This is a genomic window from Desulfosporosinus sp. SYSU MS00001, assembly GCF_049943955.1.
Taxonomy (GTDB): Bacteria; Bacillota; Desulfitobacteriia; order Desulfitobacteriales; family Desulfitobacteriaceae; genus Desulfosporosinus.
Map to the genome: position 1 here is coordinate 230,686 of NZ_JBNFTW010000005.1, position 57,671 is coordinate 288,356.

Below are 57,671 nucleotides of genomic sequence, written 5' to 3' on the forward strand. Positions count from 1 at the left end.
TAGTGGATTTATAAACCGCTGCACGGAAAGCAATTTCTACACTTAAGCAATAGATGTTTAGTTTGGAAATTGTAATGAATTAAAGGCTCAAGTATATTAATTAATAACTCGAATATCCTTTTGGATGATTAGATAGAAAGAGTATGCTTCTTAAGCCTCACATAAAATGAAAAAACTCCCGTATAAGTCAAAATACAAGGATGACATTTACAGTCAATCCTTGTATTTTATTTTTTACATGAATATAGCCTTTTGCACCAAGTCTGGAAGTTACCGTCATATCAAAACCTATTAAGCTTTAGCGTATGTCTATTGTGCCGAAAAATTAATGTTCGCCCTATCTCACTTTACATATGAGTAAGAATTTGTTTCAAAACTTTCATTAACACAAAGAAGAACGAAGTTTATCAAATATGTAATATATCAAACTAGTCAACCTTATGTTTAATCGTTAAATATTAATTTTATTCTTAAAAATTATTCAATTATATTACTACTAGTATATATAAACAATCTACTATCTAATTATAGCGAACATGTTTTAGATTGAGTTCAAATCGGACACTGTTATATTTAGATAAGATAATTATTTATCGGAAAAGGCATTAGAAAGCTGGTGGAAATATCAATTAAAAGCTACGACATGAACCAAACGAGTTTAATATCAAGTAAAAATTCCCCAAACCATCGGCCAAATTATTTTAGCATGTATCTTATTGCTGCTCTTGCTTGAGATTGGAATTAGGCCAGATGAATTAAAACGAATTGCTTAAATTTAATCTCAAAATAATTGAATTGAGCAACTCACTTTTTCAAACTTTATGTAATTATCTCCAGTCGAATGATAAGAATGTTTTAATGATTAAATTACCCTATGTGAACATTGTATTCTGATTAAACGATTAACGATTATTTTAATTCTTTATTCCATAAAATCCTGAATTACCTAGATACAAAGAAAATGAGGACACTCCATTTCATGAATCTAATGACTTCCTAAATATCATTTAATCAAGTTATAAAGGAGTTAATGAAAATGATAGACTTCGATTCTAATTACTTCGAAGAGTTCCTAAATGATTTTCTGATAAATGCAGAGATCTTTCAGAACTTATTAGTCAACTCTGTACCATTAGGGGTAATACTAAATCTTCGTACGACGCAAATTCAATGTATAAATGGTGTTTATCGGATTGTCAATAACGATGATATTTATGAGCTTAATTACCTTGACTTTGATGTTCGCGAATTATTGATGTACATACTTAATAGCTACAGTGATCGTCCGCTATTTGACAATCGCTTTATAATACGTCTTATGAGCCTCGCCTATCCTAGTTCAAATTCCTTGGTGACTAAATCCATTAATACCTCATTATAAGGGATTTTCCTTTAACTATATATATTTCTCTCAATAAATTGGAGGCTACGTATGAGCAATATAAATCATATTACAAATAATGAACTTGTATCAAGTTATATTAGAGAAAATCCATTAAACTTAAAGGGTTCGGATTTGTCTTATGCCTTTACAATATTAATTGTTTTTTTGGAGCATTATTGTCCTGACGGATTAAAGAAAGTTCAACATAACCATGTTAAAGAATGGAGTAGCGATATATTAAAAATTGGCGCAAATACTTTTTCCCAACGCAAAAACATTAAAATACTTTTTGATTTTTTTAGCTTTAGCTCGTGGTATGGAGAGTCTGTTGTCTACTATAAATCAGAGCGGTAACCACTGAACATTTTCTCATCTATATGGGCATTAGCAACCTAGTATTCCCTGAAACATCTTCCAGGGTGGTTAATCCCAAAATATATAATCGTTAAGTTATTTTAGCAGTCTATCTATAAGCGATTCAAATTTAAATTTAAAGTCTTATCTTACCTTTCTTCGCCTATTTGAAGGTAACTGTTTAAGATTTTTTTATTAAAGGAGAAATTACTAATGAGTAAAACAGTCAAAATTGCAAAAGAACGGATCACTACTTTTCTAAGTAACTTTCAGAATGATGATGAGTTAAATATTCATCAACAAAGGCTTATTAAATTCATGTTGTTAAATGGTATCCATCCATCCGAGCTAGACAAATTAAACTTTTCCAAGTCCGAGGATCATCCTTAGAAAAGTCTATCACTGTTTCAGATTTACAGTCACTAATAATCTTATCAAGTATTCTAATCATTTGGGAATAAGAAAGTCCTTCAATCTGTGAATTGTGACGAAACTTAAATTTATCTTTAGAAAGGATGTTTAACTTGAACAAAATTCCGGAAAGAGTTGACCTTGACGCCGTTCTAGAAACGGCTAAATCCAATGCGGTTTACTACTTAATCATCTTTCTTGTATTACAGGGCCTAAGGGTTAGTGAAATTTCTAGCTTAAAACGTAAAAATTTTGACTTCAGAAACAAAGTCCTTGTGTATGAAAGTGCTACTCTAACCCAAAAAAGGGTCCCCCTTCCCGAAAATATTATAAATACCTTACAGAATTATTTTAGTTCCCGGAGAGATAAATACCCCAATGCTTTTATAAATTCCAAAGGACCACTTACTCCCGATCATGTTTCAGTTATTATTCACAACGTCTCATTTAAAGCAAATCCCTCAAAACGTCTGAGTGCAAAGAATATCCGTGAACGAATTGCCCTAGATAAAATCCACAATGGGATTACTTATTCCCAAGTTGCACACGACTTAGGGCTTCGACCTCGAATCGATTGGCTTATAAAAATGTACAACGAATATGCACCAGATAATATTTCTTTTCAGAAATCTTTAGGTTTGAAAACACCTTATAAGAAAGGAGCACATTAATGAACTCTGCAGAGACCGTTCTGTTATGTAATAAGGAGTCATTTATTCACGACGAACTTATTAAGAATCTTCTGCTTCTCTATCCGTTAGCAGTGTCTGAAGTCTGTCGAATTCGAATGGATGACATCGACGTTTCCACTGGTGCCCTGAGAATTCGTAAGCGCTTAAAGCCTGATAGTTATATCGATATCAACGAAGAAACTAGGCAATTGTTATCTGATAAAGTGAAATTTTCCCCGTCCGATCAAGTTTACCTTTTTTCAAAAGATAATGTGTCCAGGTATTCGATGAAAGACTTGCTTCTGGTGGCTTACACTTTTCCATGGGAGGATATGGTTCAAGACCCCAAATATGACAAACGCATTAAATATCCTGGCTCCCGTGAAACTATAGTACGCAAATTTATCGCAATAAAATGTTTTAGAATCTCTGGTTTAATCTCCAATAGCTTCAGGCACTATTTACTGGAATTGCTCCTCAATTTTCTTCCTAAGGACAATAATTTTACGTTAATAAATAATAGTTACGTGTCGGAATGGTTAACTACTATTAATACAAATAATAGGTGGACAGTGCTAATGATTAAAAAGTTTTTTAACTTTTTACAGGAAACTAAACTTATAAAACTTGAAATCAACCATTGCTTTAACTATCCAACACCAACCCGTCAGAGATATAAGTTTTATTTGAAAGGAAAACATTAAAATGTACGTTGACAATTTAACAGAGAATAATCAAATGAACCTTGCTCCATTGACCGATAACATCATTAAATCTTTTATTAATCAAATGGCAATCGATGGAAACTCAAATCATACAATTCAAGCTTATAATTATTATTTACGGCGTTTTTTTCTTGATACTGGGAAATCCGTAGATGGTGTCACACATAGCGATCTAACCAAATGGATTAGTAAGTTTAGATGGGTAGATTCATCAAGATATGCAATACTTTCGATTTTGTCCTCATTTTCTGATTGGTGCATAGGTCGAAAACTGATGACAAAGAATCTTGTAAAAAAAGATGATCGACCTAAAAAAATTAAAAGAACTCCGCGTTATCTCAAGGAAGCTGAGCTATCCGCAGTTGAAATAGAGATAGAAAAACAGAACCTGCGCAATAGATGTATATGTGAGTTTTTCCTCTCAACTGGAGTACGCTGTAATGAACTCAGAGAGTTGATGATTAAGGATCTAAACCCCCGCGAACGAAAAGCATTAATAACAGGGAAAGGTAAAACCGAACGTAAAGTAGAATATAGCGAAACTTGCGCACTTTTGTTAGACCGTTATATTGGCAACAGAACCAATCCCTACGAACCACTTTTCCTTGATAGGTTAGGCAAACAGATATCCAATGACGCCATCAGAGCTATGGTTAAGCGGCTGGGCATCAAGGCTGGTCTTAGCAGACGGTTAACCCCGCATATGTTTAGGCATACGTTTGCCACTTTAAAGGTAATCCAAGGTTATACTTTGCAACAAATTGGCGACATGCTTGGACATGAGGAGTTAGAAAACACAAAAATCTATGCACAGATTCTTATCCCGGAATTAATGACCTTGTATGATCGTTATATGAGGTGACACACGTGAATAAACAAGCAACTTTAATTTTCTATCTAGCTAGAAAGTCGAGTAGATTTTCGATTAATACATTAAGTACGTACGAAAAACGTATCAGTGATTTTTTAGAGAGCACCGACCATGAACTCTCAGAAATCGTTATTGATGATTATCTAGAGTTTGAGGCAAATAAGCTTATGCACGGAACAGATCGTAGCACGTTAAGTACCACCCGGGCGGCTTGTAAATCACTGATAAATTTTGCTCTTGAGGAAGATGTGCTAGCGTTTAACCCATTAAAAGGTCTTAGAAGAACCAAGTTAAAAAAAGCTATCCCTCGTTATCTAGATGATGCTACAGTTGATGGTATCAAGGATGCAGCTAAGTATAACCTACGCGATAGTGCAATTATTCATACCCTATTAGTAACTGGGGTTAGGGTGAGCGAATTAATTGAGATCACTAAATCAGATTGTGACATGGAGCACCGTCAAATCCACATAAGGAAAAGTAAAGATTTGGAGGAAAGAATGGTTCCCATCACACCAACTTGCCGTGAGCGCATTGAAAGATATATAAATACCCGAAACGATAACGCTCCTTATCTGTTTGTTAACTCCAAAGGTGGTAAAATTAGCCGTCAAGGTGTTTTATACATCGTCAAACAATATGCCGAGATGAGTGGAGCAAAGGTCAATGTCACAGTGCATTCGTTTAGACATACATTTGCCCATAAACTTTCCAAAGCAGGTGCCCCATTGGAGTTTATCGCAAAATTGTTAGGTCATACAAGGCTGGACATGGCTAGGAGATACACTGGCCCTACGAAATGAGTACTGTCAAAAAGGTTTAGATGATTAAATCTATACACATTGAAATGAGTTATGTTCTTGCGTAAAAGGTGCTTGTAAATATTTTTAATGAACGGCGCAAATACATAAACTTTTCCGTAAATAGTATAGGAGTTTTGCAAAAGTGATTAGAATGCCATCAAGAGTGGATAATCACTTAGCGAGACTCCTTTTTATTAAATACACTTTAGGATACCCGAACTTTTAAATAAACTTTGCAATGAATATGATTCTATTAATTTAACAGTATAGGACAAATGTTATATAACGTATATTGCATAATAATGAGGCTTACTCCGTTAATGTTTCATCCTCTTATTAATGTAACAAATAGAAATTTATTACTAATTAGCTAAAAGGAATTTTAGCTAATTTTCCTTTTAGATGTTCCTCCTGAGCGTTTAGAAACTATTTAAATGGAAATAATAATTATATGGTTTTAGTTCAAAATAGTTTATTTTTAAAAATGCAAGAAGGCGACGTACATCGCCTTTTATTCTTAATGAAGGAAGTCCGATAATACTACTATTGTTATAAATTTTCAATAATCCAAAACCCCTAATCCCTTATAAATTGGGGATTTCCACCCTTTCCGTTGATTTTCCAACATCGTATTTTAGATATTATGTAAAGTAGAGTATAATTTATGGCGGGAGTAGACCAAAATAGCCTGAAAAAATTATAGTACGGATTTTACAAACTGACTCGTCCGTATCAGCTATTTTTTAAGCTTTCCGTGTTTAATCAATTATCAGCATTATCATGTCGGTTAGGCAAATTCAAATTCAATTGATAACTGCTACTATATTTGGCTTTCTGGTTTGATATCTTCTAGATTAAGCCCCAGTTTGGACATTACTATTCAATAGAGCTCTTTTATAAGGTTTACGATAACTGTCACGAAAAAACTAGCCTCTAGGAGCCTCTGTAAGGCTTTAGAATTTAATGCTTAATATGATTAGGCTAATCCAAGTAAACAATGGCTACAGGAGCATTTAAAGCCTTGAAAATGTATTGATATATACGAGTAAGCTTTCAGGTACTAAATTCAGTATTCTAAAAGATTTAATTGAAGCTTTACTAATCGAATTACGTTATTAAAAGTAATTTGAGCATGTAATTGACTCATTAGAGATATTGACCTAACCACATGCTAAAATAGCCTCCATCAACTATGCGTTAAATATCTTTTTAATGAATAGATATTTTCTTTCGAATTCAACTAGTTAAACTATTCACAAAATAATTTAGCCTTTATTTCATTATCATTTTCGCAGATCATTATTGGAAGTTCAATTATTTTGTATTATATCATCATTCACTTAATCTAAATAAGATATAACCTCCCCTTACCACCAAAAATTAGTCTTCTAAATTCAATCGCCAAATCTCTAGGCGACCACAAACAATGGTTCCTGTTAAAGCATATCTCTTTGTGTATCTCTCGATCACTCCATTTCTTCCCTTTTCACTTGGCCCTCTATACCATCAACTACTGAACATCTCAGTGTCTTCTAAGTCTTTTGTCAATGTTATTTGGCACTTTTCTAATAACTTTTCAGCAAGTATCTTTCAAAATTTCCCACTAATTTGCTTAATTTGAAAAGCCAACCTTTTATGTTATTTACTAAAGCTACCTCTCCTTCCATACAGGATACTACTATATAGTAGTTATTGCGTCAATTATTCGCCGTGCAAATGGAAGCAATTCTGGTTCCATTTGCACGGGAACTATTATTCTCGTAGTTACAACTTTTAGATGGTGCAAAAGCTACTACAGTATTGCAATATAACCCTCTTACCAGAGATCCTCAACAATATCTACAACATCCCTTATAACATTAAAGCAGATCTTCTCTGCTATATTCTGTTCCTTAAATAACTTAGATCCTTCTGGAGTAAACTCAATTCCAGTTAGGCCCTTGCACGTGGAACAGCCATGTTTGACCTTAATTTTTTCTATTAGTTCCTGGGCTAAGGGAAAGGTCCTATTCCCCATATCGAAGACGGTGTTTTCGTCGTTGCCGTACTTTAAGCCCATAGCCATGATTCCCCCGCTTAACGCGCCGCAAATTTCACCTGTACCAGAAATCCCAGCCCCAAATCCGGTGGCCAATTTAATGGCCTGGCTGCGGTCCATTCCAAGCTGTTCCCCTAGTGTGGAAAAAACTGCCTGACTACATAAAAAGCCGTTCTTCATCATAGCTACCGCTTTATCGGAAACCTTCACACTACATTCCTCCCACAATCTTAAAAATATTAGTTTATTACTGAGATATATTTATGAATCCATGCATATATGAACTCGTTCACTTTATTTTAGCCTGCAATACACAGATTGTCAATAAAAACGAACGTATTCATAATTGAATACGTTCGTTTTTAAACTCCTTTATTACTTCCAGTTAATCATAATGGTTATTGTTTTACTCCAAGACCTTCCAGGAATAAATAAAGCTTTTGTTTCAGGTTATCCATAAATGGCATATCAAGGTTGCTGTGCATGGTGGATTGTAGCAGGCCCATGAACATTTCGATAATTATTCCCACGGCGATATCCTTACGGAATACGCCTTTTTCCTGCCCCTCACACACAATGTCAGCCAGTATCTCTTTAAAAACAGGGCCGTGGGGGGACTCCCGTCGGGTACGCAAGGCCTGGCGACGAAACTGCATAAACAGATTTATTAGCTGACTGTTCTCTTCAAAATTTTTACCAGCGATTAAAAGGATTTCTGACAATTTTTGAGGCGGCTCTAGGGGAGATTTTTGTATCTCTTCAACAATATGCCGGACTTCATTTATTTTTTCTCCGAGACAGTATTTAAGTACATCTTCCTTTGAATCAAAGTAGTTATAAAAGGTACCGGTCCCTAGGTCAGCCTCTTCCATTATTTCCGCAACCGTGGTATCCATAAAGCCTTTTGCCAGAAAGAGTCTCAAGGCGTTTTCTGATATTGATTTTTTTGCCTGCATTTTTTTTCGCTCACGTCGAGTATTCATATTAACAACGGTTTACCTCCACATTCATTTATGAACACATTCAGTTTACTGCTATTATTATAAATTTTCAATAATTCAAAACCTCTAATCCCTTATTAATTGGGGATTTCCGCCCTTTCTGTTAATTTTTCAACATCGTATTTTTAGCTTTTGGCGAAGATCCGTGCGATATGAGTTTTATAAAATGTTATGACAATAGTTTAGTATCGTATTAATAGTTGAGCCAATCCTCTGTACACCTGTACCTATTGAAGCCCACTGTTTCGAACTCATCCTTTGCGCCTTCGGTTATCTCCTCCTTGCAGCCTATAACCAATATTTTGACAAGTTCATAGAAACCTAATTCACCGTTTTATGGTAAATTACTTCCTGACCCGTAATTAAGTTGTTCTTCAATCCATCTCATTTGTGCATCCTAAGTATGTTTTTCTACAGAAGGGTAAAGTCTGGTTTTCTCTTTCCTACATTTAAAAAATGTAAAACAAAGCCCAGAGAATTATGCGCTTAAGGTAGGTTATCGAGAAACCAGAAATTGCCGCCAAAAAGCCCCCCATGACCGTATCCAAACATAGGCGCAAATCCTGTGAACTCGTTCAGCTAAATCTGAACATCGGGGCTTCAGATGGGGCTCTGCCGCTCCGGGAAAAGGCCCTTTAAGTAATGTTCTAAAATTATTAAGCCAGGACTGGTCGAGGGGGCATATTTGTGGGTAATTTTATAATGGACGATCGGCGGGGGTGGGTCGGAAATTTCTTGGATTATACAATGGCCGGATCTGACGAACATGCCGGCAATACTTCTGGGGGCAATAGCCCATTGGCTGGAATTCTGTAACAGGGCAAAGATCAGCCCCATGCCGTCGATTTGAATGCGGGCTGAATAAGGCGGTCCCCACCAACGGTCATGCCAAGTCTGATAAGCTAAGCCCCACCCCCTGTTGTGGATATAAAGTTCGTCTCCCCCTTTTAGATTGCCGGGAGTAACACGCTTTACCGCGATGTTTTCAGGGGTGGGCGGCCTGACCAGAACCATATCGTCCTCAAAAAAGGGTTCCACTGCAATATTCGGTACAGTCAGTTCCCTGCGGACAAAAGCGGCATCTATCTCCCGGCGCTCCAGCGCTGTATAAAGATCCTCGGAATGCTGCGTACGGATTCGAAGCCGGATCTGCGGCATGTGCCGGCTTAAAGCCTGGTACAAGGGAGGCAGCAGATAGGTGTTGAGGCTGTTAGACCCGCCAAGGGCCAGGCTGATTTGGGGACCGTTGGCCCGGAGCATCTCCGTTTCCCGGATCAGGGCTCGCCAGCGTTCGGCTATCGGGATAAAATTTTCGCCGAAAGGCGTGAGAGTAATGGTCGGAATGCCTTTGCTCCGTTGCACCAAAGGCGCTCCCAGCTCCCGCTCCAGGGTTTTCAGCCTATAACTGACGGTGGATTGGGTTAAATGCAGCAATTCAGCCGCTCTATTTAAGCTGTGGGTTTGTACGATCGCCAAAAAGGCTTCGATTCCTAAAAGGTACATGGCTTATTTCTCCATCATAATATAGAAGTTTTAGATATTATATGGCAAGATTATTTGTTTTACAAGCTGTCCTTCGATATTTAGAATAAAGTCGTACAGTAAAAATTCGTCGTGAGAATGGGGGCGGAAATTTGCAACTTACCAAAAACGTTAACCGGGAGCTTTACGCGAAAGGCATAACTCGGCGGGCAATATTAATCGGGAACCTGGCCCATTTTCTCCATGACGGTTATACCGACATGCTTTATGTTTTCTTTCCCGTTTGGCAGGCCCAATGGTCCCTGTCCTTTGCCCAAATCGGCTTGTTTAAAACCCTTGTTTCAGGTTCCATGGCCGTTTGGCAAATTCCTTCCATGCTCATAGCCGAGCGTTTTGGCCGCATTAAACTTTTGCTGGCGGGAACCGCCGTTACCGGCTTTGCCGTTCTGCTTTACGGGTGGGTTACCCGACCCTGGCTTTTGGGGTTGCTCCTTATCCTGGCTGGCATGGGTTCCAGCGTGCAGCATCCCTTGTCCTCTTCCTTGATATCCGATACCTATTCCGAAGTCAAAGCACGGCGGAGGGCTTTGAGCACCTTAAACTTTGTAGGGGATATTGGCAAACTGATTTTTCCCGCAGCAGCAGCGTTTTTGATTTCCCGTTTGCAATGGCAAACCGCAAGCCGTTTGCTGGCAGCCTGGGGCTTTTTTATTCTATTGATCCTTGTATTTGTGGCGTCGGGGATCGGCTGGACTAAGGCCGCCTTGCCGTCCAAGGAAAATAAGCCCAGTGGTACCAAACTCATCTTAGGCTGGAAAGGCTATCAGGCGTTTTGGTCGCTTGCGGCCATTGGCGTTATCGACAGCGCAACCCGGATCGCTTTCCTAACTTTTTTCCCTTTTCTTTTGCGGGGAAAAGGGGCGGACGTGACAACGGTCGGTTTTGCCCTTTCCCTTATTTTTGCCGGAGGCGCGACAGGCAAGTTGGCCTGCGGGATCCTGGCCACTCGAATAGGCATCCTGCGGTCGGTCATTATCACAGAAAGTCTGACAGCGCTCTGTATTGGCGGAATGATGACGCTTTCTCTGGGAGGCGCTCTTCTCCTTGCCCCACTTCTTGGGATTGCCTTAAACGGAACATCCTCCGTACTTTATGGGAGCGTGCCCGAACTTGTCCCCGAAAAGCAGTGCGCCCAGGCTTTCTCCGTTTTTTACACGGCAGTCCTGGGCTCTGGGGCACTAGTCCCCTCAGTTTATGGCTTAATCAGCGACCTTGCAGGTGTCAAATGGACCATGATCATCATTACGCTGGTTGTACTGGCTGCCCTGCCGCTGACACTGCCGCTGCGTGGGAGATTTGTGCACAAATTCTGATAACCTTACTAGTGCTTTTAATTTTGTCTCTATTACCTGAGCCTATAGATATAAAAAAGGGACACTGCATATAGAGCACCTTAATGGCATTGTGACACTAGAAAAATGATGTAGATAATAACTTTCCGGTTCGATTATCCCTGACGACACAGGTACGCCTGCCAACGCACCTATCCACAGCAAGGTAATCAATTTTCAGCCATCCACCGCCGTTAACCACGGACCCCATTCGCCGAGATCAGCTATTATATTTATTCGGTGTTCATCATCAAGCGAGACAGCTTTTTGTCTAAATGATTTGGGACCATTACCTACAGTTGACATAACAGCGCCCCTATGAAAGGAATGGGTCTTATCGCCTTTAGTATTTTTCAAACATTCCGGACAACTTTTCTTATTGCTCCAAAAAAACTTTGTCCCATCAATGGCAGCTACAATGTTCATACTATTCCCGATGAAAACGTTGAACATCACTTGGATATTTTTAAAGAGTAATTTAATTATACTTCCTATGCCAAAACCATTTCTATTTGTTTCTCTTAATCGTATAACCCGTTCAAGTTTCTCTATTAAAGCATTCCTAATATAATCCTTGTTCTTACGTTGGAAATTCGGCACTTTAATATTTAATATCATATTGTCCTGAATACACTTAGCGTGAATACTAGTTTTACCCGTTGACCTTTGCTCTGAAATTATATTACGAATTTTAAAGGTTAGCTCGTTATTGTTCGTTGCTTATCATCCTTTCTTAATTCTCTATGTACAAATAAGACCTTACCAAAGACGCAACACACATTACCCTTCCCGAATCTGGGATGGGCGGACTAACATTAACCCTATGAACACTAAAGGGACATGCTGAATATTATACATCAAGAAGCTTCTCATTCTTATGGGGACTCTAAATGAGGAGGTGAACGGGAATGCCTATTTTTTGGATTTATGGGCTATTAGGATTCTTAGGATTCTTAGGATTTTTGGTTGCATTATTACGATTGATCGTAGCCAGTGCGGCAGCTTAATAGTTTTTGCCTAGGTAAATGCCTAGGCTTTTTACATTGGATCCGATATTCCTTTGTTCTTTGCATAATCATATAGCTGAAAACCATAGACGATCCGTAAAAAATTTTTATAAATAGTCGTATCCGGCTTGTCTCCGCATTATCAGTCACAGTTATTGTGCCCTGCTGAGTAGCAGTTGCCAGACTATCTGGTCATTTGTAACTATGTATACCAATGGCAGTTCTCCTACCAATATTTTCAAGCATCAAAGCCGACTTTGACTTTTTATTTCACATAGTTGACTAGATGATCGAACTGAACTTTAATATTACGCAATGGCCTTAAATTATTTTTCAGCATCGAACATACGATTCCAGTCAAAACCAGCATAAATCCAATACAATCATACCAAGCCGATCGTTCTCCTAGAATTACTCCACTAAGCAATATACCAAATACCAGCGACATATTGCTAAAAATTGCCGCTTTACCACTACCAATTAAACTAATACCGTACAAGAATAATAAATTGGCACAGCCTGTAATGATTCCACCCATATAAAGTATAAGTAACCATCCAGACCAACTGATATGCCAGTTAACAGATGATAGATTCCACAATCCAACGGGAGTTAAAAACAATGCCCCCCAAAAAGAAGCAAAAAAGGTAACAACTATCGGAGAGAAACGTTTCATGGCACTCGCCAAACGACACCGGCCTTTTTATTACCAGTTAAACTAGCTGCTTCAAGAGTTTTATTTACGGCTTTATTGACATTGGCGAGATTTGAACGGAATGCCAAATGCAAATGACTATGAAGTGGCTCTTGCTATAATGACTGAAAAACTAAATCCGTTATCTTCGATATTGTTCAAGAAGGTTAGGGCTATAAGTGAACAGTCCGGTTGGATAACTTTGTTCTTTCTAGCGGTTGTTTGTAAGAAGTCTTTATGCTTTTGGGCAAAAAGACCATTTACCACAGTTTGGGCATTTTAATAGTTTGGGACCTCCCATGATATGTAGCCCTAGAATATATTGGAGAAAATTAATCTTAAAAGTTTCGCCACACCCACTACAAAGATATTGCAAACAAGAAACCTCCTAACGATTGCTATCAACCAATTTACAGCCTAAGTTCAAAGCACTCCCCTGTGTGTTAACTCTCATCCAACGCATCCCTCCAGCTTTCCTCGGACTTTTTGAATTGAACAAGGTTATTTGGGAAACTTAATAGAAATTAGAGTTAGTTCCCACAGAATTCAGACAACCAAGGAGTGAAAGTAATGGCTGTACAAGCATATGTTAACTTCAACGGAAACTGTCGTCAGGCAATAGAGTTTTATGCTGAAACATTTGGTACAGAAAAGCCTCAAATAATGTTATTTGGAGATACACCTCCAGATCCAGGGTTTCCTCTATCTGAAGAAACTAGAAATCTAGTAATGCATGCTTCTCTTACAATAGAAGGAACACCTGTTATGTTTTCAGATGTCCCTCCTGGAATGCCTTTAGTTACCGGAAATAATATAAGCCTTATAATAGGAAGTAAGGATATAGATAAGATTAAGTTAATGTTTAATAAATTAAAAGAAAACGGGACAGTTGGAATGGAGCTTCAAGAAACATTTTGGAGCAAACTGTACGGTTTTGTAACTGATAAATATGGAATTGGGTGGCAATTCAACTATGAAAGCGAATAGAAATACGATTTAAAGATATCACTTAATAACACTCTCACCCCAACAACCACTGCTCATCCTTCGAAAGCAGACTCCGTTTGTAAACTCCCATCCATCCCCCCACCCTCCAACCTCCCAGTTCAGCTATCCGCTAGGCAAGTACATCCATCCTGCGGGATTGAAGGAGTTCGGTAGCTTGACGGGTGGCTGGGGCTTATAGGTATTTGGGGTTGGGGATTGCGAGGTACATGAGTGAATTGGGTATCGGAGATGTTTCAAATATTTTCGAATAATTGATTGTGGGTTAGCCTCTATTCTGCTATAATATGAGGTGCTCGTTAGAAAATGTGGATATTCAAAACCTTCTTAATTGCCTAAAGCTATGGGAAGATTACATCCCACTCCTGCGGGCAGAAAATTTAGGAGGTTTTTTTTATGTTTAACGACAAAACCCTTGTTTGCAGAGATTGTGGTCAAGAATTCGTTTTTTCAGCCAATGAACAAGAATTCTATGCTGAAAAAGGATTCACTAATGAACCTGGTCGTTGCCCATCCTGTCGTGCAGCGCGAAAGCAACAAACTCGTGGAAATGGTGGCGGATACGGTCGCCAGCAACGAGAAATGTTCCCAGCAGTTTGCGCTGAGTGTGGAAAAGAGACTATGGTTCCTTTTCAACCATCCGGTGACAAACCAGTCTATTGCCGTGACTGCTTCCAATCACAGCGACGCAACAATTGGTAAATTGTTCAAAAAGTCTTCCCTTGCTTAAAGCTCGGGAAGTTTTTTTATTTGTTGGCAAACGTTGGCAACCTCAGGACCTATAGAGGATTCGTTGTTCCCGTTTGATAGAGTGAAGATCAAGACGCATTGCTTCAAAAACTGGTGTGGCCCTAGACTGTTACTAAATCGGTTGCCCGTCTTTATTAAAATATTTTTTACCCCATTTTAATGCTACATTAACGAGTCCAATCATTACAGGGACCTCAATCAACGGACCAATTACGGCAGCAAAGGCCTGGCCGGATTTTATCGTAAAAACGGCAACAGCGACGGCGATGGCCAACTCAAAGTTGTTACTTGCAGCAGTAAATGAAAGACTGGTCGTTTGGGCATAATTTACTCCTAGCTTCTTGCTAATGAAGAAGGATAACGTAAACATGATTATAAAGTAAATGACGAGCGGAATTGCAATACGCACAACATCCATGGGCAATTTCACGATGTAGCTTCCCTTATAGGAAAACATTATGATAATGGTGTATAGTAAAGCAATCAGGGCCAGGGGGCTAATTTTGGGAACAAAGGTTTTTTCGTACCATTCTTTGCCCTTAGCTGGTTCTAATAATAAACGAGTAAGCATACCTGCAAAAAAAGGAATTCCCAGGTAAATAGCCACGCTGGCCGCGACATCCTTAATTGACACATGAATCGCCATACCCTGCAGCCCGAATATTCCTGGCAAAACGGTAATAAAAACATAAGCAAAAATTGAGTAAAAAATCATTTGAAACACTGAATTAAAGGCTACCAAGGCTGCGGCATAGTCTGAGTCACCTTTCGCAAGGCTGTTCCAAACGATAACCATAGCGATACAGCGTGCTAACCCGATTAAAATTAGGCCGACCATATATTCTGGTTTATCACGCAAAAAGGTAATAGCTAAAAGAAACATTAAAATTGGGCCGATAATCCAATTTTGTAAGAGCGATAATCCTAACACTTTAGTGTTTTTAAACACCTCACCAAGTTTACGGTAATTAACTTTAGCCAGCGGTGGATACATCATAATAATAAGACCTATAGCAATTGGAATGGAAGTTGTGCCAATCGACAGTTTATCGAGCAAGTCAGCAATACTGGGGAACAAATACCCCGCTCCTACTCCTACTATCATGGCTAAAAAAATCCAAAGGGTTAAAAATCGGTCTAAGAAAGATAGCCTGACAGACTTTTCATTGTTCATTATGACACCTCCCTAATCACATGCAATATTTTTTCTTTGAAGCCATTCATAAAGATTTTTCAAGTCATCCTTAAATAGATCTTTATTTCTTAAGTTATTAAATACTAAAGTGTCCAAAAACTGATTTTCATCATCATGTACAATCGAATAATAGACCCATTGAGCATGTTTTCTGTCCGAAACTAGTCCGGCATTCTTTAAGTAAGAAAGGTGTCTAGACACTTTTGTTTGAGTAACCTGCAGTGTTTCCATAAGATCACATACACAAAGCTCCTTTTCATATAATAAATTGATTATTCGTAGTCGAGTTTCGTCAGATAACGACTTTAATGTATTGAGTAGTTTATGCATTCAATCACCTACGCAAAATTTATATTTGTATATGCGCATATGCGAATATAAATATATTATACCATGTGCTTTTAATAAAAAGTACCGTTTAACCTGCTTTATTTATAGATATAGATATGGTCTCCTATGAGAAAGCACTTCAAATATTGCCCTAGAATGCGAATTGATAATATTAGTATTTTATAATATAATTAATTACATACAACAATCACCAATAAAGGATGAACATCATGAACCAAATTGAATTAAGTGCAAAAGTTTTAAAGGCGCTAGGCCATCCTATTCGTTATAAGATTGTTAAATTTTTGCTCGATGAACCGAAATGTGTCTGCAAACTTACTGAAGATGTAGAATTCAGCCAATCCAACTTATCACAGCACTTAAAGATCCTCAAAGAGGCCGGTGTACTCGTAAGCGAGAGAGTTGGTCTCAATGTTCATTACCGTATTAGCAACGAGAAAGTAAAAGCAATTATCGAACTTACCGATGAATTTGCTATTGCCCATATTAAGAGCATACAGGAATCTATTACTTAAGGAGGAACTGGAAATGGAGATCAAAATTCTGGGCAGCGGTTGTGCCAACTGTAAGAAATTAGAGGCTAATGCCAGAGCGGCTATTGCAGAGATGGGAATCGATGCCTCAATAACAAAAGTTGAGGATATTAAAGAGGTCATGAAGTATGGCGTCATGAGAACCCCTGGATTTGTGATTAACGAAAAGGTAAAGTCCTATGGAAAAGTATTGTCTACCACAGAAATTAAGAAGTTAATTCAAGCACAAGATTAAGCAAAGGTTCCTTGCCCATCATTAACCATATACTTATCTTTATAACCGCCATCTGAGGATGACGGTTTTTTTTGTTCTTTTGCCTAGCCTCTCTTGAAAAAGAAAAACTCCTCAATTATAATAATATTAGAATTTACTTAATTACTTATTAAGGAGGTGAACTTCTAGCAGACTAGTCTCTTCTGATCCGGTTATAGCCATTAACATCCTCTCTTTCTAAGCACAAACCAGATTAAATAGGAATACAGGAAGTGATTATATGTTTACTTGGACTCAAAACTTAGCTGATTGGCTGATTTACTCCGTCTTTAATCTTGCCAAAGATTCAAAACTTGGAAGTGCGCTCAACTTTTTTATCTACGACACTATCAAAATCTTTATTCTGCTCTTCCTAATCATTTACGCAATTACCTTTATTCGCAGTTTCTTCCCACCAGAAAAAACCCGGAAAATTCTTGCCAATAAAAAAGGACATACCTTTCTAGCTCACATCCTCGCAGCGCTGCTGGGAATCGTCACTCCATTTTGTTCTTGTTCAGCGGTACCCTTGTTTATAGGCTTTGTTGAAGCCGGTATTCCCTTAGGGGTAACATTCTCGTATTTAGTAGCTGCCCCAATGGTTAATGAAGTAGCCCTTGGACTCTTATACAGTCTTTTCGGTCTAAAAATCGCCCTCATTTATATTGCTTCTGGAGAAATCATCGCCATTATCAGTGGTCTGATCTTAGGCAAGCTTGGGTTAGAAAAGTACGTCGAGGGCTATGTCTATGAAATTGAGCTTAATGATGAGGGGCTCGAAATACCTATTCCAACGTTAAATGAAAGACTTCGTGATGCCTGGGTTTTCACCTTAGATCTCATTAAGAAAATATGGATCTATGTCGTGATAGGTATTGCGATTGGGGGATTTATGCACGGTTGGATTCCTAAAGATGCACTCGCCAAATACGCTGGGAAAAGCAATCCATTTGCTGTGTTGGTCGCAGTTCTCTTCGGCATCCCGTTATATTCGAATGCTGCGGGAGTTATTCCTCTGGTCAGTGAGTTGACTAGAGCAGGTGTTGCTATGGGCACAGCGCTCTCTTTCATGATGGCGGTCACTGCCTTGAGCATTCCAGAAATGATCTTACTGCGTAAGGTTTTAAAGCCAAAGCTACTTGTGATTTTTGTAACAATCGTTGGCTGCGGAATTATTTTTACGGGTTATATGTTTAACTTCATCATTTCATAAGCCATTTACTCCTAAACTCATCCGTTGTTTTGAGACTAAGTTTATTCTCTCCCCCCTAAGCTTAGTGAAACGAGGTGTATGGACGTGAAAAAAAATCTTATTGCGTTGCTCGGTCTGGCAGGATTCATTGTTATGGCTGACAACTGGGTTGTCTCTCCTATATTGCCTGCCATATCCCAAAACCTGAACATTGATATAGCAAAGGCTGGCTTATTAATCAGTGCTTACATGATACCTTTTGGCATCTTTCAGGTTATTTTTGGACCTTTAGCCGATCGATATGGTAAGAAACAAATAATTACCTTTTCTATGATTGCTTTCACTGTTGTGACGGGGCTTTGTGCCTTCGGCAGCGCCTTGACTAGTCTAGCTGTTTTTAGGGCCTTAACAGGAATTTTTGCTGCATCCGTAATGCCAATTTCTCTAGCGCTCATTGGCGATGTTTTTCCTCTTCAAGAACGCCAGGGGGCCATTGGCAGTTTTATGGGCATTTCGTTTCTAGGTCAAGGCTTGAGTATGGTTATTGGCGGAACCATCGCATTTTTCCTAAATTGGCGAGGGGTTTTCGCCGCCTATTCTGTTTTTTCTTTGATTCCAACGATCTTACTTCTAGCGAACTATAAAAGTCTGCCCTCGGAAAAACATCCTGACAGTAAAATACTGGCACCCTACAAAAAACTCCTAGCGACTTCCAAGAGTCTTCTGACCTATATTTTAGTTTTGCTGGAAGGCATTTTCATTGTGGGCAGCTTTTCCTATATCGGCTCATTTATTGCGCAAACTTACCACTATAATTTCTTTTATATCGGTCTTATCATGACCGGTTTTGGGATCATGACGGTTATAGGTGGACGTTTGAGCGGCAAGCTCTCAGCAAAAGTGGGAGCTAGAACAGTATTAACTTTAGGCCTGTTATGTGCTTCTCTGGCTGACATGATCATCTATTATCTGGGGGCGAACTTAATCCTATTGATTTTAGGAATTGCCATGTTGGGACTTGGTTTTATTTTTACACATTCAACGCTTCTTACTAGAGCTACAGAGTTTGCCCAAAAAGCCCGAGGAGCAGCTATGTCCCTAGTTGCCTTCTGTTTTATGGGTGGTGGTGGTGTGGGCACTGCGATTGGAAGCAGACTCATTGCAACCTATGGATTACTACAATTGTTCATCATTTACGGAGCTGCTTTAGTCGCTACGCTTTTCTTAAGTTATATCCTGATTCGTGGACGTGTCGTTGGAATTAATGAAGTTTAAAGACAACTCAAACTAGTAACACGTATGGGCATAATTTGCCAACAAAGTCTCTTCATCCCCTGGAAATACTATAATAAAGACGTCCGTGTTGAGAGAATAATAGATCCATTTCCCTTCCTTTGTGTCGCGTAAAATTCCAGCGTGTTTAAGAATCTTTAAATGATGCGATCTCATCTCTTTTTATTCAGTTTGTCAACTGCCTTCCTCATGTTCTCAGCAACTCTAAATTCAACTATTTTACTTATTAAGCTATAAGGTATCGGCTTTTTTATTGGAAATTGGACTGCTCCTTTAGAACTTTTATATTCCATTAATTCCCGTTTAAATGCCTCAATCCCGCTTGAAGTTGGATAAAAGCCTATGTGATTTTTGCAAACAGCAAAATACACTAAAATCCCGTGCAAATCAAAGGCTGGCATTTGGTAGCTTATCTTTTCTTTTGCATTTGGTGCTGTCTCTTTTATAACTTTTCTCAACAGCTCAAGTGTTTTCTGAATATCAGGAGGAAATTGCAAAATATATTCATCAATTGACTTAGGTCTCATATTTTCCTTCCTTCTTTCTTTCATTCTCCTGCTTGGCAGTGCTTAACTTTGGTATTAAAAACATTAGCTGCTTTTCTGCCTCATCATCTACACTATATAAGAACTTATTCACTGTTTCCAACTGAGCGTGGCATAACCAATATTTTTAGGCAGACATAATACTTCAATTGCAGGGAATAGACCAAGAAAGGCAAAACCTAATTCATATGCGGTAGTAATGGAGAGAGAGATTACTTAACTAATAAATAATCCCCTGCACGTTATTAGATGTCCTTTTCTGTTCATCAACGTACAGGGGGATTATTATTCTCGATCTCTTATATCAATATTTATTCAATTTTTACTTCCAAACTACTCAAAATGCAGAGCATCAATGGGGTGTAGTTTCGCAGCCTTTTGAGCTGGGAATACTCCAAAAATTATCCCAATGGCAAATGAAAAGGCAAATGCCATGATGATCGGTGAAGTTGAGATTTGAGTGGTCATTCCCGCAAATTTATTGAGCAAGGATGAGCCTCCGGCTCCAAACCCAATTCCCAGAACGCCTCCGAGCATACTTATAATCACCGCTTCTATCAAGAACTGAAGCATAATCGTTTTTCGTTTGGCACCTATTGCTTTACGAATTCCTATTTCACGTGTTCGCTCTGTTACTGAAACCAACATAATGTTCATGATTCCAATTCCGCCAACTAAGAGGGAAATGGCCGCAACCCCACTGAGTAAGAGAGTCAAGGATTGAGATACACCTTCTGCAGTGGACAAAATATCCGTTTGACTCGTTACCGTAAAGTCATTGGTTGCGTTGAAACTCAAACCATGCTGCTGACGTAAAATTTGAGTAATCTCAGCGCTTGCTATATTCATCAAATCAGAGTTTTTTGCTTCGACATAGATTGTCCGAATACTATTTGATCCTATGAGCCGGGTTTCAGCCGAGGAAATCGGCACTACGATTTGGTCATCGTTGTTGCTTGCACCGCTAGAGCCCTTGCTTTGTAAGATTCCGATGACTTCAAATGGTACTTGATTAATATTAATTGTTTCTCCAACCATATTGGTATTGGGATTACCCGTTAAATCTTGTACGACGGTTGTACCGATCACGGCTACTTGAGCATTTTCTTGGTTTTCTTGATCGGTGAAAAATCGTCCTATACTTGCTTGCTGATTGCGGACATCTGCATAGGAAGGGCTTGCTCCCACGACTGTTGTGCTCGTGTTCTCGCTCCCGTAAACGACCTGTTCCTGTTTACTGGTCGTGGGGGCAACATTTGCGACGGCATCAGCACCGCTTTTAATGGCATCAACATCATCTATGGTCATATTATTTAAACTTCCCATACCACCTTTGACGCCACCTGTATTGGATTGACCTGGAGTTACAATGAGTAAATTCGACCCCAATCCCTGGATCTGATCGGCAACCGATGCCTTGGCACCTTGACCGATGGAAACCATAATGATCACCGCACCCACTCCGATAATGATTCCCAACATCGTTAGAATAGAACGAAGTTTATTTGATCTTAGGCCGCGCAGAGCAACTCGGATATTTTCCAGGAAATTCATTAGCTGGCCACCTCCGTTCGCCAATTCAAGTCAAGTTTTAGAGGCTCACCTTCAGCGAAACTTCTATTTTTAACGGTTTCATCCTGGGCAATGATTCCATCTTTAAAGTGGATAATACGTTTACTGTATTGAGCAATATCCGGTTCATGAGTTACAAGGACTATGGTAATTCCCATGGCGTTCAATTGCTGAAAGATATTCATAACCTCTATGCTTGATTTACTGTCGAGGTTTCCAGTCGGTTCATCCGCCATGATTATGACTGGATTATTAACTAGAGAACGGGCAATAGCAACCCTCTGCTGTTGCCCTCCGGATAATTCATTGGGTTTATGATGAAGCCGAGCGGAGAGTCCAACTGCATTCAGAGCATTTGTCGCTCGAATCTGCCTTTCCCGGGCACCTATTCCGTGATAAAGCATGGGCAATTCAACATTTTCTAACGCCGTCGTTCGGGATAAAAGGTTAAAGCTCTGAAAGACAAAGCCTATCTTGCGATTGCGGATGTCAGCTAGCTCATCCTCACGGGCATGGTTGATATTCAAATCATCTAACCAAAACTCTCCTGATGTGGCGGTATCTAAACAACCGAGAATGTTCATCATCGTCGATTTACCGGAACCGGAAGGCCCCATGATGGCTACAAATTCTCCGTCTTCCACTGTCAAATTAATTCCAGAAAGTGCTCTAAGTTCAATATCTCCCGTCTTATAAGTTTTGGTAATTTCTCTGAGTATTATCATCCAATCACCTTCTTCCTAACCTTGAGTTCTGCTAAAGGAACCGCTAGTTCCACCTGCATTGCCGCCTCGGCCGCCTCCGAAATTACCCGTACTTCCGCTTAATGCTTTATTTAAAGAATTGCTTGACTTTGAAGTTGAAGAATTTGTTTGCGAGCTGCGGATTCCTACGACAACTTTATCTCCGGTTTGGAGCCCTTTTACGATTTCAACATTTTTACCATCGTCCAACCCTGTTTCAATTGTTTGAGTCACCGGTGTCGTGGAACCAGAGTTCAGCACAGATACAGTTTCTGTTGATCCATTTGTATGGACAGCTGAGCTTGGGATTGTGAGGACGTTTTGTTTTTGAGCAATAATTATGGTTACATTAGCAGTCATTCCAGATTTCATTTCGCTGTTTTTATTAGTAACATTAAGGGTTACATCGAAGGTTGTTACTCCGCTTTGCGATGTACCCGTCGGACTCACTTTAGTTACTTTTCCGGAAAACGTCTGACCTTGATAAGCATCCAAGGCTATATTTGCTGACTGTCCTACACTGACTTTAGCAATATCCACTTGGTTGACAGGGACAACCACTTGCATTGTATCAGAGCTACCCATCATCGTGATCAAAGAACTACTCCCTTGGCTCCCTGTATTACTTGAGGAAGACTGGTTACTTGAGGAAGTTCCACTTGATGAGGCTGAGTTAACCTGTCCATTGATAGCGGTAATAATTCCAGCGGCTGGTGCTTTGATGGTTGTATCGGCAAGAGCAGTCTCCGCAGTATTATAAGCGATTTGCGCTGCAGAAAGTTGAAGCTGAGCAGACTCAAGATTGGAGCTGTTAGATCCAGCTTGATCCACTTTTGCTTGGGCTTGGATAAGATTTGCCTGCGCTGTATCGAGCTGAGCTTGAGCCTGACTGGGATCAAGTTTGGCTAATTGTTGGCCGGCCTTCACCGAGTCACCGACTTTGACGTCAATTTCGGTAGTTTTTCCTCCGCTGCTTGAAGACAAATCGTATTCATTGAGCGGTTGAATTGCTCCAGAAGCAGTCACTGATTTTTCAACAGTACCCATTCGCACTGTCCCGGTAATATAACTTGGTGTGGCTGCTTTAGCATTCTTGGTGTTGTAGAGTATATTTCCACCAACCAATGCTACAGCTACAATTAGGACACCGGAGATAACCCATTTAATTCGTCCTTTTTTCATACCTTGCAACCTTCCTTTTTCGCTCTGTATATTTTTCACAAAATTACCTCCAAAAGTAAGTTATTTATTACTTTGTCATTATGGAGGATAAATCTTAAAATAAAATGAGTACAACCTGAAAGTTTGCTGAATATCTGCAGTAAATTAATTAAAATACTAATTTATATTAATTTTGTTGCTTTAAACCATAGATATTATAAGCCAATTTTTAAATGTGGAAAATATATGCAAGTTATTGCTTTATTAAATAAGAGTTTAAAAATTAAATGTAAAATTCCATATATTTATTTTAAAAAAGCAAGTTTAATGTTTATTATTTTTATAGGCAATTATAAGTTATCCTCTTGAACCCTATTGGAATCTGTTGAATTAGCAGCAAAAAGTATTGTAGGGATAGCACAAAAAAACGCCCACGAAAATCGCAGGCGTTCACAGTGTAATTCTATTTCTTTCTCATCTTCTCTGGAATATACACGCAAAATGGCTCTGATGCCATATAGTTTCCAGTTGCGCCGTAGGCCCGTGCTCTTGATCCACCACAAACTTTGTTGAACTCACAAATACCACATTTACCTTCGTACTTATCTGGCGAACGCAAGTCTTTTAAAATAGGACTTTCGCGGTAGATGTCGCGCAGTCTATTTTCCTTAATGTTACCAACTACTAATGGCAAAAATCCACTTGGTGTAACATCACCAGTGTGTGATACGAAGATGAAACCATTTCCATCGTTAACTGCTTTTGGTGCTCTTGCTAGACCGTCAATGAACTGAGCCATGTCACGCGTCTTAGTACCTTCGAACGTGATTTCCTCACCTGTAGTACCGTTTTCCTTAGCACGTTGTTGGAATACAACACGACGATAGTGCTGACCAGCAGTTGTTTTAATATCATAAGGCGCAACTTTACTTAACTGGTATAGCCACTTGAAGACTTCTTCGTGCTCAGCAGCTGATATGCAATCATCTATTGAAGCACGTCCAGTTGGAATCATCATTAAAATGTACCAAACCGAAGTCTTCAACTCTTTCATCAATTCAGCCATTTGCTCAAGTTGGTGTAAGTTTGCTTTGTTAATGCAAGTATTGATTTGGTGAGAAATACCAATTTCATTTAAATACTTAACTTTCTCGATTGTTAAATCAAAAGTTCCATCGATTCCGCGGAAAGCATCGTGCGTCTTAGCATCTGCACCGTCAATTGAGAAACTCCAACGAGAAATCCCAACTTTTTTTGCCATGTCCATGCGCTCTTTTGTTACTTCAACAGTAGCACTTGGGCTCATCGAAACACGCATTCCTTTTTTAATAGCGTAGTCTGCTAATTCAAAAAGGTCTTTTCGAAGCATGCAGTCCCCACCAGTAAAAACCAGCATCGGGTTGTCCATTTCGTAGATTTCATCGATTAGAGCGATACCTTGCTCGTGCGTTAACTCATCTGGATGCGGATCAGGTTGCGCATCTGCACGACAATGTTGGCACTTAAGCCCACAGGCACGAGTAGTTTCCCAGATTACGATGAACGGGTTCTTATCGTAGTCAACGTTCATTCCTGGGTGCCCACCTGGATGACCACCTTTACCGTGAGGATATCCGTTCATTTTCATTTTATTTTCCATCTCAAATCACTCAATCCATTTTAGTTTTCCAATTAAAGATTTTACACAAAAATCCGGCGAAAGTCCATTAATGGACTTACCGCTATTGTCCAATAGAATTTACAGTTGTATCCTGACTTGATGAAGTCTCGGACCGGGACCAGGGATAGCTCAATTATTTTTCATCTATGATTTAAAACTGCATACTCGCTGTATTTGACCAAGCGTGTCTTAAGGTCATCACCGTCTGCATAAAGCTCCGGCGTTGCATCCAGCCACGAATATCTGGTATAGGTACAATAACCCTGCCACATGCCTGGGAGATATCGCAGAAGATAATCTTCTTCGCCTTGTTCACAGAGGAAAAGTGACGTCCAGCCCGCATGAGAAGTGCCGGCCTGCTCGCTCCAGATATCGTTGCCACTGCTGTCATCAATGTGAAGCGTGACGAATCCATTGTCTCGTTGTGATTGATCAAGATAAAAAGATTCCTTCAAGCCGTCCCTATTAACATCAGCATGGCCTAAAAATTTCCTCAGTGGCTCCAGTGAAGAAGTTACCCCTGAGAGTCTGTCGTTATAAATTTTATAAATTCCTGCATTTGTTTCCTTGTCGCTCATGTACTTGTATATCCCAATATAAGGCTCCTCAACGTAATACTCGTTCCCATGAGTATACAGACAGAGTGTCTTCTCCTCCTTTTCCAGAACCAACCTGACAACAAGGTAATTCTCCAGTCCAGGATAATCGTTTACAGATTGCGTCGGAGTTTTTTGGGCCCCAGAGAGGGCGGATAGAACGGTTTTGATGTCCTCGCTGTCCGTTACCGTCGTGCGACCAGCGCTCGTACCCTCCCTGATCTGTTCCATCTTCATGGAAAGCACAGAGGTTGCATCGGGGAGCTCTAGTTTCGGCGCAGACTCAGGATACACCTCAGGATTCGTCAGCAGGCATACAGACAAGAGAATTACTGCCAAAGCTGAAATGAATAGTACCCACGCACCGGGCCTTTGAAAATCCAGAGGATTCCCGCCAACGATTCGCTTTTCTCGTTTTTTCATGATTTCCCCTCATTTCACCGATAACCATAATCTTGCCTGCAAGCCACGATATAGTCAACATACCGTCTGATCTTTTAAGGCTTCACTACAAAATTGATATAGAATTGAGTAAATACTCGCAGCTGCAGAAGGAAATTCTACAGATTAATCACTTCAGAGCTGATTTCCTTAAGTATCTCACTTCGCCTTTCGGATACCTCTCGATAGATCTCCAGCAAAGCTTTGTTAATAACTGCTCCAAAATAGGCATTGTTAACGAACACGGGAAGTTCGTTAAGGATCTTACGAATATGCTTAGGGTAAAAGTGGATTAACGACTTGTCCGAGAATCTTACGCGCATACGATTCTCGGACAAGTAAGGAGCAAGGGACTAACCAGCGTGACTCAAGCCCATAGTGTTCTTATCACTAATTATCTTGCTGCAGGCGATTTTTCTGGGTTCTGAGCCAGGATTACTTCTACTGGTGTATAGGGCAGATTTTGATCATCAGCTACAGCCTTAAAAGTTACCTGTCCATTATAAACATTAAGCCCACGCGCTAAGCCAGTATCATCCTTAAGAGCTTGTTGCCAGCCTTTATTGGCGATTTTCAAAGCATATGGGAGTGTGGCATTCGTTAAAGCAAAGGTGGAAGTACGCGACACTGCGCCAGGCATATTGGCAACTGAATAATGCACTACGCCATACTTCATATATGTAGGATCGCTATGAGTTGTGACCCGGTCAATGGTCGCAATAGAACCGCCTTGATCAATGGCTACATCAACAATCACCGAACCCGCTTCCATGGATTTAACCATCTCTTCGCTCACAATCTTGGGAGCTTTAGCACCAGGAATCAGCACTGCCCCAACCAAAAGATCAGCTTTTGCTACCCACTTTCCGATATTATAACTGTTGGACATGACCGTCGTGACTCTACCGCCAAAAATATCATCCAAATAAGCAAGACGGTCGCCTGAGTTATCAATAATCGTAACCCGGGCACCCATCCCAATAGCCATTTTCGCTGCATTGGTACCTACAATACCACCACCAATAATGACAACTTGGGCTGATTCTACGCCAGGGACGCCGCCTAAGAGGATACCCTTACCACTCCTTGGTTTTTCGAGCATTTGTGCGCCAATTTGCACTGCCATACGGCCCGCAACTTCGCTCATAGGAGATAAGAGGGGCAAGGTATTATTTCGTCCTACAATAGTTTCATAAGCAATACCAGTGACTTTTTTCTCCAGCATTGCCTTAGTGAGCTCAACCTCAGGTGCTAAATGCAAGTACGTAAATAAGATTTGCCCTTCGTGAAATAAATCATATTCCGCAGCTAAGGGTTCTTTCACTTTAATAATCATTTCCGAACGGTCAAATAAATTTTTCTTGTCGGCGATGATGGTTGCACCAGTTTTAATATAACTTTCATCTGAAAAACCACTACCCAAACCGGCACTTTGCTCAACTAATACTGTATGCCCTGCTCTGCACAAATCTTCTGCACCTGCTGGTGTCAGCCCGACACGGTTTTCGCTGTCTTTAATTTCCTTTACAACACCAATAATCATGATGAATCCCCCTTATTATTTCTTGCATCATATACTGTGTACGGTTCTCTAAATCCATCGTTATCTCCTGTTGATTCATTAATGCAAGAAGCGTACCAATTCACCAACGCCTATTCTGTCTGAATTAACCGTAATTGTCTGTTTGTTCTGTAAACTTCTGTTTCCAAAGATACTTCCACTGTTACGAAAAGTTTCCAAAATCAATACAAGCAGAACCCCCAATCAGAGATACTGCTTGTATTGATCCAGCTTAGCTAACGATTTACTATTTAAAAGACAACTCATACTTGCGCATTTTTTTAGAACTGCAGTATGAGACAGTCCAAGTACCGCCCCCATACGCCTCGATGATGGGAAACGCAGCGCGGTTTCCTGTAGAATAATGCGCTCTATTTCCCCTAAGCGTTCTTCTAATGTTTGATATGTTTCAAACTGCACTAGATTTGGCAGTGTCGATAAACCAGATAACCGACGACCTAAAAATATATGCTCTGACTGTACTTCGGCGCCGTCCACCAGATTCACTGCCCGCTCAATAATGTTTTTTAATTCCCGCACATTACCTGGCCAATTATAACCCTCTAAGCGTTGTAACGCCGAGGGAGAAAATCCTTTTACCGAACGCTGCAATTTATTGGCAAAATGTTTCAAAAAAAGTTCACTGAGCAATTGGATATCTTCAAATCGTTCTCTTAGAGGCGGTATTACCAATGAGATCACATTCAGTCGATAATATAAATCTTCCCGAAACGTCTTATCTGCCACCATATCCTCCAGATTACGGTTAGTAGCAGCAATAATCCGCACATCAACGGCTACTTCCTTGTTGCTCCCCACCCGCCGTACGCGCTGTTCCTGCAGTACACGCAGCAACTTCACTTGTAAATGAGCAGATACGTCTCCCACTTCATCAAGAAATAAAGTTCCGCCATTGGCTAGTTCAAATAGCCCCGGCTTACCTCCTTTGACCGCCCCAGTAAAAGCGCCTTCTTCATACCCAAACAGTTCACTTTCCTGCAACGTATCTGGAATGGCCGCACAGTTAATAGGTACAAAGGCAGCATTAGCCCTTCTTGAAGCACTATGCAAGGCCCTGGCGAATAATTCCTTACCCGTTCCGGTTTCACCGTTAATGAGTATCGTTGAGTCACTTGCAGCACAGCGGCGAGCTTGTCCCAGCACCTTTTCCATGACCGGACTGGCAAAAGGAATGTCGTCAAAGGTCATAGGTAACGAAGTTGTCATACTACGCATTAAGTTCCTTACATCTTGAGAATCCCTAATTACTGCAACCACACCAACCACATCACCGCTTTTATTCCTTAGAGGTATGGTATTGACAACACAATAAGCATGATCTAAGGCAATGAATACTTCCCGATTGTTATGCTGACAACCAGTTTGCAGAGTTTCTTGTATCAGCAAGTTTTTAAAGAGCGTAGATCCTAAAGGTTGTCCCTGAACCTGCTGAGCCGACAACCTAAGCATACGAACAGCCGCGGGATTACATTGTGTAATAATACCATCCTGATTAACAGCTAAAATACCATCATGTACAGAAGTTAAAATGGCATCCAGTTGTTCAGCTCGTCCTTTTGATGGCATAAAGGAAATCTCCTCTATTTTTTGCACCCCACTTATGCTGCTCAGTTCTTGAATAAATCCGATACGTTGGTCTTGGAGAACAGTCTGGCACTCCAAAAATACGACGCCCTCTTCCACTTCCATTGATATAATATTAGTCTCACGCTTCGTCAAAATCGACGTAATATCATAAACAATGCCGACACGATCGATAAATGATATGCGCAAATACACGGTTCCTACGCTCCTCTCTCCAGAATTGTTATCATAATACGAATAATACCATAATACGTCCCCGATAAATATTCCAAATATTTAAGCGTTTCCGCAAATTAAACGCCACAATAATTTTACGAATCCCCAGTTTGACTCGCCTGTAACCATAGTCATGATCATTCCATCGAAGAATATCATACAGGAGATTAAATCAGATACCCCAGAGAAGTCATATGATTTCCCTGGGGTACCTGTAAGACAAAAGGAGCATGATTCAAATTCACAGAAGGAGCCATTTTATTAGTTTGATTACAACAACCGGATCATAGGAGAAATGCCCTAAAATCGGCAGAAAGTTCATCTCTTGTTCAAGCGCAGCAAATTGCCCTTCTATCACACGGGAAATTGGCTTCACCAACCCCTCGAGTCTGGATAGAGTTATATAAGAATCTATCGCAAGAGTATCAGAGGTAACAAGTCATTTCTGCTCAAAAGCTGGGAAATCGATGTGAAAGGTTGTCCCCTTCCCCAACTGGCTGACCACATCAATGTTGCCGCCTTGTAACTGTACCATTTTTTTCACAATCACCAGACCCAAGCCACTCCCATTTTCCTGAATGCGGTTATCACGTTGGTTTTTGGTCCGGTAAAAGCGTTCCCAGATATGCGGTAGATCCTCGGGTGCTATGCCAATCCCATTATCCTCAATACTAAGCAGAACGTTACCCCGCCGGTTTTCCACACCAATCCTGATTGCACCGTTCTCCGTAGCCCTGATTGCATTCTTCAGCAGATTTCTGATCACCTGTTCCATCCGGTCAGCATCTCCAAGTACCATGGCTTTTTCGCTTTTCCTGCGTACTAAAATTGAGGTGTTTGTGCGATTGGCAACTGGCTCCATGGACGTAGCCACTCCCTGTGTCAGAGCATTCAAGTCAATGGGTAGTCTTTCTACCGTGACATTGCCGCTTTCCAGACGGCTTAATTCCAAAAGATCATCCACCAGCCTGCAGATATGAACCGTTTGCGTGTGAATCGTGTCTAAATACCTCCCCTGGACAGCCTCATCTTGGACAATGCCGTCGCGAATGGCCTCAACAAAGCCCTGAACAGCCGTCAGAGGGGTCCGTAACTCATGAGATATCTCAGCAAATAAGCGGGTTCGTTCCTCTTCCATCCTGCTGCTCTCGGTCTGAATCTTCTGCAGTCGTTCCGCCAATTTATTAAGCTGGCCGCCGAGAACATTGATCTCATCCAAGGGCTGGTCCCTATCGCTCAAAACATAACTCCCTCTGCTAATCTCAGCAACATTAGCCGTTAAACGGGAAATTGGCCTGGAAATGTACATAGCCAGATAAACAGAAATGATAATAATAAACAGCAGAATGACCATACCCCCGAGAAGCATGTAAAAACGCATTTTGCTTAAAGCAAGATCGAGATTGGATGATTTCGTTTCCAGCAAAATACCGTTCGTTATACTACCCTTGTTGTTCCCCATGGGCACAGCGGCAGCAAAGATTGGCTGTCCGGTATCCGGATCCACAGATCGGGTCGTCGATATTAAACCTTTTTGAAGTATCTGAATGTATTTGTTATCGATTTGGCTGCCAGGCACCATTTCCTGCTCAGCAGATGTGGCTGTAATCTTTCCTGTCATATCAAAAATTGTAATTTTAGCGTCAAAGATACCGGCCAGATATTTCAAGAAGTCCTGCTGAGCCTGAGCCTGAACCTGACTGTTTGATCGCTGATCAAACGGGACGCTCCATGGGCTGTCCGTTTGTTGGAGTAAAGCAAAGTTTACTCGTTTAGCTTCCCGTAACAATTCTTGTTGAATCTGATCGTAGGTTACCTGCTTAACCACAAAGCTGGAAAAGAGCATCACGACAAGAAAAGCAATGACAAAAGCTGTGACATTCGTAAACAAGATCCTGGTGTAAAGATTTTTGTTAAATTGTTCCTGCAGTAAACGTTTAATACGAAGCCCAAATCGATGCAGGGCTCGGATTACCCATTGAAGTTTTTGCCTGCCCTTCTCCAGATATATATTCACGGCGTGGTCGCTCCTCCTTTGGCAGGAGGTGTAAACTGGTATCCCACACCCCAGACGGTTGTCAAGTATTCAACCGGCAAAGATGCCAGTTTGGTCCTTAACCTGCGGATGTGGACATCAATTGTCCGCTGATCACCGAAGAAATCATATCCCCAGACAGCTGCAAGCAGTTCCTCCCGGCTGAAAATCCGGCGCGGATTCAGGGCAAGGTAATACATCAAATCGAATTCTTTGGGAGTAACTTCCGCTTTTTCACCATCAATCAAAACGGTCCTGGTATCCGCCAGGATTTCCAGCCCCGGATATTTTAATTTCCAATACGTTGCTTTTTCTATCGGTTGGGTACGGCGCAAGACCGCTTTTATTCTGGCCACCAATTCCCTGGGACTGAACGGTTTGGAAACATAATCATCTGCTCCCATTTCCAGTCCCAAAACGCGGTCTGCTTCCTCCCCCTTAGCTGTGAGCATGATAATCGGAACCATCCGAACCGCCCTTAATTTACGACAGAGGGTTAACCCGTCCTGACCAGGAAGCATGATATCAAGGATTACCACATCAGGATTTTCCCGGTCGAATACGGCGAGAACCAAGTCGCCGTCACTCACACCAATAACTTTAAAACCTTCCCTTTCCCCATATAATTTGACCAGTTCCAAAACGTTTTGGTCATCGTCAACCAGCAGTACCTTACCACAATAGGCCATTTTTTTCCTCCCTCGGCGGCGGATTTCCAACAAAGCATTGAGCCCATTTTTACAATCCAGAAGTTACAGTCAAAGGGACATTTTGGTATGGATCTCCGACGATCTCGCCAATTCCAACATCAATAATGTTTCTCTTAAAAGAGCTTCCTGCTTCCAAGAGTTCGAAACCGCCAATGGATTTATTCCAAATCACCTGGTACATAACCGAGGAAATGCTAATAACATCACCTTCATAAACATTACTACCCTTGGCATCAGACAAACCTGTCCACTGCAGCAAGTCAAACTTTTCAGCCGGTTCCCACGAACGACCGGGCACACTGACTGCGAAGGGAGCTAACGTCTGCGTATCAAAGGAAATGGCTTGAGGCTTAAACATTTTTTGCCTGACCTTATCCCAAACTCGGAATTTAAGTTCTTTCAATTTACTTCCTCCTTGAAACCTCCATAGTGTCTCACTTAGTAATACATAAGAATATTACTTTTTATGGGGGTACCAATAATAATAAACTCATTTTTTTATTTCATCCAACGATTTATATCCCGGAAGGAACCGGCAAGTTGGCAGTCCTCCTTTCAAAATGCATAAAAGAGTCCTGCGTTAACATACTGAACGCAGGACCCTATTTCAGAAGTTTTCTCTTGAAAGCGCTTACGAAGTTAGCTGATGGATTCGGGCTAAGAGATAGCCCTACCGGCTTAAGCCGGATTCACCCCGAAAATATGGGTCCCCCGTTTCCACTAAGTGCGGAACTCAGCGCGTCTTTAGCTATTTAGTTGGAATGACTGACAACTAGTTTTTAGTATTATAAGTTGGCGGCCAAAACGTGTCAACCTTATTCGTCCAGGAAGATGTTTCCTGGACCGGAAGGCGTTAAAATGATAGGAGTTCTTCGCCTCCTTTCGTAATTATACCGGAGGTATATTAAATGGTATTTACCAAACTATGAACGTGTTTTACGAAAGTGTGAACAAATGTTACAAACCAGAGATTACACAATTATGCTGATTAGTTATCCGTACATACAAGTGCCATACAACTGTCGACCAACTACTTCACTCGTATAGAGGATAATGGTACAATATGACCTAGGAATCGGGAATTTATTACGGATTTAATTATAATTTCTCGGGGAGGTATCACGTTTTGCAGCCTTACTTTCATACTAACTCATATGACACCCCTCCAAATAAACGTTTTTTAGGGGACCGTCTTGTTCTGGATACCCGGTTGGTTTTTGTAGCCGGAGTAGTCAATGTTATAAACCAGGCACGTATTTTGGCGAATCAAGGACGCTATGATGATGCTGTTTGGGTTAAATCGAGCATCGATATCTTAAAAATTATTGAAGGATGCGGCGGTAAATTTCATTTAAGAGGGTTAGATAATATCTCTTCTTGTCATGAGCCGGTTGTATTTATTAGTAATCATATGAGCACCTTGGAAACTTTTGTTTTTCCTTGCTTAATCGAACCCTTCATGAATGTGACGTTTGTTGTTAAAGACAGCTTAATTAAACATCCGTTTTTTGGCTCAATCATGCGTTCAAGAGATCCCATCGTCGTAGGCAGAGATAACCCTCGGGAAGACTTTAAAATAGTCATGGAAAAAGGAAAAGAGCTTTTAAATAAAGGAACATCTGTAATCATATTCCCTCAGAGTACGAGAACCTTAACCTTTGAACCTGAAAAATTTAATTCCTTAGGGATCAAATTAGCCAAGGCTGCTGGGGTTAAAGTAATTCCGGCAGCAATTAAAACTGATTTCTGGGGAAATGGCAAAATCCTTAAAGACTTGGGGCCAATAAGCAGGAATAAGCCTATATACATGAATTTTGGAGAGCCATTCTCAATAAAAGGCAGTGGTAAGGATGAACATCAAGCCATCGTTGATTTTATACAGAGAAATTTGAACGATTGGGAAACCACCTGAATCTGCGAGACATGCTAACCCCCTATGATACGCGCACATATCATAGGGGATCTGTTTCAAGCAAGCTATTATTTTGATCAATCGAGCATCCGTCAAACCAAACGAGAGATAAAGGGGAACGATCATTGAAGTATCCATCTATCAAAGTTGCTGAATTTATAAGTCGACCTAATAGGTTTATCGCTCATGTCCTATTAGACAATCATGAAGAAATTGTTCATGTTAAAAACACAGGGCGGTGCAAAGAGATCCTCCAGGAAGGCGCAACGGTGATTTTGGAAGAAGCAAAAAATAAGGAACGAAAAACTAAGTACTCCTTGATTGCCGTATATAAGGGAGATGCTCTGATCAATCTTGATTCACAGATCCCTAATATGGTTGTATATCAGGGTATTAAGGAAGGGAAAATTAAGGAGATTCCCGATGTTTCAAAACTCTCCAGAGAGAAAGTTTATAATAATTCCAGATTTGATTTGTACTTTGAAACTAAAGAACTAAGAGGGTTTGTAGAAGTTAAAGGTGTAACACTTGAAACCGAGGGAATTGCCATGTTCCCGGATGCTCCTACTCAAAGGGGCTGCAAACATATCTACGAAATGATCAGGGCAGTGGAAGAAGGGTATGCCGGTTTCATTTTCTTTCTCATCCAGATGACGGGTGTAAAGTATTTTACCCCCTTTGAATTAAGGGATCCGGAATTTGCCAAGGCACTACGGTTGGCAAGTGAAAAAGGAGTGAAGGTCCTGGCTTATGATTCGATAGTTTCTGAAGACGAGATAAGCATAGGAGCTCCAGTAGAGGTCTGCTTTTGATAATCGGCCGACTATTTTACTACGAGTACTGGGCATTGAATATGTGCAAGAACTCGTTGAGTTACGCTTCCCAATACAGCGCCGGTAATCGGTCCATGACCGTGACTGCCCATTACTACGAGGTCAAAGTCTCTCTCAGCTTCTTCGATAATTGCGGCCGCTGGATGCCCGGTAATATACTTCTTCTGTATATGAATATCGGTTACGTCAATTCCCTTTAAAGCTGCTTCCAAGGCCGCTTCCCCGATTTGATCTATTTCCTCTTGAGATACGACAAGAGACACTGTATAGCCCCAATACGCCTCAGGATTGTATGTAACATGGAAAAGTTCAACTTCAGAATTAAACTGCCTCGCAAGTTGCAAGGCAGTAATCAAAGCCCTGCGTGAAGCCTCCGAAACATCCGTGGTAACAAGAATTCTTTTAAACATTTCTATCAACCCTTCCTCTTTATAGATTTAAGCATTACGGAAATGGTTTTACGGCGAGAAGATTAGACCTGCTCTCTAAGTATGGGCAAAAAATGTTAATTAATTAAATATAAACCTAACTTATAATTATTATATCATAGTAATAATTACTTTCAATATCAAGCTCATGATTTAATAATAATTTCGATTCCAGTTCTCATCACCACAAAGGAAATAGAATAAGGGAAACCGCCAAATAACTCGATGGATTAGAAAAAGAGCAAAAGCTATGTAAACTGAAACTTCTGGACTCCAAGGTAAGTAAACTTCAAGGAATTCTGGATGTTGGCCACAAATGGCATCAACCTCTCGTTTTCTACCTCTAATCGGGTAGGAGGCTGATCATTAATTGATCAGCCTCCTACCCGATTTTTACAATTTCCCATTATTTAAGTTCGAAGAGTAAATTCCTAAATTCAATTATCTTTTTCAGGCTATTTTATTAAGTACAACACTCGAGAGTGACAGACGCGTTATGCAAGCTCGTTCCTTGCTTCCTCTAAATGCCTCCGCATAAGGCTCTGCGCTTCTCCTGAATCATGACGCGAAATCGCCTCATAAATTGCAACATGCTCCCGAACGGTATGAAGTCCACCTATATCATGACTAAAACGAAGGGGCCCGGCCCTTTTAATTAATTCAAAAATATGTACAACCAATGTTTGAAGAAGCCGATTCATGAGAGTGTTCTGGGAAGCTTGGGCAACCATATAATGAAATCGCATATCCGCCTTTGCATAGGCATCTAAGTCATGATGTTCTCTTTGCATATCCTTAAGTGCATGCGCAATCCAACGCAAGCTTTCCTCACTCGCCCGCTCTGCAGCTAAGCGAGCACATTCTGCCTCGAGGGTAATACGTATTTCCCACAGTTCATCAAGGCGAGTCGGTTCGACAGATAAGGCTAAGGCTAAGGGGTTAATCACATAGTCCAGCTGAACATCCCGAATAAACGTTCCGCCCCCCGGTTTAATTTCTACCAAGCCTAAAAGTTCCATAGTTCGCAAAGCCTCGCGCAGTGTTGTGCGGCTTACGCCCAATTCTGCAGCCATCTCCCGTTCTCCCATCAAACGATCGCCGGGACTCAACTTTCCTTCGATAATTAGATTATTAATTTGTTTTAATACTTCTTGATACGTCCGGCGCGGCTTAACTTTTTCAAATTGCATGAAGACCCTCCATGACACCAGTGTATCAAAAAAGAAATCGAAATTCCATGGCAACATATTAAGCTGCCTTGTTTTCTTTATGTTGGGATGTAATTACTAATGGCTGATCCGGACGAACAAGGAACCAGGCGCACACTCCAATAACTCCAATGAATGCCGTTGCTGAAATTGCCCATTGCCACCCATAACGAAGCGCAATAATTGCGGTGAGAGTAGGTGCTACCACACCTCCGATATTACCACAGAGATTCATCCAGCCTGATATTGAACCCGTAAATTTCTGTCCCAATTCATTACAGCTTGCCCAGGAGGAACTAAACGTAAATCCTAATGACCCAAGGGATATGGTAAGCCAAACCACTGTAATAATCGGATTTGTTGATCCTGCAGCCAAATATAAGGCTATGCTAGACACGACTAAACCAATTGCTCCAAAAGCTGTCCGTACTCGATTAACCGAAACTCCCTTGGCAATCAGTCGATCGCTAAAGAATCCACTTGATAAGGTCGTAATAGCTAAAGCCAGCCACGGAAAAGCTGCTGCGATTCCCATTTGCTTCAGAGAAAATTTCTGGGCTTCCATTAAATAGATAGGCAGCCAGGACAAATACACATACATAATATAGTCTGCGACAAAGTATTCAATCCCAATCGCCCAAAACTGGACAGAACCAATAAAGTTTCGCCAAGGAGCCATTTCCTTTTTCGTCGTTTCAAGATTATTTTTACCTTCCATAATAATAGCCAGCTCAGATTGATTAACAAGCGGATGATCCTTAGGATAGTCACGGGCTACAAGCCACCAGCCCAACGCAACTAAAACTCCGATTCCTCCAAAGATATAAAAGATAGCTTTCCAGCCAAACGTCGTAATTACTGCTACGGTAATCGCAGGTGCCAGGACAGGCCCAACAAAAGAACCTGCTAAAATAAAAGAATTAGCTGTTCCCCTTTCCTTAGGATTAAACCAATTCCTGACCAAAACACTGCCCCCGGGGTAAAGTGGTCCTTCACCAATGCCAAACAGAGCACGCACAATACCAAACGTCAAAAAATTACTTGAAGCTGCAGTAAAAAATGTAAATGCCGACCACCAAGAAATTGCCAAGGTCATGGCTTTTCGTGCTCCAAAATATTCTGCGACCATTCCACCAGGAATTTGCATGACAGCATAGCCGATAAAAAATAAGGTTTGCATCATTCCGAACTGAACTTTGTCAAAGTGAAACTCTTGCATAATCATAGGACCAGCGACGGACAAATTAACGCGATCCATATAAGCCACAAATCCTAGTACAAAAAGAAATACTCCCAGAACCCAGCGAATCTTTGTTGGTTTTATTTCCATCTCACTTTCATCCTCCCCGTACATTTAGGTAAATTATTTTTTATGTCTAAACCTGAATACCGACCGGACATAGTTCGTTACATTTCCGGCAATCTCCACAATCTGTAGTTTCTGTTATAGGCACCCCCTCTAAAAAAGCTGTCAGGACTCTCATCCTTTTACCCGTATAACGATAACCCCTTTCCAGTCCTTCCGTCAGATAGTTGGGACAATTAACCAAACAACTTCCACAGCTTAAACATTTCAGCAAATCCCCCTTTTCGCTTTCTGCTGCTGCCAAACGACCGTTATCAATTAAAATGACATAGACTTCTTTGGGGCCATGCATACCTTGGACCATTTTGAATTCGATGTCAGCTGTCCGGCTGGGACCATTGATAAAGGAGATATAACTAAGCATATCTTTTCCTAACCCATAAATACTCATTGTCCTACAAACCGTTAAAGCATCCTCAAGGGTTGGAACGATCTTATCCATACCGACAACCACTATATGGTTATAGGGAAGATTTGAAGTGAATCTGACGTTCCCTTCGCTTTCCAAGAGGGTAATCGTTCCATTTTGTTCCACGATTGCCTCAGCACCTGTGATTCCATAGTCCAGGTTTGATACTGTGCGTTTGATTTCATCTTTTACTTGAGCAACCAATGCTTGGTCAGTTATCTCTTTATTAAGCGTAGCAATCCAGGGATGGACATCAATTGCCGTACCGGCTAATCTTTCTCCGAGATCAGTATTCTTGACCTCCACACCGTTTGCCATTAGGAAATCCCTCAGACCGATCTCCGAAAAAATTGGATTCTTACTTATGGCCACCTGCTTATTTCCGGCAAGAATTTTTAACACCTGCTGTTGAGCACTCGCCGAGTCAGCCGCAACAATAACATGGCATCCTTTGTTTTCCAAAGATGAAATTGCCTTCTCGACATGTTCTTTAAAATTCTTGACAACCTCGGATTTAATTTCGTTAACTTGAGAGGCAAGCCTGGGATATTTTTGGATAAGATTATTTCGATTGGAGTCAATGTTCTTTAAAATCCTTTGAGCCTTTACTGTTGTTTTTGCCTCACTCATCTTTACAGCCTCCTTCCATAAGCCTGACTTAATAACTGTACCGTATGGAGCACTTTTAGCTTCATGTCGTTCTGGGATATACCATCCCGAAAATGCACCATACATCCCGGACAACTCGTAGCCAATATCGTTGCCTGAGTATCAGCAATAGTCCGTAGTTTTCCTTCATTGATGCGATGTGAAAGTTCGTAGAAACTTAAACTAAATGACCCGCCAAAACCACAACAAGTATCAGCATCTTTCATTTCTGCATAGTCCAAACCCGGAATTTGCTGCAATAAATTGCGTGGTTCTTCTTTCACGCCCATACTCCGTGCCAGATGACAGGGATCATGATAGGTTACTTTTTCACTTACTTTTTTATCTGGAGCCTTTAATTGAATATCGTGAAAGAGAAATTCGTTAATATCTCGGACACTCTCAGCAAGTTTTTTCACTTTCTGCTGAATCTCCGGCGCATCCTCAGCAAAAAGCTTAGGGTACTCTTCTTTAAAGGCCACCGCACAACTTGGACAAACGAAAACCAAAGCATCCATCTCAAATTTGCTGTACATTTCAATGTTTTTAAGGGCCATCGCTTTGGCATGAGCCATATCTCCACTGACAATACTGGGAATTCCACAGCACACATCTTCTTGAGCGAGCTTAACCGCTACATTGTTTTCTGCCAAAACGTGTAAAAGCGCCTCTCCCAAATCCGTCTCGGAATAGTTAACCACACACCCGGGAAAAAAGCCTACCGTTTTAAGGGGATGAGTAATCGTTTTAGGATTAGCCTTCGTCAAAAAGGACTTTCCTGTCAATTTGGGAATAACTCGTTCTTTAGGCATCCCTAAGGGACTCAAGGGTAAACGAGAACTCATTCCCTGACCCGAATCCTTTAAAACAAGTTTGCCGAAGGTCGCGGCAAGCTTAGTAACCGTAGGAAGGGATTTCGGTTTAGTTAACATGGAGAAAATAGCTTCCTTTCTCCAACCCACCCCTTCTTTCTCAACTGCAGTTTTACGAAGCTTCCACAACATCTCCGGCGTAGGCATTTGCACAGGACAAGCCGTCTTGCACTTTTGACAGCCAATACAAAGGGATAGACCGTTTTTCTCTGATTTTTCTAAGTCTCCGTGAAAAGCTGCGAAAACTAAGCCGCGTCCTCCAAGGTATTTATATCCATACCGGCTGCCCACCTCTGCATAGACAGGACAAAAGTTCAGACAACTACCACAGTTAATACAGTAAAGTGACTCTTTATAACCCGCTCGAATCGCTTCCTGACGTCCGTTTTTTAATAGTACAACATGAACTTCTTTAGGTCCCTGTCCGTGTGCTTGCTGATCTAAATCAGGATCAAGGGATTCACTTACCCCGGAAATTACCGAAACGTAGGTTCCGATATCTTGTCCGACACCGTAAACTGCAGCAGCTCGGACAACTTGGAGAGCATCCTCCAAGGTTGGAACAATTTTCTCAACGCCGGCAATCACAATATGAGTTTTAGGCATCATCGTTACAGCGCGAATATTCCCTTCATTTTCCGTCAGAAAAATACTGCCTGTATCGGCGGCAATCGCATTAGCTCCGGAAATTCCTATATCCGCATTAATCAAATAATTGCGAAGACGTTGGCGAGCTGCTACAACCAAAGCTTCTGGAGTACACTCCAGCTTAGTTCCTGCTTCTTCAGAAAAAACTTCAGTAACTCGCTCAATAGGAATATGAATTGCAGGTGCTAAGGAATGACTTGCCTCACTCTTGGCGAGCTGGTTAATCCGATCCCCAAGATCTGTCTCTACGACAGTAGCTCCTTGGTCTTCAAGGTGGTGTGAAATATTAATTTCCTTACCGGCATTAGATTTTGATTTGACGATCAGTCCTTTAGGGGGAATCAAACCGGCGATATAATTCTGGGCTTCCTCAGTTGTCTCAGCAATAAAGACGTTACATCCTTTTTCCTCTAAAGACTTTTGAGCCTGAACAATGACTTCCTCTAAATGATCAATACTGTATTTTTTGATTTCCCGCAAACGATTAGAAAGTTCCGGATAATCCGGCACCATCTTTAACATGGCCGGCCGAATCGCTTCAAAAGCCCGAAACCGGCCTTTGCGCGACTCTAAATCCTGAAGACCTTCTGTAACCTTATTTTTTATAATTTTGTAAGTATCTTGTCCCACAAAATCTCCTCCTCAGTGGTTTAGTGGTTGGACCAATTGAGTAAAACAAAAAACCTTCAAAAGGTCTTTTATGATACACATCATCTATTAGTCTATTGTTCTATATAATTATACACTAATTTTTAAATGATTAAAGTAAATTATTGGAATATTCCATTCGCAAAAGCCCAATTTATGGATCCACCATACATAAAAAGCCACACATCCTTTCGTTAGAACGTGTGGCTCGTAGTAAAAAAGGACAGCCTAAACTGTCACTGTCCATACTTCCATAGATTCTCCGGCTTAGAGGAACTATTAATTAATTATCATAATTATTATCTTCCATCTTTTTAGATACTTCTCTATACACCTTGGCAATGGGAATATTTTTTTCAATGGCTATTCTTCGGCAGTCTTCATACTCTGGCTTATATTTAACCCTTTCCCCTTGATAATAAGCATTTTTTATAGTTACATTTCCATACTGCGTGCAGACCTTTTCGAAATCCCTTGGCAGCATAATTTTTTTGACCTTATATTTTCTTACACCAATGGAAGTGGTTTCTCGAAAAATTATGTCGAGAACACTTTTCTCATTTTCTTCATTAACCAATATACTGAGCTTTGTGGCGGCCCTGCCCTTTTTCATACTAATTGCAGTCTTATATACATCTAAAGCCCCTTCTGCAAAAAGTTTTTCTTCAATGTAGCTATAGAGTTCCGGGTTCATATCATCAATATTAGTTTCCAATATATATTGATCTTCTTTCGTGACGTCTTTATCTTCGTAGCCAAGATATATCCTTAAAACGTTGGGGATCTCAAGCTCTCTATGTCCTATCCCGTAGCCGATCTTTTCTATTGAAAAGTCCATATGATCTGTAAACACTGCCACATTTGCCGCCAGTATAGCTGCTCCGGTCGGCGTCGTTGTTTCAAAAGGCACTATACCGGATTTCACAGGAATATTCTTTAAAATCTCAACAGTTGCCGGAGCAGGAACTGGAATAATCCCATGAGCGCATTCCACAAAACCTCCACCCACTTGAACTGACGAGGCCATAATTTTATCAACGTTCAAGTAATCTAAACACACTGCAGCTCCAACAATATCAATAATAGAGTCAACCGCCCCAACCTCATGGAAATGTACTTCCTGTAAAGACTTTCCGTGAACCTTTGCCTCAACTTCTGCAACCTTTATAAAAATAGCCATGCTTAATGTTTTCACCCTATTATTCAAACTGCTGTTTATGATTATAGTTTCAATATCCTTCAAATTTCTATGTTCATGGTGTGTATGGTAATTGTCAGGCTCATGGCAGGCAGGTGCTTCTTGATGGTGATGGTCATAATGATGGTGCTCATGTTTATCAAAATGTGCTGCTTTGTTTAATAAAACATCCACTCTAGTTCCAGATATTCCTTTTTTATTGGCCTTTTTTACCTGCAACTCATATTCAGCATCCAAATTAAGTTTAGATAGCTCGTGTCTTAAGTAATCTTCCTCTACTCCTAAATCCAGTAAAGCACCCAAATTCATATCACCACTTATCCCACAAAAGCAATCATAATATAAAACTTTTTTCATCTGGTTTCTCCTATTCTAGTTTTCACCCATCACATGTTCCTAAATAAACTCAACTTGTGATTTACACATATTCTTATTTCTCCACTATTTCAACTTATTATATTCTTTATCCGTTACGGGTTCTAGCCATTCATTACTTGAACCTTCTGTCGGAACAGACAAGGATAAATGCGCAAATGCTTCATTCTTCACAGCTCCATGCCAATGTTTGATCTCCGGCGCGATATACACTACATCACCGCTTTTCAAATGCCGGGCATCTTTCCCATATTCCTGATACCAGCCATGTCCGCCCACACAGATCAGTATCTGTCCGCCACCATGATGAATATGCCAATTATTACGACATCCCGGTTCAAAGGTAACATTAGCAATACCTACTTCCTTATCATTCAAGAGGCTTAAGTAGCTCTTTCCGATAAAATAAGGGGCATATGCTACATTTTCCTCTCCCAACGGATAATAAGATACATTTTCTAATTCTTTTCTATCCATTTTATTACCACCCTTTCCAATTCATTTCGGAGATTATTCAGCATATACTTCCTTCGCCAAGGCAAACGATGCCCATGCATTAGGCCATCCTGCATAGAACGCAAGTTGAGTGATAATTTCTGCCATTTCTTCAGCACTGACACCTTGAGTCTTGGCATTGGTGATATGATATTTGAGAGAATTGTCAAATATCCCTTTTGTCATAAGAGCAGTTACTGTAATGATACTGCGATCTCTTAATGATAATTTATCTTCACGGGACCAAACCTCTCCGAAAAGCACATCATCGTTTAATTCCGCAAATTTTGATGCAAAGAATCCAAGGGCATCTCTGCCTGCTGTTTGTTTTTTCATCGTCTTATTCCTTTCTGCAAATCGTAAATTGCTTTCCTCCATTGATTCAAAATAGTACTTATGTTACACTCTGACTATTAAGTTCGATACAATACTACTACTTAAAGTTAACTTTAAGTCAATACTTCTTGAATACTTCTTGAATACTTCTTGAATACTTCTTGAATACTTCTTGAATAACGTTTTGCATAATGACAAGTTATTTTGGAGGATATGTAAATGATTTATACGGTTGGTGAAATAGCAAAGAAGCTTAATGTGACTGCTTCAACATTAAGGTACTATGATAAAGAAGGCTTGCTTCCATTTGTGGAACGCTCCAGTGGCGGAATACGTATGTTTAAGGATGAAGACATGGCCGGGTTAAGAATTATTGAATGCCTCAAAAAAACAGGAATGCCAATCAAAAACATCAAACATTTTATGGATTGCTGCATCGAGGGCGATTCCACTATTGAAGAGCGTCTCTCCATTATAAAATCACAGCGTGATTCAGTTATTCTGCAGATGAAAGAATTACAGGAAATGCTCGACATGCTCAATTATAAGTGCTGGTATTATGAAACTGCTAAAGATGCGGGTACCTGTACTGTTCACGATGATATAAGAATTAAAAGTATTCCCAAGGAATATCATAAGTTTATAAACCAAAAATAAAGATATTAAATTTAAAAACCGTCTGTATAACATATCTGTGGATATGTTATACAGACGGTTTTATGTAATAGGCAATAAAATGCACCGATGGCAAGCGAAGCAACAATTGGCCCAGTTGCGAGCCCTGAATAATCCTGATTAACATAAGCATATGTAAATTATCACCAACCACTGCACCAACAAGTAAGCTATACATAACGTTTAAGGAAGAATTCGCTTTACTCGCCCCACTATTCCACTCTCAAGGCGAACTTTTATTCCATGAGGATGCGTAGGCGAATTAGTTAGAATGTCTTTAACAACACCTTCAGTTAATTTTTCCGTTCTTTGATCTCGTTTTTGAACTATTAAAACGTGTGTACCCCGCGTGACATTTGCACGATTATTTCCATCCATTACTTTGACCACCTATACTTTAATCTATGAATTACCCTATAAAACCGGTAAAAATCCCACAAGAAAAACTCTCCTAAGTAATACCTTCTATAATGCCATGTGATTTGAGTCCCTTTACCAAATGTTGTTTCCCGGGAAACATGAGAAAATCAATAACTTTCATTTCACCGTATGGTGCAACAGGGGACTATATAGCTTGGCTTCAAGTCAAATCCTGAGAAATTCCCAGACAACCTCTGGTGGCCTTCGTTACTTCCTTTATCCAGTTTAATAACTCTAAAATATATCCTCTATTGCTATCAGCATATATATTGGAATTTTCTTGACCTAGCTTCAGATAGATATCTTCTACAACAGCCTCCGTTTCGCCGAATAAATCGTACGCAATCGTCATATTAGGCTCTGTAATCAGTGATAATAAGTAGAAACTCTTCGTCAGAAGATTGGTTAAATCTTGCTCAAGTTCCGGACTAAGAGGATGGATTAATTTCTCACGTAAGGAAAATATTTGCTCGATAGCGACACTCATACTTTCCAACCTACCTAATGGCGATATATATTTCAAACGAAAGTCATCTTGCAGTTTGCTCAAAGCGTGGTCTTTGCGTTTTTTCGCAACTAATGCTCTGGCTTCTTTAAGGGTCTCTCGCAGTTCTCGAACATCATTTCCTGTGATACAAGTGTTTTGATCCAGCAAAGAACGAAACGTACATTGATATAAATTAATGACTTTAATTCTAGTCTCCTGAAAACACCGTTCTACCTCAATCTGATAATGTGGCGGATAAATAAACCGATTAACCAGATAGGCTACAGCTATCCCAAGTGCCGTATCGATGATCCGATTCAGTGAGTAGTTGAGTGGATGTCCGGCATTGTTAACCATTATGGCAATAAACACAATACTGGCAATATTCATAGCTTCGTTCCAATGCATCCTTTTTAAGATAGCCAGTGTACTAATAAGTCCAATACCTATCAAAACCGGATTATTGAATGGAATTAGAGCAAAAAGATACCCTGTTATTGCACCAATTATTGTCCCTTTCATGCGATTAATTCCCTGATTAAGAGAATCTGCCATGGTCGCTTGCATTGCAATAACCGCCGCAATTGCACTATAAAAGGGGTATTCAAAGTGAAGTAAATCAGCAATCCAAATGCAAATCATTACTGCTATCCCAGTTTTGATGATCCGCCAACCAAAATTTAAATTAATTTTTACCATTGATCCACCTCTCTATAGTTATAATGGTTAAACCAAACGGAATTACAGGAAAGAGTATCATAAACTACAACATCAATCAAGTTCTTATGACTTTCACGATGTTTTTATCCAGATGAATCTCAGTTAAATTTAGTCCTTCCATATTTATACTGTTTGATATCGCCGATGAGCGTCGCGATTTCGCTTTCGTATTCCTCTATGTTTGCCTCCTTAAACTTATAACTGTTACAAAAGCTTTTGGCAGCTAAACAGAAGTCTTCCTCACAATAGAAAAAAGAAAAATACGAAATATTTTCAGTCCACTTTTCAACCTCTTTATCTATTTTGATTTTGTATTGTCGATAAAAGTTCAAAATAAAGTCTTTACTCTTTGGGTATCTATTTTGGATTTCTTCACCAAGCTTGTTCGTAGTATGTTTTTGCTTAATTACTTCAGCATCGTATGTCTCCATAGTTAGATATTCGTTAAAGTAGGACATTACGTAGTTCATGACAGCAGCCATGTTTTCCGACTGCTTTAAGAAATCGAATTCATCCAGTTTGTCGGCTTTTTTTAATCTGGCAATATACTCATCAATCGTTAGCATGGTCTCACTTCCTTAGAATTAGTGAACTCGTCCAGCTAAAGCTGAACATCGGGGCTTCAGATACAATAATGTCCAGTGAACATTATTGCCGAGCCGCCTTTTCCAAAAGGAATGCTTAGCGGCGAAGGAGGACTCTACCCCATCCGAAGTATTCGAAGGACACACCCCCACTTATAGAAGTGGGGGGCTTCAGACATATGCAATTACCGGGGAAAGCAAAAGCCGATTTTCTAGCGGAAAATCGACTTTGCTTAGAGTTGGTGCAAGTGGCTGTTAACTAGCCGACTTTTAGCAGTACTTAGTATTCGTAGACCTCAATTGGCGCATCAATAGCCGAAGTATCGCCATCTATGACTATTTCCGCTACAGCCCAAACGTTGGGAACGACATTACGCAGGTAGTATCTGGCACTAGCGACTTTACCGGAGTAGAAGTTATAATCAAAGTGACTGGGTCCGATTTCCTGAGCTTTTTTATCTGCCAAAACAGCCTGATCAAGAAGCAGACGACCGCTATATAATTGGGCGGTAGCAGTTAGGATGCGGCGGGAATAAAGAGGAACCATGCTCATATTGCTTTGGCTGACTTCATTGAGAGATTTAAGCATCTCTTGATAAGCCTTTAGAGCCTTGCCCAAATTAGCAAATTCTTTGCTTAAGTTTTCATGACCCTTATTAGCTTCATAGAAATCAACCATTTCCTGAACCCAAGCGTTGAAGACGGAGCCGCCTTTCATTTTCATCTTACGGCCAAGTAAGTCTAAGGATTGGATATAGTTTGTGCCTTCCCAAATGGAGTAAATCTTCATGTCGCGGGCAATTTGAGATACAGGATACTCTTCGCAGAAGCCATAACCGCCATAAGATTGAATTGCTTCGCCAATAAGCCACCATCCTTCATCAGAAGGATATGCTTTACAAAGCGGGGTGGTAATTTCAATCAGATCGCTGGCTGCTTTCCTTACTGCAGGATCGGGGTCACGGTGCCGTTGGTCAAAGGCCAGATAAACCCGATACATCATAGCCCGCATGGCGTCGATGTAAGCTTTGCCCATCATCAGTGTGCGTTTGATGTCTTCGTGATTGATAATAGCTACACGGCCCGCTTTAGGATTGGTCAGCAAACGGCCCTGAACTCTTTCTTTAGCATTATCCCTGGCGTTGGCAAAGGCATTAGTGATGCAGGATAGAGCCATATGCCCTGTTTCCATGCGGGCCAAGTTCATCATTTGGAACATTTGAGCCATGCCTTCGCCCTTACCGTTATTTTCCCGCGGGTCAATACCCAGCAGCCAGCCGCGGCACTTACCGTTCTCCCCGGCGGATAAAGCGGCAGTGACTGAACCATGGAGCCCCATTTTGTGCTCTACGCCTGTGGTGATGAAATCGTTGTCCTCCAAGCTGCCGTCTTCATTAACCCACAGTTTAGGAACTACGAACAAAGAGATGCCGCCGGTGCCCGGTTTGGCACCTTCGATACGAGCCAGGAAGAGATGGATAATATTTTCCGAAAAGTCATTATCCCCACCGGTTATGAAAAGTTTATTGCCAACAATGTTAAAAACTCGAGGGTCATCAGTTGGATAAGCTTTGGATGTGATATCCCCGACATCTGAACCGGCACCGGGTTCGGTGAGACACATGGTTCCAGCCCAAGTTCCGTTCATCATTTTAGGAAGAAACATATGTTTTAATTTTTCATCGCCATAGGATTGAATCAGATTGGCCGATCCGGTTGTCAGCATAACATAGGGCATAAAAGCAGGATTAGCTGCACAAATCATTTCCCAAACAGCCGCATTGATCATTTCCGGCATAACCATGGCATCGGGGGATTCATCAATATTGCTGGTGCCCCAGCCCTCTTCCTGCAGTTTGCGGAAAAGAGTCCCATAACTCGGCGGAGTGGTCACCTTGCCGTCAGCATAGGTTACTGGGTGAGTCTCGTTTTCATCATTTGTCGGTTCAATCACTATTTTGCACATCTTTAAAATGGGTTCGAGGACTGATTTTACATCATCTCTGGAATAATAATCAGCAAATTGCGGGTAGTTAAAAACCCCCTCCGTCGGAAGCCACTCTTGTATTATAAATTCGAAATCCCGAATATTATTTATGGCAAAATTAGAAGCCATGTTTACGTTCCTCCACTTCAATTTATTATCGCCAATTCATTTATCTTACATATGATTGATAAAGCTTGACGATGAGGCTACGATAAAGCAAAAGCCATCACCTACGCTTAATTCGGATAGAACGCTAAACTTTAGCTACACATCTCTTGTCCACAAGGAGGCCAAAGATGCACCGCCGCCAACGCAAAGGGAAGCGCCGCCAACTGTCTTTCCAAGCCGTTCCAGTTCATAATACAGGCTGACGATGATGCGCAGTCCGGTACAACCTACCGGGTGTCCCAAGGCAATTCCTGAACCATTGTTGTTAACATTGCCATCTTGCTCGATAGTGCCTATATTCATGTCAATGCCTGAATCTTCTTTCAGTTTCCGGCCAACGCCAAGTACTTGGGCTGCAAAGGCTTCGTTGATTTCCCAGTAGTCGACATCTCCATAATTCATACCTGCCTCGCGTAAACATCTGGGAATGGCAACCGCCGGTCCTAAACCCATAACGCGGGCTTCCACACCTTCATCACAGATATTAATCAGTTTCATCAGCGGTTTGAGTCCCAATTCTTTTGCTTTTTGCTTTGTCATTAAAACTGCGGCAGCAGCAGCATCGTTAAGACCGGAAGCATTGGCAGCGGTTACCACTCCGTCTTTTTTAAAGGCTGGTTTTAACTTAGCCATACTTTCGAGACTGGCATCCCGAATGGGATGTTCATCTTGAGAGAAGAGGTACTCTTTCTTTCTTTCTTTAACCGGTACAGGAACAATCTCTCTATTGAAGCGGCCTTCATCAATAGCCCTAACTGCTCTGCGATGGCTTATAAGGGCCAGCTGGTCACATTCTTCCCGCGTAATGCCATACATTTCTGCAATATTTTCAGCTGTAACCCCCATGTGGGAACCGGCTAATTGGCATACCAGCCCATCGGCAAGCATGGCATCCATGAGTTTGACATCGCCCATTCTGGCTCCCCATCTAGCTGTCGGGTCAATATAAGGGATGTTGCTCATACTTTCCGTACCGGTTACCAAGGCAATGTCATATTTACCCAGTTGGAGTTTCATAGCTGCAATCTCCAAAGCTCTCATAGCTGAGGCGCAATTTTGATTAACCATGCAAGCACTTGATTTAGGATCCATACCAATTTGCATGGCCACGATACGCGGCGGGCAGGAACCATTGCCATGACCTAAGCACATTCCGGCCACGATTTCGTCCACTTGTTTCGGCTCAATTCCCGCCCGCTTAATCGCTTCGGTAGCAACTACTTTGGTCAATTCATTGGCCGGTACAGGTTTAAGAGAACCGCCATAATCTCCGATCGGTGTTCTGCAGGCACTAACCAGTACTACTTCATTAGCTTCGATTGCCATTTAAACCATCTCCCTTTTTGCTTTTCTTAAATTTAAGCGGAAGGCTAACTTATCTTATTTGATCTAACCCAAATTTTTTGGGCATCAGCCTCTTTGATAAGTTCTTCACGGAAGTCAGGATGAGCAATACTTATCAAGGCTTCAGCTCTTTGCCACGTGCTTTTTCCCTTCAACATGGCAATACCGTATTCTGTGATAACATAATAATTTATGCTTCTGGGAACAGTAACCATCGATCCCAGGCTAAGGGTTGGTTTAATACGGGATTGGAGGCAGCCTTCTTTGTCGCGGAAGGTAGAGGATAGACAGATCAGGCCTTTCCCTCCTTTAGATTTAAACGATCCATAGATAAAGTCTAACTGACCACCGGTTCCGGATATCTGTCGTATACCTGATGTTTCTGAAGCAGCCTGTCCGTAAAGATCAACTTCAATCGCATTATTAATGCAAATCATGTTGTCATTTTGGCAAATTACATCCGGATCATTGGTATAATCGACGGGATAACTTGCACAAATCGGGTTGCTATTCAGAAAATCATAGAGTTTATTGGTTCCCATGGCAAAGGTATAGACCATTTTTCCCTTGTCGAGCTGTTTGCGCAGACCCGTAATCCTTCCGGCTTCGTACATATCTACGAATGAATCGACCAGCATTTCGGTATGAACGCCTAAGTCTTTGAGGTCTGACCGGGCAATCATTGCGCCGACAACATTGGGCATAGCCCCGATTCCTAACTGCAGGCAGGCACCATCTTCGATTTGTTCCAAGACAATTTGAGCGATCGCCTTATCTACATCGGATATAGGAGTTTCAGGAAGCTGTATAAGGGGGCGATTGTCGCCTTCCACAAAGTAGTCAATTTCGGAAACATGCAAGGTTTCTCTTGTGCCGCCTAAACATCTCGGTACAGATTCATTGATCTCGGCGACAACTATTTTGGCAGCATCACAGAAGGCATGAGTAATGGAATTAGAAGTGCCTACGTTCACAAAACCATGCTGATCGGGTGGAGTAGCCTTGATTAAAGCAACGTCAACAGGCACCCATCCCCGATCAAAAATACTGGGACCTTCGTGATAATTCAGGGGAATATAGTTGCATAAATTTTTATCATGAAGTTTTCTGCTGGTGCCGCTGAAATGCCAGTCATTGTAAATAAAATGTTTCCTTTCCGGATCATTTATAACGGTTTGAGGCATAAAAGGACAGGTCACTGTTCGAATGTTTACCCCTTCCAACTCATCTTTTCGTTTGGCTAAGGCGGCATCTAAAATATGTGAAGCCATCATAAATTCGCCATAATGAACAAGATCTCCGGACTTGACAACCTTGACCGCTTCATCAGCAGAAACTAGTTTGTTCAGATATTCACTTTTATAATCCAAATTCATCCCTCCTTTTTGGCCTTTGTCAAATATCAGACTCAACGCCCATAACAGCGTCACTGTTAACCTGCAAGCTTTGATAATGCTTAGCTAGGCCTAGTTCAACTGTTAACGGTGCCCTGGTCTGTTTTTAGGAATTTTTCCGGATTTGTCATTACACAAACCAAATTCAGACTCAACGCCCACAGCAGCGTCACTGTTAACCTGCAAGCTTTGATAATGCTTAGCTAGGCCTAGTTCAACTGCCAACGGTGCCCTGGTAACATTTTTCGGCTTGTATCTGCTAAATCAAGCAATTAAGGAGAGATAAAGAACGTCGTACACTTAGTACACTTAATTATTTAGTTACTTGCCCTCAAACTTTGGTTTTCTCTTTTCGACAAAAGCGCCCATACCTTCAGCTTTATCAGAAGTTGCGCAGCATATGCCAAACATATCAGACTCAATGCCCATAGCCGTATCAATGTCAGCTTGTAAGCCCTTGTTTATAGCGTATTTGGCATAACCAACCGCTAATGGTGCCTTGCTGGCAATTTTTTTTGCTAATTTTTTGGCTTCATCAATTAATTGATCAAGGGGATAAACATGGTTTACTAAACCAATGCGGTAGGCTTCTTCGGCATTTATTATATCGCCTGTAAAGGTTAGTTCTTTGGCACGTCCTTCACCAGTTAAACGAGGAAGGCGCTGTGTTCCTCCAAAGCCGGGTATGACGCCAAGGCCTACTTCAGGTTGCCCAAAAACCGCATTTTCTGAGGCTAGTCTGATGTCGCAAGACATGGCCAGCTCACACCCTCCTCCGAGAGCAAAGCCGTTGATGGCTGCAATTACAGGCTTTTCTAGTAATTCTACTTGCCGCATTACCCGTTCTCCTACATCGGAAAAAAATCTGCCTTCGATAGGTGTAAATGGCAACATAAACGTGATATCGGCTCCGGCTACAAATGATTTTTCTCCTGTTCCGGTTATAATCATCACCTTGATATCGCTATCGTCCTTTACCTCTTTTACCGCTGCTTCTAGTTCATACAAGGTATCGGCGTTAAGAGCATTCATTGCTTTAGGACGGTTAATAGAGAGTATGGCTAGATAATCTTCTTTTTCTAAGATTATATTTTTAAATTCCATAATTTTACCTCCCTTCCATCAGTAACAAATCAGATAAGGAATTATTTACCTATCGTTTTTCCTTTAGTTGCTGTAATCATAAAACCCTTTGCCGGTTTTCCGCCCAAGTTGTCCTGCACGAACTTTTTGTTTGAATGCCAGTGAAGGACGATATTTAGAATCGCTAAATTCATTGTAAAAAAATTCACAAACAGCCAAGACGATATCGATTCCGACCATATCTGCCAGCGCCAAAGGTCCCATGGGCATTCCGGCACCCAGTTTCATAGCCTTATCAATCTCTTCTAATGAAGCGATACCTTCTTGATAAACGTTTGCGGCTTCATTCATATAAGGAACCAGGATGCGGTTAACAATGAATCCGGGACTTTCTTTGGCTAATACAGGGTCTTTGCCAATTTTCTTGGCAACTTCAAGGACAGTTTGGGCTGTTTCATCAGCAGTCACGATGCCTGGAATAACTTCCACTAATTTCATCATGACTACCGGATTGAAGAAATGCATTCCAACGAATTTATCTGGACGGTTAGTAGCAGCAGCAATCTCAGTAATACTCAGTGCTGAAGTGTTGCTCGCTAAAATAGCTTCAGGTTTGCAAATTTCGGCGAGTTGTTTATGAGCTTTTTTCTTAACATCAATATTTTCTACAATTGCCTCGATGACCAGGTCTACATCTTTAAAATCATTGACGTCTGTACTGATAGTAACGAGGGTCTTATAATTAGCCACGGCTTCAGCAGTCGCCTTACCTTTTTCTATAGCCTTGGCCCAAGCTTTATCTAAACTGACGAGTGCCTTATCTACAATTCCTGGTACGATATCTATTAAAATAACATTATAACCTGCTTGTATGCATACTTGAGCAATTCCTGCACCCATGGTGCCAGCACCTAATACTCCTATTTTTTTGATTTCCATGTCTGCCATCTCCTTTACTTCTGGTAAAATAAAGCCTTTTCCACATCTAAGTAGTTCCGAGGTATTTCCTCCCCACCTCCTTAGCTCGTTGCTATTTATCTTTAAGCAATAAGTATGCCAACAAACCTGTGGGGAATTCTTTTTATCAAAATTCCTTTTCTATCGGCTTTCTGGAATTTATAGCTCCCTTATTTGTTTGAAATCAAATCTATTAGGTGCAAAATGAGACCTTTTTTTTAATTTTAGGGTTACAAAATGAGACTATGAGTTTAATTTTGGGACGGTTTTGGGCCGGATTAATTTCTAACGTGGAGAAAGATTTCACAAATCAAGCCATAAAATTATATTTTTTTAGTTTTCGATATAAGACCGATTTATTTAACCCTAGAATTTTAGCAGTTTGAGCTTTATTATTATGAGTTTTCTGCAAAACTCGCCGTATGGTTTCAACCTCTATTTTTCCAATTGCTTCCTCTAAATTGTCGACACTCTCCCTTATCTCGATCTCAACCGGCTGAGTGGCTGGTTTTAGTTGCCCAGCCGGTCTCAGTAACGAAGGAAAGTATTGCGGGGTAAGACAAGAGTCTTGATTAAAATCCGCTAAATTAATGGCTCTTTCCAGTAAATTTTCCAATTCCCGCACATTTCCCGGCCAATCATAATTACTAAGAAGCAGAATGGCTTCCTGAGATATTTTCTCGACCCAGGTATGCAGGCGTTGGTTTAATTTAGGTAAGAGATAATTGACCAAAAGAGTAATATCTTTTGGTCTTTCGCGCAGGGACGGAATATTTAAAGTTAAAACATTCAAGCGGTAATAGAGATCTGCCCGGAATTTACCTATTTTAACCATTTGCTCTAAGTTTCGGTTGGTAGCTGCAATAACCTGAACGTCGACTCGAATGGGTTTTGTACCTCCAACTCGTTCTACTTCACGTTCCTGCAAGACAATCAACAACTTAGCTTGCATTGCCAGTGGCATATCTCCAATTTCGTCAAGGAAAATCGTACCGTGATTGGCTATTTCAAATTTGCCTGGCTTACCTCCCTTGCGAGCTCCGGTAAATGCCCCTTCTTCATAACCAAATAGTTCTGATTCTAAAAGATTATCGGGTAGTGCCGCACAATTGACTCTGACAAAGGGATAATTTGTACGCGGACCGGCTTTATGAATGGCATTGGCAAAAAGTTCCTTGCCGGTACCACTTTCTCCCATGATTAAAACCGTTGAACGAGTTCTCGATGCTCGCAGAGCCAAAGTCTTGATTCTGCGCAGATTTTCATCTCTTCCGACAATATTTTCGAAACAATATTTAGCACTGTAGATACTACCGCTTACTTCTTTGCAAGCTGCAATTTCCCTTTCTAGGTAGACAAGGCTTTGCTCCATGGCCCCAATTAATTTCCCTTCCGAATATAGGGGCGTTCGAAAAACAACGGGATCCTGCCCTTTTGCCGTCCAATAATTAGGAAGTTGAACCTCTCTGGTTTTTAATACTTCCGGAAGTTTGGAGTGAGGTATGATCTCTAAGATGTGCCTATTCAATACATCATTTTCCGTCATGTTTAGTATTCCGAGATAGGTTTTGTTAACTATTTTAATGCAACCCTCGGTATCAACAATAATGATCCCAATGTAGGGATTTTCCATAATTCCATTCAAAACTTCAACAAATATCTCGTTTTTCATATCCCTCACTGTCTCACCCTCTTGTATTTTGTCTGGATTAAGTTTTAAAGGAGCTTAGTATTGCCTTAATATACCATTGAAAGATACCCACCTCGCAGTCAAGTTTACTTTATACAGATATGATGATACGAACTATTTCAATAGCTATTTGGGGATTCCTGCCTAATTTACCGGTATTAATTAATAAGATCATCAACGCTTGAACAGGCGATCCTCGAAGTGAAATTCTACATTGCCAATAGCCTAAATAGGCGTTATAGAATACGCGTCAAATTACCCAGTGAATAGCAAAAGAGCAAAAACTCCGTGTAAAACCGAGTTTTTGCTCTTTTAAAGTCCTTGCCACCTCTCTTTAATTCTTAATTTTGAAATCACTAATAACATTGAGGAGTATTAAGAAATGTTGGTACTTATTGCCATAACATTAAGGTATAAACATATCGTTTAAAGACTTTTTAGTTGCTGCATGCCTGGGAGTATACAATGTTATAATTTTCTTAGTCACATTTTTAGCAGTCTTCGCGGATGCTTTTTTTATTTGCTTAATGCTTTGATGATATTGTCAATAGTTTTAGATCTCTCATTTCATATACAAACCTTTCAGCTTGTGAAAAATGTCTTTAAATTACTTAGCTAAATGTTAACACTGGAAACAATACAATGTCTATAGAAAATCAATATGTTCGTGATTATATTTGTCTATCGCATTGTGTTGATTGTCTCAGGACATGAAGAGGGCTAAAAGCCGCCCTTGGTGTGGGGTGGCTTTTAGTCCTCTTCAATTATTTAAGGCGAAGAAGGTTATTAGCAAATTAGCCTGACAAATTTCATCCTTCTATTTGAACAGATATCATTTGAACAACCGCGGGAACCTGCTCCCCCGCTATCTCCCGAAGCACCTGGCAGTTTCTTTCCGCTTGGAAAAATTCTCGCGGAAATTTCATATTGATATTTACCGTTTAGTGTAACCCGGTCGAACCCCAGAACTGTTGTTACTGCCAAATTTTCTACGTCCTTCCGGCTCCAGCATCCGGTGATGATTATAGAAACTATACGCGTCATGAAATTAATGTCATTTATTTTCGCCTCATGCAAGTCGCTCCTGCTTAAACCCGCGTATGATTGCCAAAAGCCAAAGAAACGTTGGCAGAATATATTCAAAGACTACAGCTGTTATGACCCATAAAGTTTCTATCCGGATAGAAAGCGTATTCATTAAAACCTAAATAACTGCCGAACTGTTCGACGCTTTCGTTTGTTCCTTAGTTTTACACGTTTTAATGGAAGTGTCCATATAAAAAATTAAGTTTGATCAATGGTTTTCCACCGCCAGCGTGTGTACTTCCTATTGACTTGATGATCAAAGGTACGTTTCGCCGAGCCCTTGATTGTCAAGTCAATAGGAAGTGAGGAGACTCTGGCGGAGAAGCGATATAGTATTATGCAATAATACAAAAAGTTAGTTAATGTGCGTTTCATGTTTCTATTGAATCGGATTAGTTTAGGTGTACAAAGTATTTAAACAGAAAGCAACAATTAATGCTATGCGTAAAAATGTTATTACAACATCGGAGACCTTTACAAACTTAGATTGTTTTATTGGCAAATTAATCTCTTCTTTAGTTTTAATGTCAATGATTATGCCCATAGTCAAAACCTCCTAGGTGCATTTACATTATTTTTATCATTGTAAACATAGGACTAAACAGATTATTATATGGTAGATAAGTTAAACTGTATTGATCGGGTGCTTTCGGCTGAAGCCTATACCCATATTACATGGTGCTAATGTCCATTCACGTCGTATGCGAAAATCACACGCTAATTGTTTAATTCTTTGGTGGGTAATCAGGGAGCCCAAAATCCACGATAATTATGAGAATTTTGTTCTCCCTGACATCTTTAATGCATATAATATCTAAACTCTATGAATATTAAGAATCAAGCCCTACTATAAAGGTAATTGACTGATGACCGGTTAAAATCGAATAGTATTTTTTAATTGAGTCTCAAAGGTTTAGTTTTGTTGAACGGTTATAGTTTAATTTGCTTCAGCCTTCTTGTGGGATTTAGAAGCACTAATGCCCAAGCCCTCAAAGAAATAGAAGAGTCCGAACCCATACCATACGGTGTAAAGAAGATAGAAGAGGAGCAGTAAGGCGAGACTAACTTTATTCTCACTTACTTTTTTCACTTCAACACCGTAGTAATTGTATCCGGGTTCAAGAGCTTTTTGAACAACTTTAGTCAAAGCAGCTTCTTCTTTAAACATTGATTTCGATTTTAGTGCACTGTCAATTTTCTTTAAAGAATTGTTCCAGTCATTTGTTGCTTCACGCGCTGCGTAACCATACCTTTTTTCTACTGCTTTACCATTATTGTTGTACATTGAGTCGCTGTCAATCACGACTGAGTTGAGTATTTTGCCCAAATCTCCATTTATAGTCAGCGAGGAGCCCTTCACATTTACAATTGCACCGGCACTACTGTACAATTTGCCCCATTTTACTGCTTCCGCAGCTGACGATGCCTTAATTGTAAGATTAACATTAATC

54 protein-coding genes and 1 riboswitch (2 of these 55 only partly in view) are annotated in these 57,671 nt (G+C 40.5%); of the genes, 17 read left to right on the forward strand and 37 right to left on the reverse strand.

From position 1 onward, the window contains the following. The 7 genes from tnpA to ACPUYX_RS11385 all read left to right on the forward strand — a co-directional run. Positions 1-3, forward strand: partial view of an IS200/IS605 family transposase gene (gene tnpA / locus ACPUYX_RS11355; RefSeq protein WP_426379774.1) — the end only. 393 nt of this gene lie to the left of the window's left edge; the window shows 3 of its 396 coding nt (coding positions 394-396); its start codon lies off the left edge, out of view; its stop codon occupies positions 1-3. 1,033 nt (positions 4-1,036) lie between these two features. After that, complete coding sequence (locus ACPUYX_RS11360; RefSeq protein ID WP_426379775.1) at positions 1,037-1,381, forward strand: hypothetical protein; 345 nt, start codon at positions 1,037-1,039, stop codon at positions 1,379-1,381. A 51-nt stretch (positions 1,382-1,432) separates the two neighbouring features. Further along, positions 1,433-1,738 carry a hypothetical protein gene (locus ACPUYX_RS11365; RefSeq protein WP_426379776.1) on the forward strand — a complete coding sequence of 102 codons (306 nt, stop codon included), beginning with the start codon at positions 1,433-1,435 and terminating at the stop codon, positions 1,736-1,738. 524 nt (positions 1,739-2,262) lie between these two features. Beyond that, positions 2,263-2,820, forward strand: coding sequence for a tyrosine-type recombinase/integrase (locus tag ACPUYX_RS11370; RefSeq protein WP_426379777.1), 558 nt, complete (start codon positions 2,263-2,265; stop codon positions 2,818-2,820). Continuing rightward, entirely contained in the window at positions 2,820-3,524 is a 705-nt protein-coding gene (locus ACPUYX_RS11375; RefSeq protein ID WP_426379778.1) for a hypothetical protein, read from the forward strand. The genes ACPUYX_RS11370 and ACPUYX_RS11375 overlap by 1 nt, the downstream gene beginning before the upstream one ends. A 1-nt stretch (position 3,525) precedes the next feature. Next, positions 3,526-4,407: a tyrosine-type recombinase/integrase gene (locus ACPUYX_RS11380; protein WP_426379779.1), complete on the forward strand. Its 882-nt coding sequence runs from the start codon at positions 3,526-3,528 to the stop codon at positions 4,405-4,407. 5 nt (positions 4,408-4,412) lie between these two features. Further along, complete coding sequence (locus tag ACPUYX_RS11385) at positions 4,413-5,219, forward strand: tyrosine-type recombinase/integrase (RefSeq protein ID WP_426379780.1); 807 nt, start codon at positions 4,413-4,415, stop codon at positions 5,217-5,219. Between the two features lie 1,816 nt (positions 5,220-7,035). Here the strand turns inward: ACPUYX_RS11385 and ACPUYX_RS11390 are convergent. The 3 genes from ACPUYX_RS11390 to ACPUYX_RS11400 form a co-directional block, all read right to left on the reverse strand. Beyond that, on the reverse strand, positions 7,036-7,467 hold the full coding sequence (locus ACPUYX_RS11390; protein WP_426379781.1) for a C-GCAxxG-C-C family protein: 432 nt from the start codon (positions 7,465-7,467) through the stop codon (positions 7,036-7,038). 188 nt (positions 7,468-7,655) lie between these two features. Next, positions 7,656-8,213 (reverse strand): TetR/AcrR family transcriptional regulator, encoded by a 558-nt coding sequence (locus ACPUYX_RS11395; RefSeq protein ID WP_426379782.1) that lies wholly within the window; start codon positions 8,211-8,213, stop codon positions 7,656-7,658. 645 nt (positions 8,214-8,858) lie between these two features. Beyond that, positions 8,859-9,761, reverse strand: a complete 903-nt coding sequence (locus ACPUYX_RS11400) for a LysR family transcriptional regulator (protein WP_426379783.1) — start codon at positions 9,759-9,761, stop codon at positions 8,859-8,861. Positions 9,762-9,892: 131 nt separating this feature from the next. On the opposite strand from ACPUYX_RS11400, the gene ACPUYX_RS11405 reads away from it, so the two are divergent. Continuing rightward, positions 9,893-11,113, forward strand: coding sequence for an MFS transporter (locus ACPUYX_RS11405; protein ID WP_426379784.1), 1,221 nt, complete (start codon positions 9,893-9,895; stop codon positions 11,111-11,113). A gap of 195 nt (positions 11,114-11,308) precedes the next feature. Here ACPUYX_RS11405 and ACPUYX_RS11410 read toward each other — a convergent pair whose 3' ends face one another. Then, on the reverse strand, positions 11,309-11,749 hold the full coding sequence (locus ACPUYX_RS11410; RefSeq protein WP_426379785.1) for a hypothetical protein: 441 nt from the start codon (positions 11,747-11,749) through the stop codon (positions 11,309-11,311). A gap of 654 nt (positions 11,750-12,403) precedes the next feature. Beyond that, positions 12,404-12,826: a DMT family transporter gene (locus tag ACPUYX_RS11415; protein WP_426379786.1), complete on the reverse strand. Its 423-nt coding sequence runs from the start codon at positions 12,824-12,826 to the stop codon at positions 12,404-12,406. A gap of 576 nt (positions 12,827-13,402) precedes the next feature. Between ACPUYX_RS11415 and ACPUYX_RS11420 the strand changes: the two genes are divergently transcribed. Both ACPUYX_RS11420 and ACPUYX_RS11425 read left to right on the forward strand, forming a co-directional pair. After that, the gene (locus ACPUYX_RS11420; RefSeq protein WP_426379787.1) at positions 13,403-13,819 is read left to right on the forward strand and encodes a VOC family protein; all 417 of its coding nucleotides are present in this window, start codon (positions 13,403-13,405) and stop codon (positions 13,817-13,819) included. Between the two features lie 414 nt (positions 13,820-14,233). Next, positions 14,234-14,539: a zinc-ribbon domain containing protein gene (locus tag ACPUYX_RS11425; protein ID WP_083996447.1), complete on the forward strand. Its 306-nt coding sequence runs from the start codon at positions 14,234-14,236 to the stop codon at positions 14,537-14,539. Between the two features lie 160 nt (positions 14,540-14,699). Here the strand turns inward: ACPUYX_RS11425 and arsB are convergent, their stop codons facing one another. Both arsB and ACPUYX_RS11435 read right to left on the reverse strand, forming a co-directional pair. Continuing rightward, a complete protein-coding gene (gene arsB / locus ACPUYX_RS11430; protein WP_426379788.1) occupies positions 14,700-15,761 on the reverse strand; it encodes an ACR3 family arsenite efflux transporter in 1,062 nt (353 codons plus the stop codon). A 12-nt stretch (positions 15,762-15,773) separates the two neighbouring features. Next, the gene (locus tag ACPUYX_RS11435; RefSeq protein ID WP_426379789.1) at positions 15,774-16,112 is read right to left on the reverse strand and encodes an ArsR/SmtB family transcription factor; all 339 of its coding nucleotides are present in this window, start codon (positions 16,110-16,112) and stop codon (positions 15,774-15,776) included. A 230-nt stretch (positions 16,113-16,342) separates the two neighbouring features. On the opposite strand from ACPUYX_RS11435, the gene ACPUYX_RS11440 reads away from it, so the two are divergent. The 4 genes from ACPUYX_RS11440 to ACPUYX_RS11455 all read left to right on the forward strand — a co-directional run bounded on the left by ACPUYX_RS11440 (position 16,343) and on the right by ACPUYX_RS11455 (position 19,386). After that, a complete protein-coding gene (locus ACPUYX_RS11440; protein ID WP_426379790.1) occupies positions 16,343-16,648 on the forward strand; it encodes an ArsR/SmtB family transcription factor in 306 nt (101 codons plus the stop codon). Between the two features lie 13 nt (positions 16,649-16,661). Continuing rightward, the gene (locus tag ACPUYX_RS11445; protein ID WP_426379791.1) at positions 16,662-16,901 is read left to right on the forward strand and encodes a thioredoxin family protein; all 240 of its coding nucleotides are present in this window, start codon (positions 16,662-16,664) and stop codon (positions 16,899-16,901) included. 259 nt (positions 16,902-17,160) lie between these two features. Continuing rightward, positions 17,161-18,132 (forward strand): permease, encoded by a 972-nt coding sequence (locus ACPUYX_RS11450; protein WP_426379792.1) that lies wholly within the window; start codon positions 17,161-17,163, stop codon positions 18,130-18,132. 78 nt (positions 18,133-18,210) lie between these two features. Beyond that, complete coding sequence (locus tag ACPUYX_RS11455; protein WP_426379793.1) at positions 18,211-19,386, forward strand: MFS transporter; 1,176 nt, start codon at positions 18,211-18,213, stop codon at positions 19,384-19,386. A 170-nt stretch (positions 19,387-19,556) separates the two neighbouring features. Here the strand turns inward: ACPUYX_RS11455 and ACPUYX_RS11460 are convergent, their stop codons facing one another. The 11 genes from ACPUYX_RS11460 to ACPUYX_RS11510 form a co-directional block, all read right to left on the reverse strand. Then, positions 19,557-19,955 (reverse strand): iron chaperone, encoded by a 399-nt coding sequence (locus ACPUYX_RS11460; protein WP_426379794.1) that lies wholly within the window; start codon positions 19,953-19,955, stop codon positions 19,557-19,559. A 327-nt stretch (positions 19,956-20,282) separates the two neighbouring features. Beyond that, positions 20,283-21,503, reverse strand: a complete 1,221-nt coding sequence (locus ACPUYX_RS11465; protein ID WP_426379795.1) for an ABC transporter permease — start codon at positions 21,501-21,503, stop codon at positions 20,283-20,285. Further along, positions 21,503-22,246 (reverse strand): ABC transporter ATP-binding protein, encoded by a 744-nt coding sequence (locus ACPUYX_RS11470; protein ID WP_426379796.1) that lies wholly within the window; start codon positions 22,244-22,246, stop codon positions 21,503-21,505. Before ACPUYX_RS11470 ends, ACPUYX_RS11465 begins: the two co-directional genes overlap by 1 nt. Positions 22,247-22,261: 15 nt before the next feature. Further along, positions 22,262-23,485, reverse strand: coding sequence for an efflux RND transporter periplasmic adaptor subunit (locus ACPUYX_RS11475; protein ID WP_426379797.1), 1,224 nt, complete (start codon positions 23,483-23,485; stop codon positions 22,262-22,264). Positions 23,486-23,888: 403 nt separating this feature from the next. Further along, on the reverse strand, positions 23,889-25,064 hold the full coding sequence (locus ACPUYX_RS11480) for a TIGR04053 family radical SAM/SPASM domain-containing protein (RefSeq protein ID WP_426379798.1): 1,176 nt from the start codon (positions 25,062-25,064) through the stop codon (positions 23,889-23,891). Positions 25,065-25,225: 161 nt separating this feature from the next. Then, positions 25,226-26,104, reverse strand: a complete 879-nt coding sequence (locus ACPUYX_RS11485) for a DUF5301 domain-containing protein (RefSeq protein ID WP_426379799.1) — start codon at positions 26,102-26,104, stop codon at positions 25,226-25,228. Between the two features lie 412 nt (positions 26,105-26,516). Then, on the reverse strand, positions 26,517-27,665 hold the full coding sequence (gene ald, locus ACPUYX_RS11490) for an alanine dehydrogenase (protein WP_426379800.1): 1,149 nt from the start codon (positions 27,663-27,665) through the stop codon (positions 26,517-26,519). A gap of 222 nt (positions 27,666-27,887) precedes the next feature. Continuing rightward, positions 27,888-29,483 (reverse strand): sigma 54-interacting transcriptional regulator, encoded by a 1,596-nt coding sequence (locus ACPUYX_RS11495; RefSeq protein ID WP_426379801.1) that lies wholly within the window; start codon positions 29,481-29,483, stop codon positions 27,888-27,890. A 460-nt stretch (positions 29,484-29,943) separates the two neighbouring features. Then, positions 29,944-31,521 (reverse strand): sensor histidine kinase, encoded by a 1,578-nt coding sequence (locus tag ACPUYX_RS11500; RefSeq protein ID WP_426379802.1) that lies wholly within the window; start codon positions 31,519-31,521, stop codon positions 29,944-29,946. Further along, positions 31,518-32,228, reverse strand: coding sequence for a response regulator transcription factor (locus ACPUYX_RS11505; protein WP_088225156.1), 711 nt, complete (start codon positions 32,226-32,228; stop codon positions 31,518-31,520). The genes ACPUYX_RS11500 and ACPUYX_RS11505 overlap by 4 nt, the downstream gene beginning before the upstream one ends. Before the next feature lie 49 nt (positions 32,229-32,277). Continuing rightward, positions 32,278-32,652: a YopX family protein gene (locus ACPUYX_RS11510; protein ID WP_426379803.1), complete on the reverse strand. Its 375-nt coding sequence runs from the start codon at positions 32,650-32,652 to the stop codon at positions 32,278-32,280. A gap of 210 nt (positions 32,653-32,862) precedes the next feature. Continuing rightward, positions 32,863-32,998: riboswitch (cyclic di-AMP (ydaO/yuaA leader) on the reverse strand. A gap of 377 nt (positions 32,999-33,375) precedes the next feature. Here ACPUYX_RS11510 and ACPUYX_RS11515 point away from each other — a divergent pair. Next, positions 33,376-34,161 carry a lysophospholipid acyltransferase family protein gene (locus ACPUYX_RS11515; protein ID WP_426379804.1) on the forward strand — a complete coding sequence of 262 codons (786 nt, stop codon included), beginning with the start codon at positions 33,376-33,378 and terminating at the stop codon, positions 34,159-34,161. Positions 34,162-34,286: 125 nt separating this feature from the next. Next, positions 34,287-34,973 carry a DNA/RNA nuclease SfsA gene (gene sfsA / locus ACPUYX_RS11520; RefSeq protein WP_426379805.1) on the forward strand — a complete coding sequence of 229 codons (687 nt, stop codon included), beginning with the start codon at positions 34,287-34,289 and terminating at the stop codon, positions 34,971-34,973. A gap of 11 nt (positions 34,974-34,984) precedes the next feature. On the opposite strand, the gene ACPUYX_RS11525 is transcribed toward sfsA, so the two are convergent. From ACPUYX_RS11525 to ACPUYX_RS11560, 8 genes are all read right to left on the reverse strand, one after another. Beyond that, positions 34,985-35,404, reverse strand: a complete 420-nt coding sequence (locus ACPUYX_RS11525; protein ID WP_426379806.1) for a universal stress protein — start codon at positions 35,402-35,404, stop codon at positions 34,985-34,987. Positions 35,405-35,916: 512 nt separating this feature from the next. Next, positions 35,917-36,612 carry a FadR/GntR family transcriptional regulator gene (locus ACPUYX_RS11530; RefSeq protein WP_426379807.1) on the reverse strand — a complete coding sequence of 232 codons (696 nt, stop codon included), beginning with the start codon at positions 36,610-36,612 and terminating at the stop codon, positions 35,917-35,919. Between the two features lie 58 nt (positions 36,613-36,670). Next, positions 36,671-37,960, reverse strand: a complete 1,290-nt coding sequence (locus ACPUYX_RS11535) for an MFS transporter (protein ID WP_426379808.1) — start codon at positions 37,958-37,960, stop codon at positions 36,671-36,673. 46 nt (positions 37,961-38,006) lie between these two features. Continuing rightward, entirely contained in the window at positions 38,007-39,035 is a 1,029-nt protein-coding gene (locus tag ACPUYX_RS11540; protein ID WP_426379809.1) for an LUD domain-containing protein, read from the reverse strand. Between the two features lie 2 nt (positions 39,036-39,037). Beyond that, entirely contained in the window at positions 39,038-41,203 is a 2,166-nt protein-coding gene (locus ACPUYX_RS11545; RefSeq protein WP_426379810.1) for an LUD domain-containing protein, read from the reverse strand. A gap of 301 nt (positions 41,204-41,504) precedes the next feature. Continuing rightward, positions 41,505-42,776, reverse strand: a complete 1,272-nt coding sequence (gene larC, locus ACPUYX_RS11550; RefSeq protein ID WP_426379811.1) for a nickel pincer cofactor biosynthesis protein LarC — start codon at positions 42,774-42,776, stop codon at positions 41,505-41,507. Between the two features lie 84 nt (positions 42,777-42,860). Next, positions 42,861-43,271 (reverse strand): cupin domain-containing protein, encoded by a 411-nt coding sequence (locus ACPUYX_RS11555; protein ID WP_426379812.1) that lies wholly within the window; start codon positions 43,269-43,271, stop codon positions 42,861-42,863. Positions 43,272-43,304: 33 nt separating this feature from the next. Continuing rightward, positions 43,305-43,625: a carboxymuconolactone decarboxylase family protein gene (locus ACPUYX_RS11560; RefSeq protein WP_426379813.1), complete on the reverse strand. Its 321-nt coding sequence runs from the start codon at positions 43,623-43,625 to the stop codon at positions 43,305-43,307. Between the two features lie 219 nt (positions 43,626-43,844). Here ACPUYX_RS11560 and ACPUYX_RS11565 point away from each other — a divergent pair, with 219 nt between their 5' ends. Further along, on the forward strand, positions 43,845-44,282 hold the full coding sequence (locus tag ACPUYX_RS11565; protein WP_426379814.1) for a MerR family transcriptional regulator: 438 nt from the start codon (positions 43,845-43,847) through the stop codon (positions 44,280-44,282). Between the two features lie 201 nt (positions 44,283-44,483). Here the strand turns inward: ACPUYX_RS11565 and ACPUYX_RS11570 are convergent, their stop codons facing one another. The 11 genes from ACPUYX_RS11570 to ACPUYX_RS11620 all read right to left on the reverse strand — a co-directional run. Beyond that, complete coding sequence (locus ACPUYX_RS11570) at positions 44,484-44,678, reverse strand: YwbE family protein (RefSeq protein WP_426379815.1); 195 nt, start codon at positions 44,676-44,678, stop codon at positions 44,484-44,486. A 202-nt stretch (positions 44,679-44,880) separates the two neighbouring features. Continuing rightward, a complete protein-coding gene (locus ACPUYX_RS11575) occupies positions 44,881-45,906 on the reverse strand; it encodes an FUSC family protein (protein ID WP_426379816.1) in 1,026 nt (341 codons plus the stop codon). Between the two features lie 119 nt (positions 45,907-46,025). Then, positions 46,026-46,493 carry a hypothetical protein gene (locus ACPUYX_RS11580; protein ID WP_426379817.1) on the reverse strand — a complete coding sequence of 156 codons (468 nt, stop codon included), beginning with the start codon at positions 46,491-46,493 and terminating at the stop codon, positions 46,026-46,028. 298 nt (positions 46,494-46,791) lie between these two features. Continuing rightward, positions 46,792-48,627 carry an acyl-CoA dehydrogenase gene (locus ACPUYX_RS11585; protein WP_426379818.1) on the reverse strand — a complete coding sequence of 612 codons (1,836 nt, stop codon included), beginning with the start codon at positions 48,625-48,627 and terminating at the stop codon, positions 46,792-46,794. A gap of 135 nt (positions 48,628-48,762) precedes the next feature. Next, complete coding sequence (locus tag ACPUYX_RS11590; protein WP_426379819.1) at positions 48,763-49,992, reverse strand: thiolase family protein; 1,230 nt, start codon at positions 49,990-49,992, stop codon at positions 48,763-48,765. A gap of 44 nt (positions 49,993-50,036) precedes the next feature. After that, entirely contained in the window at positions 50,037-51,380 is a 1,344-nt protein-coding gene (locus ACPUYX_RS11595; RefSeq protein ID WP_426379820.1) for an acetyl-CoA hydrolase/transferase family protein, read from the reverse strand. A gap of 345 nt (positions 51,381-51,725) precedes the next feature. Beyond that, a complete protein-coding gene (locus ACPUYX_RS11600) occupies positions 51,726-52,508 on the reverse strand; it encodes a short-chain-enoyl-CoA hydratase (RefSeq protein ID WP_426379821.1) in 783 nt (260 codons plus the stop codon). A 63-nt stretch (positions 52,509-52,571) separates the two neighbouring features. Beyond that, on the reverse strand, positions 52,572-53,426 hold the full coding sequence (locus tag ACPUYX_RS11605) for a 3-hydroxyacyl-CoA dehydrogenase family protein (protein ID WP_426379822.1): 855 nt from the start codon (positions 53,424-53,426) through the stop codon (positions 52,572-52,574). A gap of 328 nt (positions 53,427-53,754) precedes the next feature. After that, positions 53,755-55,116 (reverse strand): sigma-54 interaction domain-containing protein, encoded by a 1,362-nt coding sequence (locus ACPUYX_RS11610; protein WP_426379890.1) that lies wholly within the window; start codon positions 55,114-55,116, stop codon positions 53,755-53,757. Between the two features lie 804 nt (positions 55,117-55,920). Next, a complete protein-coding gene (locus tag ACPUYX_RS11615; RefSeq protein ID WP_426379823.1) occupies positions 55,921-56,118 on the reverse strand; it encodes a hypothetical protein in 198 nt (65 codons plus the stop codon). 1,039 nt (positions 56,119-57,157) lie between these two features. Next, positions 57,158-57,671 carry the 3' portion of a hypothetical protein gene (locus tag ACPUYX_RS11620; protein ID WP_426379824.1) on the reverse strand. 200 nt of this gene lie beyond the right edge of the window, so the window shows 514 of its 714 coding nt (coding positions 201-714); its start codon lies beyond the right edge, outside the window; its stop codon occupies positions 57,158-57,160.

Coding starts and splice junctions, on each gene's coding strand:
- ACPUYX_RS11360 (WP_426379775.1), top strand. CDS start 1,037: ATGATAGACTTCGATTCTAATTACTTCGAAGAGTTCCTAAATGATTTT.
- ACPUYX_RS11365 (WP_426379776.1), top strand. CDS start 1,433: ATGAGCAATATAAATCATATTACAAATAATGAACTTGTATCAAGTTAT.
- ACPUYX_RS11375 (WP_426379778.1), top strand. CDS start 2,820: ATGAACTCTGCAGAGACCGTTCTGTTATGTAATAAGGAGTCATTTATT.
- ACPUYX_RS11380 (WP_426379779.1), top strand. CDS start 3,526: ATGTACGTTGACAATTTAACAGAGAATAATCAAATGAACCTTGCTCCA.
- ACPUYX_RS11395 (WP_426379782.1), bottom strand. CDS start 8,213: ATGCAGGCAAAAAAATCAATATCAGAAAACGCCTTGAGACTCTTTCTG.
- ACPUYX_RS11400 (WP_426379783.1), bottom strand. CDS start 9,761: ATGTACCTTTTAGGAATCGAAGCCTTTTTGGCGATCGTACAAACCCAC.
- ACPUYX_RS11410 (WP_426379785.1), bottom strand. CDS start 11,749: ATGATATTAAATATTAAAGTGCCGAATTTCCAACGTAAGAACAAGGAT.
- ACPUYX_RS11420 (WP_426379787.1), top strand. CDS start 13,403: ATGGCTGTACAAGCATATGTTAACTTCAACGGAAACTGTCGTCAGGCA.
- ACPUYX_RS11425 (WP_083996447.1), top strand. CDS start 14,234: ATGTTTAACGACAAAACCCTTGTTTGCAGAGATTGTGGTCAAGAATTC.
- arsB (WP_426379788.1), bottom strand. CDS start 15,761: ATGAACAATGAAAAGTCTGTCAGGCTATCTTTCTTAGACCGATTTTTA.
- ACPUYX_RS11435 (WP_426379789.1), bottom strand. CDS start 16,112: ATGCATAAACTACTCAATACATTAAAGTCGTTATCTGACGAAACTCGA.
- ACPUYX_RS11440 (WP_426379790.1), top strand. CDS start 16,343: ATGAACCAAATTGAATTAAGTGCAAAAGTTTTAAAGGCGCTAGGCCAT.
- ACPUYX_RS11445 (WP_426379791.1), top strand. CDS start 16,662: ATGGAGATCAAAATTCTGGGCAGCGGTTGTGCCAACTGTAAGAAATTA.
- ACPUYX_RS11450 (WP_426379792.1), top strand. CDS start 17,161: ATGTTTACTTGGACTCAAAACTTAGCTGATTGGCTGATTTACTCCGTC.
- ACPUYX_RS11455 (WP_426379793.1), top strand. CDS start 18,211: ATGGACGTGAAAAAAAATCTTATTGCGTTGCTCGGTCTGGCAGGATTC.
- ACPUYX_RS11460 (WP_426379794.1), bottom strand. CDS start 19,955: ATGAAAGAAAGAAGGAAGGAAAATATGAGACCTAAGTCAATTGATGAA.
- ACPUYX_RS11465 (WP_426379795.1), bottom strand. CDS start 21,503: ATGAATTTCCTGGAAAATATCCGAGTTGCTCTGCGCGGCCTAAGATCA.
- ACPUYX_RS11470 (WP_426379796.1), bottom strand. CDS start 22,246: ATGATAATACTCAGAGAAATTACCAAAACTTATAAGACGGGAGATATT.
- ACPUYX_RS11480 (WP_426379798.1), bottom strand. CDS start 25,064: ATGGAAAATAAAATGAAAATGAACGGATATCCTCACGGTAAAGGTGGT.
- ACPUYX_RS11485 (WP_426379799.1), bottom strand. CDS start 26,104: ATGAAAAAACGAGAAAAGCGAATCGTTGGCGGGAATCCTCTGGATTTT.
- ald (WP_426379800.1), bottom strand. CDS start 27,665: ATGATTATTGGTGTTGTAAAGGAAATTAAAGACAGCGAAAACCGTGTC.
- ACPUYX_RS11505 (WP_088225156.1), bottom strand. CDS start 32,228: ATGGCCTATTGTGGTAAGGTACTGCTGGTTGACGATGACCAAAACGTT.
- ACPUYX_RS11525 (WP_426379806.1), bottom strand. CDS start 35,404: ATGTTTAAAAGAATTCTTGTTACCACGGATGTTTCGGAGGCTTCACGC.
- ACPUYX_RS11530 (WP_426379807.1), bottom strand. CDS start 36,612: ATGCAATTTGAAAAAGTTAAGCCGCGCCGGACGTATCAAGAAGTATTA.
- ACPUYX_RS11535 (WP_426379808.1), bottom strand. CDS start 37,960: ATGGAAATAAAACCAACAAAGATTCGCTGGGTTCTGGGAGTATTTCTT.
- ACPUYX_RS11540 (WP_426379809.1), bottom strand. CDS start 39,035: ATGAGTGAGGCAAAAACAACAGTAAAGGCTCAAAGGATTTTAAAGAAC.
- larC (WP_426379811.1), bottom strand. CDS start 42,776: ATGAAAAAAGTTTTATATTATGATTGCTTTTGTGGGATAAGTGGTGAT.
- ACPUYX_RS11555 (WP_426379812.1), bottom strand. CDS start 43,271: ATGGATAGAAAAGAATTAGAAAATGTATCTTATTATCCGTTGGGAGAG.
- ACPUYX_RS11560 (WP_426379813.1), bottom strand. CDS start 43,625: ATGAAAAAACAAACAGCAGGCAGAGATGCCCTTGGATTCTTTGCATCA.
- ACPUYX_RS11565 (WP_426379814.1), top strand. CDS start 43,845: ATGATTTATACGGTTGGTGAAATAGCAAAGAAGCTTAATGTGACTGCT.
- ACPUYX_RS11570 (WP_426379815.1), bottom strand. CDS start 44,678: ATGGATGGAAATAATCGTGCAAATGTCACGCGGGGTACACACGTTTTA.
- ACPUYX_RS11575 (WP_426379816.1), bottom strand. CDS start 45,906: ATGGTAAAAATTAATTTAAATTTTGGTTGGCGGATCATCAAAACTGGG.
- ACPUYX_RS11580 (WP_426379817.1), bottom strand. CDS start 46,493: ATGCTAACGATTGATGAGTATATTGCCAGATTAAAAAAAGCCGACAAA.
- ACPUYX_RS11585 (WP_426379818.1), bottom strand. CDS start 48,627: ATGGCTTCTAATTTTGCCATAAATAATATTCGGGATTTCGAATTTATA.
- ACPUYX_RS11590 (WP_426379819.1), bottom strand. CDS start 49,992: ATGGCAATCGAAGCTAATGAAGTAGTACTGGTTAGTGCCTGCAGAACA.
- ACPUYX_RS11600 (WP_426379821.1), bottom strand. CDS start 52,508: ATGGAATTTAAAAATATAATCTTAGAAAAAGAAGATTATCTAGCCATA.
- ACPUYX_RS11605 (WP_426379822.1), bottom strand. CDS start 53,426: ATGGAAATCAAAAAAATAGGAGTATTAGGTGCTGGCACCATGGGTGCA.
- ACPUYX_RS11610 (WP_426379890.1), bottom strand. CDS start 55,116: ATGAAAAACGAGATATTTGTTGAAGTTTTGAATGGAATTATGGAAAAT.